The 41146-nt window shown below is 64.0% G+C and carries 37 protein-coding genes and 1 pseudogene (1 of these 38 running past the window's edge); 27 read left to right on the forward strand and 11 right to left on the reverse strand.

Annotated features, from left to right (window positions below; genetic code table 11):
- The 5 genes from bioA to GCT13_RS22055 all read left to right on the forward strand — a co-directional run.
- Positions 1 to 496, forward strand: the 3' portion of a protein-coding gene (gene bioA, locus GCT13_RS22035) for an adenosylmethionine--8-amino-7-oxononanoate transaminase (RefSeq protein WP_193727725.1). 866 nt of this gene lie to the left of the window's left edge; 496 of the gene's 1362 nt are visible here — the last part of the coding sequence; its start codon lies beyond the left edge, outside the window; the stop codon is at positions 494 to 496.
- Positions 496 to 1680, forward strand: a complete 1185-nt coding sequence (bioF, locus tag GCT13_RS22040; protein ID WP_152761589.1) for an 8-amino-7-oxononanoate synthase — start codon at positions 496 to 498, stop codon at positions 1678 to 1680. Before bioA ends, bioF begins: the two co-directional genes overlap by 1 nt.
- The gene (gene bioD / locus GCT13_RS22045; RefSeq protein ID WP_152761591.1) at positions 1677 to 2396 is read left to right on the forward strand and encodes a dethiobiotin synthase; all 720 of its coding nucleotides are present in this window, start codon (positions 1677 to 1679) and stop codon (positions 2394 to 2396) included. Before bioF ends, bioD begins: the two co-directional genes overlap by 4 nt.
- A gap of 35 nt (positions 2397 to 2431) precedes the next feature.
- On the forward strand, positions 2432 to 3490 hold the full coding sequence (gene bioB, locus GCT13_RS22050; RefSeq protein ID WP_152761593.1) for a biotin synthase BioB: 1059 nt from the start codon (positions 2432 to 2434) through the stop codon (positions 3488 to 3490).
- A gap of 324 nt (positions 3491 to 3814) precedes the next feature.
- Entirely contained in the window at positions 3815 to 4129 is a 315-nt protein-coding gene (locus GCT13_RS22055; protein WP_152761595.1) for a hypothetical protein, read from the forward strand.
- A 49-nt stretch (positions 4130 to 4178) separates the two neighbouring features.
- On the opposite strand, the gene GCT13_RS22060 is transcribed toward GCT13_RS22055, so the two are convergent.
- The gene (locus GCT13_RS22060; RefSeq protein ID WP_152761597.1) at positions 4179 to 4781 is read right to left on the reverse strand and encodes an RBBP9/YdeN family alpha/beta hydrolase; all 603 of its coding nucleotides are present in this window, start codon (positions 4779 to 4781) and stop codon (positions 4179 to 4181) included.
- A 202-nt stretch (positions 4782 to 4983) separates the two neighbouring features.
- Here GCT13_RS22060 and GCT13_RS22065 point away from each other — a divergent pair, with 202 nt between their 5' ends.
- The 7 genes from GCT13_RS22065 (at position 4984) to GCT13_RS22095 (ending at position 9739) form a co-directional block, all read left to right on the forward strand.
- Entirely contained in the window at positions 4984 to 5430 is a 447-nt protein-coding gene (locus GCT13_RS22065) for a VOC family protein (RefSeq protein ID WP_193727726.1), read from the forward strand.
- Between the two features lie 23 nt (positions 5431 to 5453).
- Positions 5454 to 6395 carry a 2-hydroxyacid dehydrogenase gene (locus GCT13_RS22070; RefSeq protein WP_152761599.1) on the forward strand — a complete coding sequence of 314 codons (942 nt, stop codon included), beginning with the start codon at positions 5454 to 5456 and terminating at the stop codon, positions 6393 to 6395.
- A gap of 236 nt (positions 6396 to 6631) precedes the next feature.
- Positions 6632 to 7558: a hydroxymethylglutaryl-CoA lyase gene (locus GCT13_RS22075; protein WP_152761601.1), complete on the forward strand. Its 927-nt coding sequence runs from the start codon at positions 6632 to 6634 to the stop codon at positions 7556 to 7558.
- A gap of 21 nt (positions 7559 to 7579) precedes the next feature.
- Entirely contained in the window at positions 7580 to 8110 is a 531-nt protein-coding gene (locus GCT13_RS22080; RefSeq protein WP_152761603.1) for a YbaK/EbsC family protein, read from the forward strand.
- The gene (locus GCT13_RS22085; protein WP_152761605.1) at positions 8107 to 8355 is read left to right on the forward strand and encodes a DUF1289 domain-containing protein; all 249 of its coding nucleotides are present in this window, start codon (positions 8107 to 8109) and stop codon (positions 8353 to 8355) included. The genes GCT13_RS22080 and GCT13_RS22085 overlap by 4 nt, the downstream gene beginning before the upstream one ends.
- Positions 8352 to 8822, forward strand: a complete 471-nt coding sequence (locus GCT13_RS22090; protein WP_152761607.1) for a MaoC family dehydratase — start codon at positions 8352 to 8354, stop codon at positions 8820 to 8822. Before GCT13_RS22085 ends, GCT13_RS22090 begins: the two co-directional genes overlap by 4 nt.
- On the forward strand, positions 8819 to 9739 hold the full coding sequence (locus GCT13_RS22095) for an MBL fold metallo-hydrolase (RefSeq protein WP_152761609.1): 921 nt from the start codon (positions 8819 to 8821) through the stop codon (positions 9737 to 9739). The genes GCT13_RS22090 and GCT13_RS22095 overlap by 4 nt, the downstream gene beginning before the upstream one ends.
- A gap of 241 nt (positions 9740 to 9980) precedes the next feature.
- Here the strand turns inward: GCT13_RS22095 and GCT13_RS22100 are convergent, their stop codons facing one another.
- Positions 9981 to 10880: a DMT family transporter gene (locus GCT13_RS22100; RefSeq protein ID WP_152761611.1), complete on the reverse strand. Its 900-nt coding sequence runs from the start codon at positions 10878 to 10880 to the stop codon at positions 9981 to 9983.
- A gap of 113 nt (positions 10881 to 10993) precedes the next feature.
- Here GCT13_RS22100 and GCT13_RS22105 point away from each other — a divergent pair, with 113 nt between their 5' ends.
- Positions 10994 to 11479 (forward strand): Lrp/AsnC family transcriptional regulator, encoded by a 486-nt coding sequence (locus GCT13_RS22105; RefSeq protein WP_152761613.1) that lies wholly within the window; start codon positions 10994 to 10996, stop codon positions 11477 to 11479.
- Positions 11480 to 11509: 30 nt separating this feature from the next.
- Here GCT13_RS22105 and GCT13_RS22110 read toward each other — a convergent pair whose 3' ends face one another.
- Complete coding sequence (locus GCT13_RS22110; protein WP_152761615.1) at positions 11510 to 12400, reverse strand: alpha/beta fold hydrolase; 891 nt, start codon at positions 12398 to 12400, stop codon at positions 11510 to 11512.
- Positions 12401 to 12678: 278 nt separating this feature from the next.
- Between GCT13_RS22110 and GCT13_RS22115 the strand changes: the two genes are divergently transcribed.
- Positions 12679 to 13638, forward strand: coding sequence for an NAD(P)H-dependent flavin oxidoreductase (locus GCT13_RS22115; protein WP_152761617.1), 960 nt, complete (start codon positions 12679 to 12681; stop codon positions 13636 to 13638).
- 62 nt (positions 13639 to 13700) lie between these two features.
- Here GCT13_RS22115 and icmF read toward each other — a convergent pair whose 3' ends face one another.
- The 4 genes from icmF to GCT13_RS22135 all read right to left on the reverse strand — a co-directional run bounded on the left by icmF (position 13701) and on the right by GCT13_RS22135 (position 20524).
- Entirely contained in the window at positions 13701 to 17075 is a 3375-nt protein-coding gene (icmF, locus tag GCT13_RS22120; protein WP_152761619.1) for a fused isobutyryl-CoA mutase/GTPase IcmF, read from the reverse strand.
- Between the two features lie 141 nt (positions 17076 to 17216).
- Positions 17217 to 18155 (reverse strand): LysR family transcriptional regulator, encoded by a 939-nt coding sequence (locus GCT13_RS22125; protein ID WP_152761621.1) that lies wholly within the window; start codon positions 18153 to 18155, stop codon positions 17217 to 17219.
- Positions 18156 to 18336: 181 nt separating this feature from the next.
- Entirely contained in the window at positions 18337 to 19416 is a 1080-nt protein-coding gene (locus GCT13_RS22130) for a porin (protein WP_152761623.1), read from the reverse strand.
- 517 nt (positions 19417 to 19933) lie between these two features.
- Positions 19934 to 20524 (reverse strand): hypothetical protein, encoded by a 591-nt coding sequence (locus tag GCT13_RS22135; protein WP_152761625.1) that lies wholly within the window; start codon positions 20522 to 20524, stop codon positions 19934 to 19936.
- Positions 20525 to 21059: 535 nt separating this feature from the next.
- Between GCT13_RS22135 and GCT13_RS22140 the strand changes: the two genes are divergently transcribed.
- The 8 genes from GCT13_RS22140 (at position 21060) to GCT13_RS22175 (ending at position 29846) form a co-directional block, all read left to right on the forward strand.
- On the forward strand, positions 21060 to 22082 hold the full coding sequence (locus GCT13_RS22140; protein ID WP_152761626.1) for a bile acid:sodium symporter family protein: 1023 nt from the start codon (positions 21060 to 21062) through the stop codon (positions 22080 to 22082).
- A gap of 292 nt (positions 22083 to 22374) precedes the next feature.
- Positions 22375 to 24213 (forward strand): EAL domain-containing protein, encoded by a 1839-nt coding sequence (locus GCT13_RS22145; RefSeq protein WP_152761628.1) that lies wholly within the window; start codon positions 22375 to 22377, stop codon positions 24211 to 24213.
- Positions 24214 to 24651: 438 nt separating this feature from the next.
- On the forward strand, positions 24652 to 25638 hold the full coding sequence (locus tag GCT13_RS22150) for a LacI family DNA-binding transcriptional regulator (RefSeq protein ID WP_152761630.1): 987 nt from the start codon (positions 24652 to 24654) through the stop codon (positions 25636 to 25638).
- Positions 25635 to 26909: an AGE family epimerase/isomerase gene (locus tag GCT13_RS22155; RefSeq protein WP_152761632.1), complete on the forward strand. Its 1275-nt coding sequence runs from the start codon at positions 25635 to 25637 to the stop codon at positions 26907 to 26909. Before GCT13_RS22150 ends, GCT13_RS22155 begins: the two co-directional genes overlap by 4 nt.
- A gap of 18 nt (positions 26910 to 26927) precedes the next feature.
- Positions 26928 to 27842: a carbohydrate kinase family protein gene (locus tag GCT13_RS22160; RefSeq protein ID WP_152761634.1), complete on the forward strand. Its 915-nt coding sequence runs from the start codon at positions 26928 to 26930 to the stop codon at positions 27840 to 27842.
- A gap of 201 nt (positions 27843 to 28043) precedes the next feature.
- Complete coding sequence (locus tag GCT13_RS22165) at positions 28044 to 28265, forward strand: hypothetical protein (RefSeq protein WP_087734270.1); 222 nt, start codon at positions 28044 to 28046, stop codon at positions 28263 to 28265.
- A gap of 102 nt (positions 28266 to 28367) precedes the next feature.
- A complete protein-coding gene (locus GCT13_RS22170; RefSeq protein WP_152761636.1) occupies positions 28368 to 28613 on the forward strand; it encodes a hypothetical protein in 246 nt (81 codons plus the stop codon).
- 294 nt (positions 28614 to 28907) lie between these two features.
- Complete coding sequence (locus GCT13_RS22175) at positions 28908 to 29846, forward strand: ion channel (protein WP_152761638.1); 939 nt, start codon at positions 28908 to 28910, stop codon at positions 29844 to 29846.
- 41 nt (positions 29847 to 29887) lie between these two features.
- On the opposite strand, the gene GCT13_RS22180 is transcribed toward GCT13_RS22175, so the two are convergent.
- The gene (locus GCT13_RS22180) at positions 29888 to 30505 is read right to left on the reverse strand and encodes a glutathione S-transferase family protein (protein ID WP_152761640.1); all 618 of its coding nucleotides are present in this window, start codon (positions 30503 to 30505) and stop codon (positions 29888 to 29890) included.
- Positions 30506 to 30848: 343 nt separating this feature from the next.
- On the opposite strand from GCT13_RS22180, the gene GCT13_RS22185 reads away from it, so the two are divergent.
- On the forward strand, positions 30849 to 34448 hold the full coding sequence (locus GCT13_RS22185) for an indolepyruvate ferredoxin oxidoreductase family protein (protein WP_152761642.1): 3600 nt from the start codon (positions 30849 to 30851) through the stop codon (positions 34446 to 34448).
- Between the two features lie 64 nt (positions 34449 to 34512).
- On the opposite strand, the gene GCT13_RS22190 is transcribed toward GCT13_RS22185, so the two are convergent.
- Together GCT13_RS22190 and GCT13_RS22195 are read right to left on the reverse strand one after the other, a co-directional pair.
- The gene (locus GCT13_RS22190) at positions 34513 to 35217 is read right to left on the reverse strand and encodes a copper homeostasis protein CutC (protein WP_152761644.1); all 705 of its coding nucleotides are present in this window, start codon (positions 35215 to 35217) and stop codon (positions 34513 to 34515) included.
- 36 nt (positions 35218 to 35253) lie between these two features.
- Positions 35254 to 36528, reverse strand: a complete 1275-nt coding sequence (locus tag GCT13_RS22195; RefSeq protein WP_152761646.1) for an EAL domain-containing protein — start codon at positions 36526 to 36528, stop codon at positions 35254 to 35256.
- Positions 36529 to 36567: 39 nt separating this feature from the next.
- Between GCT13_RS22195 and GCT13_RS22200 the strand changes: the two genes are divergently transcribed.
- Together GCT13_RS22200 and GCT13_RS22205 are read left to right on the forward strand one after the other, a co-directional pair.
- Positions 36568 to 36831 carry a hypothetical protein gene (locus GCT13_RS22200; protein WP_152761648.1) on the forward strand — a complete coding sequence of 88 codons (264 nt, stop codon included), beginning with the start codon at positions 36568 to 36570 and terminating at the stop codon, positions 36829 to 36831.
- 132 nt (positions 36832 to 36963) lie between these two features.
- Entirely contained in the window at positions 36964 to 38628 is a 1665-nt protein-coding gene (locus GCT13_RS22205) for a Na+/H+ antiporter (protein WP_152761650.1), read from the forward strand.
- A gap of 85 nt (positions 38629 to 38713) precedes the next feature.
- Here the strand turns inward: GCT13_RS22205 and GCT13_RS22210 are convergent, their stop codons facing one another.
- A complete protein-coding gene (locus GCT13_RS22210) occupies positions 38714 to 40021 on the reverse strand; it encodes a solute carrier family 23 protein (RefSeq protein ID WP_152761652.1) in 1308 nt (435 codons plus the stop codon).
- A gap of 631 nt (positions 40022 to 40652) precedes the next feature.
- On the opposite strand from GCT13_RS22210, the gene GCT13_RS22215 reads away from it, so the two are divergent.
- Both GCT13_RS22215 and GCT13_RS22220 read left to right on the forward strand, forming a co-directional pair.
- Entirely contained in the window at positions 40653 to 40898 is a 246-nt protein-coding gene (locus GCT13_RS22215; RefSeq protein WP_152761654.1) for a hypothetical protein, read from the forward strand.
- Between the two features lie 70 nt (positions 40899 to 40968).
- Positions 40969 to 41146 (forward strand): annotated as a pseudogene (locus tag GCT13_RS22220) (IS256 family transposase); the annotation flags it as partial.

The raw sequence follows: 41146 nt of genomic DNA on the forward strand, positions 1-41146 counted from the left end.
GTCGAAAGGAATCAGCGGCGGCTATCTGCCATTGTCGATCGTGCTGTCGCGCGACGAGATCTTCGCGGCCTTCTACGACGACGACACGACGCGCGGCTTCCTGCATTCGCATTCGTACACGGGCAATCCGCTCGCGTGCCGCGCCGCGCTCGCGACGCTCGATCTGTTCGTCACCGACAACGTGCTCGCCGCGAACGCGACGAAATCGGCTGCGCTGCGTGCCGCGCTCGAACCGCTCGCGCAGCATGCGCATGTGCGCAATCTGCGTCAGCGCGGCACGATCATCGCGTTCGATGCCGAAATCGAAGACGCCCACGCCGCGAAGACCTTCTCGCGCCGCTTCTTCGAAAACGCGCTCAAGCGTGAACTGCTGCTGCGCCCGATCGGCACGACGGTGTATCTGATGCCGCCGTACATCCTCGACGACGAAGAAATCGCGCTGCTCGCCGAACGCACGCGCGCGGCCTTCGAAGCGACCTTGGCGGAGGTGCGCTGATGCAGTTGCTCGAAACGCTCGAACAAGGGCTGAAGGATATCGACGCGCTTGGCCTGCGCCGTCGCCGCCGTACCATCGACTCGCCGTGCTCGGCGCACATGACCGTCGACAGCCGCGACATGATCGGCTTCGCGAGCAACGACTATCTCGGGCTCGCCGCGCATCCGCTGCTCGTCGCCGCGATGACGGAAGGCGCGCGCCGCTATGGCGCAGGCAGCGGCGGCTCGCATCTGCTGGGCGGCCACTCGCGCGCGCACGCGCAAGTCGAAGACGATCTCGCGGCCTTCGCGGGCGGCTTCGTCGACAATCCGCGCGCGCTGTACTTCAGCACCGGCTATATGGCGAATCTCGCCACGCTCACGGCGCTCGCGGGACGCGGCACGGCGCTGTTCTCCGATGCGCTCAATCACGCATCGCTGATCGACGGCGCACGGCTCTCGCGCGCCGAGATCCAGATCTATCCGCACGCGGACGCCGAAGCATTGAGCGCGATGCTCGATGCGTCGGACGCCGCCGTCAAGCTGATCGTCACCGACACCGTGTTCAGCATGGACGGCGACGTTGCACCGCTCGCCCGTCTGCTCGAACTCGCGGAACAGCATGGCGCGTGGCTCGTCGTCGACGATGCGCACGGCTTCGGCGTGCTCGGTCCGCAAGGACGCGGCGCCGTCGCCGAGGCCGCGCTGCTCTCGCCGCATCTGATCTCGATCGGCACGCTCGGCAAGGCGGCGGGCGTGTCGGGCGCGTTCGTCGTCGCGCACGAAACGGTGATCGAATGGCTCGTGCAGCGTGCGCGGCCGTATATCTTCACGACGGCGTCGGTGCCCGCTGCCGCGCATGCCGTGTCCGCGAGCCTGCGCATCATCGAAGGCATCGAGGGCGACCAGCGACGCGCTCATCTACGCTCGCTGATCGAACGCACGCGCGAAATGCTCAAGCGCACGCCGTGGCTTCCCGTCGATTCTCAGACGGCCGTGCAGCCGCTCGTCATCGGCGCGAACGAGGCGACGCTCGAGGTGGCCGCGTCGCTCGATCGCGCGAATCTCTGGGTGCCCGCAATCCGCCCGCCGACGGTGCCCGAAGGCACGTCGCGTCTGCGCATTTCGCTGTCGGCGGCGCATTCGCACAGCGACCTCGATCAGCTCGAACACGCATTGACGAAGACGGCGGAGACGCTCGCATGAGCCGCGCGCTGTCTCTCTTCGTGACGGGCACGGATACGGAAATCGGCAAGACGCTGGTATCGGCGGCGCTGCTGCGCGGCTTCGCGCGCGACGGCTTGCGCGCAGCCGCAATGAAGCCGGTTGCAGCGGGCGCGTCGATGCTGGACGGCGCGCTGCACAACGAAGACGCCGATCAGCTCGACGCCGCCGCCAACGTGCTGCTGCCGCCCGACATCCGCACGCCGTTCATGCTGAAGGAACCGGCCGCGCCGCACATCGCCGCCGCGCACGAAAGCGTCACGCTCGACATGACGCGCATCGTCGACGCGCACCAGGCGGCGCTACGGATGGCCGATGTCGTCGTCGTGGAAGGCGTCGGCGGCTTTCGCGTGCCGCTCACCGATGCGCACGATACCGCCGATCTCGCCGTCGCATTGAATCTGCCCGTGGTGCTCGTCGTCGGCATGCGGCTTGGCTGCATCAGCCATGCGCTGCTGACGGCGGAAGCGATCGTCGCGCGCGGGCTTCCCATCGCGGGCTGGGTAGCGAACCGCGTCGATCCCGCAATGCAATTCGCCGACGAGAACATTGCCGCGATCCGCGAGCGGCTCGACCGCCAATACCGCGCGCCGCTGCTTGGCAGCGTGCCACAGCTGAGCCCTGCGTCGCCGGACAGCGCCGCGACGCATCTCGACACCGCCCGACTGTTGCAGACGCTGCGTGCCGCGCAGCGCTGAATCTTCGAAAAAAACGAATCATCAAGGATGGACCCATGAGCCATATCAACACCGCCCCTCTGCCCGTCACGCCGTCCCAGGCGGCAGCCGCCGCCGACGCAGCCGCGCCGCGCTGGCGCGTCGCCGATGTCGTGGCGCTGTATGAACTGCCGTTCAACGATCTGCTGTTCCGCGCGCAACAGGTGCATCGCGAGCACTTCGATGCGAACACCGTGCAGCTGTCCACGCTGCTGTCGATCAAGACGGGCGGCTGCGAGGAAGACTGTGCGTACTGCCCGCAATCCGTGCATCACGATACGGGGCTGACGGCCGAAAAGCTGATGGACGTCGAAGACGTGCTGGCGGCTGCGCGCATCGCGAAGGAAAACGGCGCGACGCGCTTCTGCATGGGCGCGGCATGGCGCAATCCGAAGGACCGCCACCTCGAACCGATCAAGGACATGATTCGTGGCGTAAAGTCGATGGGTCTCGAAACCTGTGTGACGCTCGGCATGCTCGAAACGCATCAGGCGCAAGGTCTACGCGAGGCGGGGCTCGACTACTACAACCATAATCTCGATACGTCGCCGGAGTTCTACGGCCAGATCATCTCGACGCGCACGTATCAGGATCGCCTCGAGACGCTCGAACGCGTGCGCGACGCGGGCATCAACGTGTGCTGCGGCGGGATCGTCGGCATGGGCGAATCGCGCCGCGAACGCGCGGGCCTGATCGCGCAGCTCGCGAACATGGAGCCGTATCCGGAATCGGTGCCGATCAACAATCTCGTACAGGTCGAAGGCACGCCGCTCACCGGCACGGAAGCGCTCGATCCGTTCGAATTCGTGCGCACGATCGCCGTCGCACGCATCACGATGCCGCGCGCGATGGTGCGCCTGTCCGCAGGCCGCGAGCAGATGGACGAAGCGCTGCAGGCAATGTGCTTTCTCGCTGGCGCAAACTCGATCTTCTACGGCGATCAGTTGCTGACGACCAGCAACCCGCAGGCGGAAGCCGACCGCAAGCTGCTGGAGCGGCTCGGCATTCGCGCGGAGGCCGCACAGCAGATGCCGCTCGAACGCAGCGGATGCGAGCATGGTTGCGACGGGCATTGAACGTCGTGTCTGTGCCCGTTAGTTGGCGCGATTGAATTGCATCACTCAGGAAAGGCCGCTTCGAACAATCGAAGCGGCCTTTTTTCGTTGTTCTCGCGTTCAAAAAAAGCCGCGACCTTGCACACGATTCCAAGACATACCGAGAGCGATTCCTACGCCTTCTGGCCAGGTTTTCCGACATGTCGATTGCACGTACGATCGGTTCACAGAGTGGCTCGTGAATCGTAGATCGCCACGCTGCGGCGCAATTTACACTCGTCGGTCCGTCGAGTATCTGATCAAACAGAACCCTGCGTAGGAGGGAATTTGCTTACGATGATGCAAATGAAAACGATGGAAAAACCTGTCGCGAAGCGCCGCTTCCACGCGCTTCGCCTGATTCACGGCGGTATCAACATGGAGGCACGAATGACTCGGGCTGAAACGACGATCGAACATATTCTCCAAGACCTCGAAGACCTCAAGCGTGAAGTGCGCGAGTTGAAGGTCTATGTGGATGAACGCATCCGCCTCTTCGAGGCGAAGATGGATGCGCGTTTCAGCGCGCTGGAATCCTCCATGCGCACCGAGTTCCGCCTGTTGTGGGCCGCGAACTTCGCGCTCGCCGGAATCCTCGCGAAGGGCTTCCACTGGATCTGAGCGACATTGCGCCGCGGTATGGGCGCGCTCATGCGTGTCCCGCGTGCGCTCAGTTCGATGCCTGCAAGTCCAGCTCCGGCGCTTCGTCACGGAACCGCAGCGGCGCGGCGCAATGAGCAAGCGTATCCACGAAGTACTTCGCACGCGGCCACGGTCCAAAGCCCGCCGCTGTGTTGATGTGGCCGGCGTCGCCCAGATTGACGAACGCACTGCCCACATGCCGCGCCAGTTCGCGCGCATCGGCAACGGGCATCCATGGGTCCGTCTCGCTGCCGATCAGAATCGACGGCACGCCGAGGCGCCGCGCGTCGAACGCCCCCGCGAACTCGAATTTCTTCGGGCTCGCCGGCGCGACAAACAGCACACCCGCGATATCGGCCACGTGCACGCCTTGCAGCAACGCATGCGCGGTCGCAAGACACCCGAAGCTGTGCGCGGCGAGCACGAACGGTCCGCGCTCGCTCGCGAGCAGATCGCGCACGGCCTTGGCCCACTGGGCGAGGTTCGGCGCGTCCCAATCCGCCTGCTCGACGCGCAGTGAGCGCGAAAACTGGCGTTCAAGCCAGCTCTGCCAATGCGCGCCCTCGCTGCCGTGCAGGCCCGGCACGGTCACGAGTCGTGGCGGCCAGATCGATCGGGTGCACGAAAACATGATTCTTTCCTCGTCGCCGGAATCCTGGAAATCATTGTCGCGTGTGCAACGGACAGCTTGAACCAATTTTTCGTGCTTTACATATCCCGACGCCGCTGCACCGGCCCGCGCCCGGATGCTGGCGGCGCTTCACGCCTGCCGGAACGCGCGCGAACGGCGGCGAAAAAGTAGAATGAAGCCTATCCATAAGAGGAGTGGCCCCATGTCGCAGACTTCGTCCGCAACGCCACGTGCGCTGCAGCCCTTTCATCTGGCATTTCCCGTCACCAGCCTCGAGAACGCGCGCGCGTTCTATGGCGATCTGCTCGGCTGCCCGGAAGGCCGCAGTTCGCCGGAATGGGTCGACTTCGATTTCTTCGGCCATCAGCTGGTCGCGCATCTTTCGCCGGAGGAAGCGGGCCACAAGAGCGTCAATCAAGTGGACGGCGACAATGTTCCCGTGCGTCACTTCGGCGTCGTGCTGACCATGGACGACTGGCACGCGCTCGCGGAAAAGCTTCGCGCGGCGGGCACGAAGTTCATCATCGAGCCGCACATCCGCTTCAAGGGCGAAGTCGGCGAACAGGCGACGATGTTCTTTCTCGATCCGTGCGGCAACGCGCTCGAGTTCAAGGCTTTCGCCGACATCAGCCGGCTGTTCGCCAAGTGACGGCAACGCTCACCCGCTCACGCATGAAAGTCCTGTTCTATACGCCGCAGTCCGACACCGCCGCCTGGCTGCACGACCTGTCGCGCGCGTTGCCCGACGTCGACCTGCGCGAGTGGCAACCGGGCGACGATGCCCCTGCCGATGTGGCCGTCGTCTGGCGGCCGCCGCGTGAAATGCTCGCGGGTCGCAACGATCTGCGCGCGATCTTCAACCTGGGTGCGGGCGTCGACGCGATTCTGGCGCTCGAACGTGAGTATCCCGGTACGTTGCCGCGCGGCGCGCAACTCGTGCGTCTCGAAGACACGGGCATGGCGCAGCAGATGGCGGAATACGTGACGCACGCGGTACTGCGCTACCTGCGCCGTTTCGACGAGTACGATCTGCTTCAGAAGCAGCAGCGCTGGCATGTGCTCGATCCGCATCCACGCGAGACGTTCACGATCGGCGTGCTCGGTCTGGGCGTGCTCGGCTCGCATGTCGCGCAAACGCTGGTGTTGCTCGGGTTTCCGGTGCGCGGCTTCAGCCGCGGCGCGCGGCAGATCGACGGCGTGGAGACATTCGCGGGCGACGGAGAGTTCGATACGTTCCTCGATGGGGTCAAGGTGCTCGTCAACCTGTTGCCGCACACGCCTGAAACGCACGGCGTGCTGAACAAGGCCCGCCTGTCGAAGCTCGCGCGCGGTGCGTACCTCGTCAACATCGCGCGCGGCGCGCATCTCGTCGAACAGGATCTGCTGGACGCGCTCGACGAAGGCCAGATCGCGGCCGCGACGCTCGATGTGTTCGTCGAGGAGCCGCTGCCGTCGCATCATCCGTTCTGGACACATCCGCGCATCGCGATCACGCCGCATATCTCGGCATTGACGCTGCGCGAAGAAAGCGTCGTGCAGATTGCGCAGAAAATCGGCGCGTTGAAACGCGGCGAGGCGATCGGCGGAATCATCGACATCGCGCGCGGGTATTGATTTCGCCAACGTTAGAAAGCAGAAGAGCCGCTTCATTCGAGCGCATGGGCGGGCTAAGCGTAAGACTGGGGTAGGCGCTAAAGCGCCAACTTTGGTCGACCGCGTTGCATGGGACCGGAGCAGGTGCTCTGCATGGGGCTGGAGTAAGTGCTAAAGCGCCAACTCCGGTCGACCGCCTTGCATGGGACCGGAGTACGGCGCTAAAGCGCCAACTCCGGTCGACACAGGAGACAGACATGGCTGTGCCACAAGCAGTAAAAATCGTCGAAGTCGGTCCGCGCGATGGACTGCAAAACGAGAAGGAATTCGTGCCGACCGAGGTCAAGATCGAGTTGATCAACCGGCTGTCGGCGGCCGGGTTCAGAAATGTCGAGGCGGCTTCGTTCGTATCGCCGAAATGGGTGCCGCAAATGGCCGACGGCGCCGAAGTGATGGCGGGCATCGAACGCAGGCCAGGTACGATCTACTCGGTGCTGACGCCGAACATGCGCGGCCTCGAAGGCGCCGTCGCCGCGCGCGCCGACGAGATTGTGATCTTCGGCGCCGCCAGCGAAGCGTTCTCGCAGAAGAACATCAATTGCAGCATCGCGGAAAGCATCGAACGCTTCGTGCCCGTCGCGCAAGCCGCAAAAGAAAAAGGCTTGCGCGTGCGTGGCAGCGTGTCGTGCTCGCTCGGCTGTCCGTATCAGGGCGACGTGCCCGTCGCGTCCGTGGTCGACGTCGTCGAGCGCTTCGCCGCGCTGGGCTGCGACGAGATCGATATCGCCGATACGATCGGCGTCGGCACGCCGAAGCGCACGCAAGAAGTGTTCGCGGCCGTCACGCAGGTGTTTCCGCGTGAACGTCTTTCGGGCCACTTCCACGATACCTACGGCCAGGCGCTTGCCAACATCTACGCCGCATTGCAGGAAGGCATCGAGATTTTTCACGCATCGGTGGCGGGGCTCGGCGGCTGTCCGTATGCGAAGGGCGCGACGGGCAACGTCGCAACGGAAGACGTGCTGTATCTGATGAACGGACTCGGCATCGAGACGGGCATCGATCTCGCGCAAGTCGTCGAGATCGGCGATTTCATTTCGACTTCGATCGGCAAGCCGAACGTATCGCGCGCGGGCAAAGCGCTGCTGGCGAAAGCGCGCAGCGAAAAGGCCACCTGCGTGTGACGCATCAAAGGAACAAAAGAAATGACGGACAACGCAACAGTTCAAACGCCTCAAGCGACTGCTTTCGATTCGCTGCCTGATTCGGCGCGCCGCGTCTCGCTGCTCTTGCGCGATCGCGGCCACGCCGGGCAAATCGTGATGCTGCCGGAAACGGGCAAGACGTCGGCGGAAGCTGCGGCGGGGCTCGGCTGCTCGATCGCGCAGATCGCCAAGTCGATCCTCTTCCGTCGCCGCGAAGACGACGCGCCCGTGCTGATCGTCGCGAGCGGTGCAAATCGCGTCGATGAGAAGAAGGTCGCCGCGCAGGTCGGCGACATCGCGCGCGCCGACGCGAAGTTCGTGCGCGAGAAAACGGGCTATGCGATCGGCGGCGTGTGCCCCATCGGCCATGCGACGCCGCCCGTCACACTGATCGACGCCGATCTGTTCACGCTCGACAGCCTGTGGGCCGCCGCCGGTCATCCGCACGCAGTGTTCAATCTCACGCCGCAGGAACTCGCTGCGCTGACGGGCGCGCCCGTCGTCGATGTGGCGCTGCGCGAGACGGCATGACCGCCGATTCGGTTCACACCCGCAGCGCGGCGCAAAGCATCGCGCCAGTTCCTTCGCCCTGTATCAACGTGTGTCGGATGGACCCGGCCAATGGCCTGTGCGAAGGCTGCCTGCGCACGATCGACGAGATCGCGAACTGGTCTTCGTTCGACGATGCCGCCAAACGCGCAGTATGGGACGAGATCGAACGGCGTCACGCCGATCTGATGACAAAGCAACGACAGCGGCGCGAGGCAAGCGAATGAACACACCGCCGCGCGTCGTCAGGATCGGCGATACGTTCAGCGCGACGCTGAGCGTATCGGCTGATTCGATCAAGTCGTTCGCGACGATCGTCAATGATCTGAACCCGCTGCATCACGATGACGCGTATGCCGCGCAGAGCCGCTTCGGCGGCCTGATCGCGTCGGGCACACAGCCTACCGCGCACTTCATGGCGCTGCTCGCCACGCATTTCTCGACGTACGCGCAGCCGCTTGGACTCGAATTCGACATGAAGCTGAAGAAGGCCGTCCATAGCGACGACACGCTGACGATGACATGGCGCATCGTCGGCGCGTTCTGGAAGGCGAGTCTCAACGGCGATTTGACGCAACTCGAAGGCAACGTCGTCAATCAGCGTGGCGAAACGGTCCTGATCGGCAAGTCGACCATACTCGTGATGCCGAAGCCGCAGACGCCATCCAACATCGAACGGAAAGACAGGGCATGATCGCGCTGCCACGCTCGGTACGCGTGTTCGAACGCGGCTGGCTGTCGTCGAACAACGTGCTGTTGATCGACGATGCATGCGCGGCGCTCGTCGACACCGGCTACGCGTCGCATGCCGATCAGACGGTGGCGCTCGTTCGGCATGCGCTCGACGGAAGGCCGCTCGATCTGATCGTCAACACGCATCTGCATTCGGACCACTGCGGCGGCAATGCGCGGCTGCAAGCAACGTGGCCGTGCCGCACGCTGATTCCATCGACGGAAGCCGACCCAGTGCGCGAATGGGACGAGACGCGCCTGACATTTCGTGCGACGGGCCAGCACTGTGAACGTTTCGCATTTTCCGGCACGCTGACGCCGGGTGCGCGACTCACGCTGGGCGCGCTCGATTGGGAAGTGCTCGGCGCGCCGGGACACGATCCGCATTCGCTGATGCTCTACTGCGCCGGGCAGCAGTTGCTGATCAGCGCGGACGCTCTGTGGGAAAACGGCTTCGGCGTGATCTTTCCGGAGCTCGAAGGCGAAAGCGGCTTCGCGGAACAGCAAGCCGTGCTCGAATTGATCGGCACGCTCGACGTGAAGACGGTGATACCGGGCCACGGCGCGCCGTTCTCCGATGTGCGGGCTGCGCTCGATCGCGCGTTGTCGCGGGTCGCGTGGCTGCGCGCCGATCCCGCGCGCAACGCGAAGAATGCGCTGAAAGTCCTGATCGTGTTCAAGCTGCTCGACGCGCGCACGCTGTCGTTCGACGCCTTGTTGCGCATGCTCGACGACGCGAGCGCGATGCGCGCCGCCGCGTCGATGCTAAAGCCGCGCAGCGGGTGGCCAGCGCTGCTGCACGAACTGATCGAGGGTATGGCGGATGAGAACGGGCCGCTGCGCTTCGACGGCGCGCAAATCAGTGCGCGCGCAGCATGATTGGCTGAAGCATGAGAGCGCGATCGCAAGATGATGCCGATCGGCGCGAACGAGCGTACAAAAAGAAAGCCGCTCGGCTTTCAGTTCGAGCGGCACAATTATTGTTGACGTGATCAGCGTCGACAAAATGATACCTGCGCGAAGCTTTCGGACGCATCGGTGATTTCCCTACAGAATCATGACGTCCGACGAATCAGATCGTGTGCTTATTCGGAATCCGTACTATCGGTATGAACTGCCGTTATATCGAGTAGCGGCGCGTCGGCACAATGCGCCAGCCAAGATTGACGCCCGCCGCCGCGAGAAGAATCAGCACTGCGCCAAGCACCTGAATCCACGCGAGCTTCTGCCCAAACGCCACACGGTCGACGACGATCGCCACGACAGGGTAGATGAACGACAGCGCGCCCGTCGTCGCCGTCGGCAGCTTTTGGATCGCGCCGTATAGAAGCACGTACATGATCCCCGTGTTGACGACGCCGAGCGTGACGAGTTGCAGCCAATGCGTGCCCGTCGAAGGCAGCGCGTCGTACTGCACGAACGGCGCGAGCACGACCACACCCGTCGTCACGGTGATCAGCGCGATAAGGTGCGGCGGCGTGTTCTTCAAGTGCTTTGTGATGATCGACGAGACCGCGTACAGAAACGCCGCGCCCACGGCATACGCGACGCCTTGCAGATACTGCCCCGGCACCGCGAGCACGGCCGGCTCGACTTTGACGACGAACACGAGCCCGACGAACGCGATCAGCAGCCACATGATCGTCGACGCCGTCACGCGTTCGCGGAACACCAGCGCACCGAGCGCGACGAGCATGAACGGCTGCGTGCTGTAGACAGTCGTCGCCATCGAGATCGACGCGCGCGAGTAAGCGGCGAACAGCAGCACCCAGTTCACGACGATGGCGGCACTGCTGAGCGTCGCCAGCAGGATCATCTTCCATGAGAACAGCCTGCGCTTGAGCAGTCCGAGCACAGCGCAGATCAGAAGCAGCGTCACGCCGCCGAACAGACACCGGAAGAACGCGACGTTCAACGCCGATTGCTGCGACGAAACGACCAGCCAGCCGATCGTTCCCGACATCAGCATCGCAAGCGTCATCTCGAGCGCGCCGCGCCGGACTTCGTGGGTGGAAGGCATCTGAAACTCTCCAGAAGAATCACATCTTGCGAGCAGTGTAATTAATCCGAAGCGGCGGATACATCTCTAAAATGAGGCGATCAAGGGAATCGACTTAAAAAGTGAAGGCCAAAATGACGAAGCGCCTTACTCCTGTTTCGAAGCAGATGCCAGCGCCCGCAACGCTCGACGATACCGATCGCCTGCTGCTCGCCGCGCTCGCCGACGATGCGCGTCAGCCCGTCAGCGAACTCGCGCGCAACGTCGGCCTGTCGGCGCCGGCGACGGCCGACCGCTTGCGCCGTCTCGACGCGCAAGGCGTGATCGAGCGCTTCACGGTGCAGATCGATCCGCGCGCGCTGGGCTACACGCTTCAGGCAATCGTGCGCGTGAAGCCGTTGCCCGGCCAGCTGCATCTGGTGGAAGACGTGATTCGCCGCATTCCCGAGTTTGTCGAATGCGACAAGGTGACGGGCGACGATTGCTTTATCTGTCGGCTGTATTTACGCACGATCGATCAGCTCGACGAGATTCTGTCGAAAGTGACCGAGCGTGCCGAAACGAGCACGGCCATCGTCAAATCGACGCCCGTGCCGCGTCGCTTGCCGCCGCTCGCCTGAACCGGCGAGCGACGCGTGCCTCTTTAGGAATCAAAGCTCGATGGCTTCGAAAAACGCCAGCATTTCGGCGACGAGTTCGGCGGGCGCCTCTTCGGGAATGTAATGGCCGCACGGCAGCGCGCGGCCGCTGACATCGCGCGCGACCTTGCGCCATTCGGCGATCGGCTCGAAGCATTTCTCGATCACGCCCTCTTCGCCCCACAGCACGCGCAACGGACAGCCGATCTTGTGACCGCGCTCGATATCGGCGCGGTCGTGATCGAGATCGATCGTCGCCGATGCGCGGTAGTCCTCGCACATCGCGTGGACGGCTCCCGGTTGACGCAGCGCGTTGCGATATTCGGCGAGCACTTCGGGCGCGAACGGCGCGAGGCCCGCGTGACGGCTGCCCATCACGCGGTCGACGTAGACGTCCGGATTTCCTTCGATCAGTGTTTCGGGCAGCGGCTCCGGCTGAATCAGAAAGAACCAGTGGAAATAAAGGGTCGCGAAGGTGCGGTCGGTGGCTTCGTACATCGCGAGCGTCGGCGCGATGTCGAGCAGCATCAGACGTTCGACGGCGCCGGGAAAATCGAGCGCCATCCGGTGCGCGACGCGCGCGCCGCGATCATGCGCGCACACGAGAAACCGCTCATAGCCGAAGTGACGCATCACGGCGACCTGGTCGGCGGCCATCGCGCGTTTCGAATACGGCGCGTGCGTCGCATCGCTCGGCGGTTTCGCCGATGCGCCGTAGCCGCGCAGATCGGTGGCGATCACGGTGAAATGCGCGGCAAGCTCGGACGCGCAGCGATGCCAGATCAGATGGTTCTGCGGATGACCGTGCAGCAGCAGCAAGGGCGGCCCCGCTCCGCCCTTGACTCCATGAATATCGACGTCACCGGCCTTGACGCGAAAAGATGTGAAGTCCTTGAAGGGCATGTCGGCTCTCGTTGTCGTTGTGGGTCTGGGCATTGTAGAAGGCTGGCGCGAGCGCGCGAGTGGCATAGCCCACGCTTTCGTAGAACCTGAACACTCCTTCGAACGCCACCGTGCGAGCAGTGCGCGCGAGACTCGCCTATAATCGAACGACCGTTCTTAAACGTACATTGTGAACGGCGCGGCGCCGCAAACATCGCGCGCAAAGCGCAGGCCGCAGCCGCTACACTCATATCGCCGGACGCCAATGGCGCCGGCACGTCGATCAGGAGAGTCGCACCATGGCATTGCCCGCCGTCCTGCAGCACCTTGCGCTGCCCGTCGTCGCTTCGCCGATGTTCATCGTCAGCTATCCGGAGCTCGTGCTCGCGCAGTGCAAGGCGGGGATCGTCGGATCGTTTCCCGCGCTCAATGCGCGCCCGGCCGAACTGCTCGACGAATGGCTGACGCAGATCCAGGCGTCGCTCGCCGAGCACAAGGCGGCCAATCCGGATGCCATCATCGGGCCGATCGCCGTCAATCAGATCGTCCATCAGTCGAACGCGCGGCTCGAGCACGACATTCGCGTGTGCGTCGAGCACAAGGTGCCGATCTTCATCACGAGCCTGCGCGCGCCCGCGAAGGAGATCGTCGATGCCGTGCACAGCTACGGCGGCATCGTGCTGCATGACGTGATCAATCTGCGCCACGCGCAAAAGGCACTCGACGCGGGCGTCGACGGGCTGATTCTCGTCGCTGCAGGCGCGGGCGGCCATGCGGGCACGACGTCGCCGTTTGCGCTCGTCGGAGAAGTGCGGCGTGTTTTCGACGGGCCGATCGTGCTGTCGGGCTCGATCGCCAACGGCGGATCGATTCTCGCCGCGCAGGCGATGGGCGCCGATCTCGCGTACATGGGCACGCGCTTCATCGCGACGAAAGAAGCGCATGCCGTCGAAGGCTACAAGCAGGCGATCATCAACGCGAATTCCGCCGACATCGTCTACACCAATCTCTTTACCGGCGTGCACGGCAACTACATTCGCGAGAGCATCGTGAGTGCGGGTCTCGATCCCGATGCGTTGCCCGAGTCCGACAAGTCGAAGATGAATTTCGGCGGCGACAAGGCGAAGGCATGGAAGGACATCTGGGGCGCGGGCCAGGGCGTGGGGCTGATGCACGACGTGCCGAGCGTCGCTGAACTCGTCGGGCGTTTGAAGCAGGAGTACGACGCGGCCAAGGCGCGCCTCGCCATCGGCCGCTAAGGCTGTTGATCCCGCTCGTCGGGCGGCCGCGCGTTCCGGCGCGCGGCCTTCGTATCAAGGCATCACATATTCCGCCGATACTGTCCGCCCACTTCGAACAGCGCGTGCGTGATCTGCCCGAGCGAGCAGACGCGCGCCGCATCCATCAGCACGGCGAACACGTTTTCATCGTCGATGACGGCCTGCTTCAGGCGTTCGAGCATCGCAGGCGCTTCGTCCTGATGCCGTGACTGGAACGCGCGCAGCCGCTTCAGTTGTCCCTGCTTTTCCTCTTCCGTCGAGCGTGCGAGCGCAATCGGCGGCGGCGCATCGTGCGCGTGCGCGCCGACGAACGTATTCACGCCGACGATCGGATACGAACCATCATGCTTGCGATGCTCGTACAGCATCGACTCGTCCTGGATGCGTCCGCGCTGATATCCCGTTTCCATTGCGCCCAGCACGCCACCGCGCTCCGTCAACCGGTCGAACTCCGCGAGCACGGCGGCTTCCACGAGATCCGTCAGTTCGTCGATGACGAAGCTGCCCTGGTTCGGATTCTGGTTCTTCGCGAGTCCCCACTCGCGATTGATGATCAGCTGAATCGCGACCGCGCGGCGCACCGAGTCTTCCGTCGGCGTCGTGATCGCTTCGTCGAATGCGTTCGTGTGCAGCGAGTTGCAGTTGTCGTAGATCGCGATCAGCGCCTGCAACGTCGTGCGGATATCGTTGAAGTCGATTTCCTGCGCGTGCAGGCTGCGGCCCGACGTCTGCACGTGGTACTTCAGCTTCTGGCTGCGCTCGTTTGCGCCATAGCGGTCGCGCATCGCCACCGCCCAGATGCGCCGCGCGACACGGCCGAGCACCGTGTATTCCGGGTCCATGCCGTTCGAGAAGAAGAACGACAGGTTAGGTGCAAAGTCATCGATGGCCATGCCGCGCGCGAGATATGCCTCGACATATGTGAAGCCGTTCGCGAGCGTGTACGCGAGCTGCGAGATCGGATTCGCACCCGCCTCGGCGATGTGATAGCCGGAGATCGACACCGAATAGAAATTGCGTACGCCGTGCTCGACAAAGTAAGCCTGAATGTCGCCCATCACTTTCAGACTGAATTCTGTCGAGAAGATGCAGGTGTTCTGGCCTTGATCCTCCTTGAGGATGTCGGCCTGGACTGTGCCGCGCACGTTCTCCAGTGCAAAACGGCGCGCATCGTCGAGTTCCTGTTGCGACGGCTCGCGCCCTTCCTGTTGCGCCTTCGCGCGCACAAGCGCGATCTGCTGATCGATCGCGACGTTGAAGAACATCGCGAGTATCGTCGGCGCGGGACCGTTGATCGTCATCGATACCGACGTTTCGGGCGCGCATAGATCGAAGCCGTCGTAAAGCGCTTGCATGTCGTCGAACGTGGCCACCGATACGCCCGAATTGCCGACCTTGCCGTAGATGTCAGGCCGCTCGTCCGGCTCTTCGCCGTAGAGCGTGACGGAATCGAACGCCGTCGACAGACGCTTCGCGGGCATGCCTTCCGATAACAGCTTGAAGCGTCGATTGGTGCGGAACGGATCGCCTTCTCCGGCGAACATGCGCGTCGGGTCTTCGTTTTCGCGGCGGAAAGGAAACACGCCGGCAGTGAACGGGAAATAGCCGGGCAGATTGTCGAGCATCAGCCAGCGCAGAATTTCGCCGGGGTCCTTGAACGCCGGCAGAGCGACCTTGCGGACTTTCGAGCCCGACAAGGTTTCGATGGTGAGCGCGGTGCGAATTTCCTTGTCGCGAATCTTCACGATATGTTCGTCGCCGGAATAGGCGGCGACCGTCCGCGGCCACGAATCGAGCAGCACCTTTTCGCGCTGGCCCATCTCCGACGTGCGCGCGTCGATCAGTGCATCGAACGCGCCGGCGTTTTGCACGCTGCCGTCCGCTTCATCCAACATGCGCCGCGCTTCTTCGAGATGCCAACGCTCACGCGCGAGCTGCGACTGCGCTTCGACCCGCTCGCGATAACCGCGCACTGTCAGCGCGACATCCGACAAGTACCGCCCGCGCGCCGGCGGCACGATCGCGTTGCGGCCCGTCGAGTGACGCACGCCTTCCATCATGGGCAGCCGTCCGTCGCTCTCGCGCAGCCCGTGTTCACGCAGCGCCTTGGCGATATGTTGGTACACAGCCGTCACGCCATCGTCGTTGAAACGCGACGCTATCGTACCAAACACCGGCATCGCGTCTACATTCGACGCAAATTTCTGATGGTTACGCTGCACCTGTTTCGCGACGTCGCGCAGCGCATCGGCGGCGCCCTTGCGGTCGAACTTGTTGATCGCGACGAAATCCGCGAAATCGAGCATGTCGATCTTTTCGAGCTGGCTCGCCGCGCCGAACTCGGGCGTCATCACGTACAGCGACTTGTCGGCGTGCGGCACGATCGCGGCATCGCCTTGGCCGATACCCGATGTCTCGACCACGATCAGATCGAAGCCCGCCAGCTTGCAGGCGGCAATCGCGTCGGGCAGCGCGTCGGAAATCTCGCTCGATGCCTCGCGCGTCGCCAGCGATCGCATGAAGACGCGCGCCCCGCTGCCCCAGTCGCCCGTCGCATTCATGCGAATCCGGTCGCCCAGCAGCGCGCCGCCGGACTTGCGCCGCGACGGATCGATCGCGATCACAGCGATGGTCAGCGAGTCGCCATAGTCGAGGCGAAAGCGACGGATCAGCTCGTCCGTCAGCGACGACTTGCCCGCGCCGCCCGTCCCCGTAATGCCGAGCACGGGGACGTTCGCCTGTTCGGTTTGCTGGTTGAGCTGCGCGTGGGTCGAGTCGTCGACATCGCCCGTTTCGAGCGCCGTGATTAGTTGCGCGAGCTTGCGGAATGCGGCGACGTGGCTTGCGTCGCGATGAAGCGCGCCCTCAAGGTCACGGGCCAGTTGCGCTGGCGAGGCATTGGATCGCGCCACGCTACGGCTGCGCGCGATCATGTCGTCGATCATGCCCTGCAGCCCGAGTCGCTGCCCGTCGTGCGGCGAGTAGATGCGCTCGACGCCATAACGTTCGAGTTCCGCGATCTCATCGGGCACGATCACGCCGCCGCCGCCGCCGAACACCTTGATCCGCTCGCCGCCCCGCTCGCGCAGCAGATCGACCAGGTAGCGGAAGTATTCGACATGGCCGCCCTGGTAGCTCGATACCGCGACGCCGTCGGCGTCTTCCTGCAAGGCGGCCGTCGCAACTTCTTCGACCGAGCGGTTGTGACCGAGATGGATCACTTCGACGCCGCTCGCCTGGAGGATGCGCCGCATGATGTTGATCGACGCATCGTGGCCGTCGAACAGCGCGGCCGCCGTGACGAAGCGCAGGCGTCTTGACGATTGCGCGTCTGATGAGCGTGGCGCGGAAGATTGTGAAGCCTGCTCCGAAGGCGCGTCGTCGCCGATGCGCTGCGGCGTGGAAAGATCGGTCATGTCTCCCCCGGATCGAATCGTCAGGTTCGTTCGTCCCTACTTCGCGGGTACTGCCTGCAACCAGTATAACGATACGACCCGATCGCCCGGGCGGCGTTCAGCAGAGCCTGATGCGTCGCCGCTCCGCCTGCACTCGGAGACTCACCGCACCGCCAGCGCGCGAATCTGATCGAGCGTCGGCCAGAGCGTCTCGCTGGCGAAGCGCTCGGCGATGAAATCGACAAACGAACGCACCTTCGCCGACAGATGCCGGCGGCTCGCGTACACGACATGAATCGGCAGCTCGCGCGGCGGCAGTTCGTCGACGAGTAGCGGAACGAGACGGCCCTCGGCAAGATCGTCGCCGATCACTTCCGTGCCGAGCAGCGCGAGCGCCGCACCCTGCAATACGACGACGCGCTGCGCTTCCAGATGATTGACGATCAGATTGCCGGACACCTTCACGCGCGCATTGCCCGCGTTCGCGCCCGCCACCAGTTCCAGCGCGGACACGCCCGCGTACTCGATGAAGTTGTGCGCGGCGAGATCGGCGACACGCTTCGGCGCGCCGTGCCGCTTGATGTATTCCGGCGATGCGCACAGCACGAGGTGCGCGGTCGCCACCTGCCTCGCGATCAGCGACGACGACTTGAGCCCCGTCGGCGATGCGCGGATCGCCACGTCGAAGCCTTCGTCGATCAGTTCCACCACGCGATCCGACAGCGTGATATCGACGGTCACTTGGGGATGCTGCGTCGCATAGTCGGCGACGGCGCTCATCACATGGCGCAGGCCGAACGCCGACAGCGACGACACGCGCAGCCTCCCTTGCGGCACGACGCTGGCCGCGCCCACCGCCTGCTCGGCTTCGTCCAGTTCGGTCAGCACCTGACTCAGCCGCTCGTAGTACTCGCGCCCGGCTTCCGTCGGCGCGACGCGGCGCGTGGTCCGGTTCAGGAGCCGCGCGCCGAGCTGCTGTTCGAGATGCATCACGTGCTTGCTCGCCATCGCCGCGGACATGTCCATCTTCTCCGCCGCGCCGACAAAGCTGCCGACCTCGACGACGTGGCGAAATACTTTCATGCTGACGAGGGTATCCATGGCGGTCGCTCGGGACAGGAATGAATCGGGCTGATTCCCGGGACTTTATCAAGGAGCCGTCGACAATGCGCGGCCGCGCGGTATCGCTCAGAAAAAAGCCCCGCCTTCCGTGAAGAAGACAGGGCCTGCGGGCAGACGCCTCGAGAGACGTCGCCGCCGATTTCGATGGTTATTGCGCCGATCAGAATTTCGCGCGGATGCCGACGCCGGCCGTATAGCCCGACGACTGGCTCGTGTACTTGTCGTAGAGATAGGCTGCGTACACGTCGGTGCGCTTGGACAGAGGGTAGTCGTAGCCGATGGCCGCCGACTGGTGCATCTGGTCGAGGCCCCCCGCATCGCGCGAATACGCGTACGACGCCATCACGGTGCCCGTGCCGAGCGGCACCGACACGCCACCTTGCGCCGTGTTCACGTGCCAGCTGCCGACGTCCTGGTCGTTCTTCGTGTACATGTACTGGCCGTAGAACTTCACGAACTTCAGGTCGTACGACAGGCCGAGCTGCGCAACCGACTGGCTCTTCAGGCCCGCGACCAGCGAGCCGAGGTCGGCCGGCGTGTTGTTGAAGTTGACGTACTGATAGACGCCCGTCGCCGCGAACGGACCGTGGAAGTACAGGAACTGCGCGCTGTACTTCTTCGAGCTGTTCTGGCCGGCCGTATTGCCGAACGCGTACATCGCGCTGCCCGACAAGCCGTTGAAGTTCGGCGTCGAATACTGGACCGCGTTGTTCCAGCCGGAATCGCCGACCACGCCCATGTCCGTCGTGTAGGTCGGGAACGTGCCCAAGCCGAGGAACACGTGGTAGACCATCGGCGAGAAGACGTACGAGTCGATGAACGGGTTGAACAGAATCGTCGACACGAACAGGTGCGTGGTCAGCCGGCCCGCCGTCACCGTGCCGAACGGCGATTCGACGCCGACGTACGCGTTACGGCCGAAGAAGGTGTCGCCATCGAAGCGGCCGAACTTGCCGTTCTGCGCGCGGAAGAAGTCCTCCAGCGTAAAGATCGCCTTGTAGCCGTTGCCCAGATCTTCCGAACCCTTGAGGCCCCAGTACGACGTCGACATACCGCCGCCCGACACGTTCCACGCCGTCTGGCTGCCCGGGAACTTCGTCGCGCCGACCCATTCGTCGACCTGGCCATAAAGCTGCACACTCGACTGCGCGAACGACGAAGCCGACGCGGCGGCGAGCAATGCGCCGACGGCGCCCGCCTTCAAGGTTGTTCTCAGCGCACGGCTGACGGATGTTTTCATGGGTTCTCCTGTCTTTGTCAAAAGGGTGTGGCTGTGCGGCGGGGCGCTCGCCGGTCCGTGTCTGTTATCCGTCTGAATCGTCGAGCCAATCTGGGCTGGACAAATCTTTGCGGACCATTTTTGCGGACAAAAATAGCTGTACTTATTGCCGGTATATCGGACTGAATAGTTTGGTCGACTTTCGGCCTGATACTCGTTGCCAATGCATCCTGTTTCCGCGATGCCGCAAACCTGCGTACCCGCCTTGAGGCGCGCGGATTCTACAGCAGCGGGAACGATGCGAAGCGCATCCGCCGTTGGATGACGCACTGCCGCAACGAAGACGAGATTTGATGACGAAACGGTGAACGCTGACGAGCGTTTTCAAAAATGTGTGGCGTGCTTACGTCACATCAGCGTGAATGATTCGCTCGGGACGAGGGGAGGCCTGAGACGGCTGCGAGCGAGAGCGAGGGATTCGATCCAGCCTTATGAGCAAGGCTGAAACGCACGACACGACTGACGGGGGAAGAAAAGCTCAGTTGCGATACGGCGATGGCGCCGGAATACGCGAGTCGGCGGGAGGACGGGGAATCTGACGCGAGACGCCGCGTTCTTCGTTGTACCGCGCAACGTCGTCGCGGATGGAGCCGACGTGCGCCGATTGCGCATTGGCCGGTGGCCGCGGCGCGGGACGCGAATCGGTGCTGATGGGCGTGATTGCGCCGGCGTATTGCGTACCGACGTATTGCGCCGACGGACGGTTGCGGTAGACGTCGTACGGAAGCGTCATGCGTTGCATGGTGTCGCGGCTCGCGCTGCCGCCGATGTGGCCGGCATACGCGTCGCTCGTGCCAGCTCGGCTGGTCGCGTTGACGCGCACGTGCTGCGCGTCGTTTCTTGCATACCGGCTGCCGTGAGCCACGTCAGGCGAAACGTTTGCGCGCGGCACCTGGTTTCCGTGGACTGGGCCGCCAAACGATGAGACGCGATAAGCCGCGCCGCCGCCGAAGAAGCCATGCCCTTCGTGGGACGCGAACGGTGGCTTCGCGTAAGCGAGCGAAGTCAGCGCAATGACCAGCGCGCTCGTCCCCCACCATTTGATCCTCGACAGCCCTACATGCACCATGTTTCACCTGCCCGACGATCCACCTGAAAGCCCGCCGTTCGAGCTACGGCTGGGCTTGTTCCGGGACTGGCGCGGCGGCGCGGCATAACTTGCCACGCGCGATGTCCCAACGGCCTTCGAACAGTAATTTATTGGCGCCCCCAAGGGGTGTCGAGCCAAAAAATGTTAGGTCTGCGGCACTCTTGTAACGCATTGTTACTGCGACGCTTTTTCGCCACAAATCACTTGCGGAACCCTCCGAAAAGGCGCTGAAAAGAAGTTGTTCGAACACCTGAATTCGTCTGAACAGTGACGCACCAAATGCATCCAAAAACGGGCGTCCGGACAATCTTGCCGATACCGAAATCGGCTACTTCCCGGCATCCCAATGCTCGCGCACTCATTCCCATAAGTCGCCCGTTTAATGCGTTTCTGTAATTAATCAATTCGGCAAATGAATTTGCTTTTTTAATCGCTTTGCGTTGACAATAGTCCTTTGGCGTTCGCCTGCCGGCAACGGCAAGGCAACCGCCTGATCAGCATCGAGATTTGAAAGATGGCCCGTCCGAAACTCCTTCCCGACAATTTCACGCTCTGCCTGATCGGCACCGTGATTCTCGCCAGCCTGTTGCCCGTTCACGGTCAGGCGTCGAAGGCGTTCAACTGGGTCACGGACATCGCGGTCGGGCTGCTGTTCTTCCTGCACGGCGCGAAGCTGTCGCGCGAGGCGATCGTCGCCGGCGCGACGCACTGGCGGCTGCACATCGTCGTGCTGCTAAGCACGTTCGCGCTGTTTCCGATACTCGGGCTCGTACTCAAACCGCTTCTTTCTCCGCTCGTCACGCCCGCGCTCTACGCCGGCATCCTCTTCCTCTGCACGCTGCCGTCGACGGTTCAGTCTTCGATCGCGTTCACGTCGATTGCGAAAGGCAACGTGCCCGCGGCCGTATGCAGCGCGTCGGCCTCCAGTCTGCTCGGCATCTTCATCACACCCGCCCTCGTCAGCATGATCGTGACGAACCAGGCGGCGAGCGGCGGTTCGCCTTGGCATACGGTATGGAATATCGTGCTGCAACTGCTCGTACCGTTCGTCGCCGGGCAGTTGCTGCGGCCGATGAATGGCGGATGGATCGAGCGCAACCGCGCCGTGCTGAAATTCGTCGACCAGGGCTCGATTCTGCTGGTGGTGTATGCGGCGTTCAGCGAGGCCGTCAACGAAGGGCTGTGGCATCAGATTCCGCTCGCCGCGCTGGGCGGGCTGCTGGTCGTGTGCGCAGTGCTGCTGGCGCTCGCGCTCCTCGTGACGATGATCGTCAGCAAGCGTTTGGGATTCAGCCGCGCCGACCAGATCACGATCATCTTCTGCGGCTCGAAGAAAAGTCTCGCGTCCGGCGTGCCGATGGCCAAGGTCATTTTCGCGACGCACGCGGTCGGCGCCGTCGTGCTGCCGCTGATGCTGTTCCATCAGATCCAGCTGATGGTCTGCGCCGCGCTCGCGCAACGTTGGGGCGCGCGCGACACCAGCGCCGAGAAGCGCGCTGCGAAGAAAGGCGCGACAGCCGCTGTTGCGCGCCGCTAGGCCCGCATGCGATCCATACGAGATGTGATTCATAAGCGCTCTCCCTGAGTGCATGTCATAGGCCGCCTCCGGGCGGCTTTTTCGTTGGCGTTTCGTTATTTCAGCGCGCCGCCGGCATGCTGTCGCCTCGTGCAAATGTCATAGGACAAACGCACGAAATCGCGACCTTTTTTCGAGTGGTGAAAGCGTTTCCGTCGCGCACCGCGCGCGGCGTCGACTGTCACTAAAAATTCACTTAATTCCGCATGAATAATGCCGATATGCCGACGGTCGAATGCTCCGGTCGTTTGTCATGTCCCAACGCTCGTCTTCCCCCACCGTAGCGCCGCGCATCGAAGACCTGATCGTGCAGCGCGACCTGTCTGCCGTCTTCCAGCCCATCGTCGATTTCGACGACGGCGCCATTCTCGGCTATGAGGGCCTGATTCGTGGACCGGTCGGCACGCCGCTCGAAACACCGTACGCGCTGTTCGCTCAAGCTGAAGCCGAAGGCAGCGTGATCGCGCTGGAACGCGCGGCCGCGCGCACCTGCATCGAGGCGTTCGCGCAACTCGGGTACGAGGGCAAACTGTTCGTGAATTTCAGCGCGGGCGCGATCCGCCAGTTGGCCGACAACCGCGACAGCACGTTCGTGATGTTGCGAAACATGGGCGTCGACGCCGAGCGCATCGTGATCGAGCTGACCGAACAGAGCGCGATCCCCGATGTCGCGAGCTTTCTGCCCGCGATCTCCGTCTTGCGCATGGCGGGCGCGCAGTTCGCGCTGGACGACTACGGCACGGCGAACGCCAGCATGAATCTGTGGGTGCGTCTGCAGCCTGATGTCGTGAAGATCGACCGCTTTTTCATCCACGACATCGCCAGCGATCCGCTCAAATTCGAGGCCGTCAAGGCGATGCAGCATTTCGCCGCGGCGAGCGGCGCGCGGCTCGTGGCCGAGGGCATCGAAAAGGAAGCGGATCTGATCGTCGTGCGCGACATGGGCATCGGCTGCGGACAAGGCTATTTCTTCGGCAAGCCGCATGCGCGCCCGCCGCGCGCCGTCGCCGACGACGCCCGCGAAGCACTGCGCGCGGGCCACATCGCCGTGTTCCCCGAAGCGACGCGCGCGGTCAGCGCATCGCCTTCGGGCGGCATGGCGTCCGCGAAAATGATCGTGCATGCGCCCGCGCTGCCGCGCCACGCGACGAACAATGACGTCCTCGAACTCTTCAACCGGATGCCGAACCTGCACGCCGTCGCCGTCGTCGAGCAAAACGAGCCCGTCGCGCTGATCAACCGCCGCGCGTTCATGGACCGCTACGCGCTGCCCTATCACCGCGAGCTATTCGGCAAGCGGCCGTGCATGCTGTTCGCGAACGCGTCGCCCGTTGTGATCGAAAAGTCGATGACGGTCGAGGACATGGCGAAGCTGCTCGCCAGCGACGACCAGCGCTACCTCGCTGACGGCTTCGTGATCACCGATCAAGGCCGCTACGTCGGGCTCGGCACGGGCGAAAGCCTCGTGCGCGCAGTGACGGAAGTGCGCATCGAGGCGGCCCGCTACGCGAATCCACTCACCTTCTTGCCGGGCAACATCCCCATCAGCTCGCACATCAGACGCCTGCTCGGCAACGACTCGGGCTTTTACGCGTGCTACGTGGACCTGAATCACTTCAAGCCTTTCAACGACCAGTACGGCTACTGGCAAGGCGACGAAGTGCTGAAGTTCGCCGCGCACGTGCTGGCGGAGGTTTGTGATCCGACGCGCGACTTTCTCGGGCATGTCGGCGGCGACGACTTCCTGATCCTGTTCCAGAGCGACGACTGGCGCGAGCGCGCGCAACGCGCGATCCACATGTTCAACGAGGGCGCGCAGCGCTTCTACGCGCCCGCCGACCGGCTCGCGTGCGGCATCCACGGCGAGGACCGCCGCGGCAATCCGACGTTCTTCGGCTTCGTGACGATGGCGATCGGCTGCGTGCACGTCGGGCCGCAGACAGGCCAACAGCTTCATAGCAGCGAGGACATCGCCTCGGTCGCAGCGCTCGCCAAACGCCGCGCGAAGAGCGAGGCGTCCGGCCTGGTGCTGATCGGATTCGAGGAAAGCCAGGCGCTGTTGCGAGGACGGACGGCGACCGCCGTCGACTGAGCTTCGAAGCAAGCTGACTTTTCGCGTCAAAGCGTCGCCGCCGCAGCCCGCGCCCGACGCGACGGCCCTATCGGATCGATATCCGGGTCGACATCCATTGGGCCGACATTCTTCTGTCATCCCGAGCAGTCACCTTCAAGCAAGGTGCCGACTGCGCGCGCTCCATTCCCTGATTCATCTCGCATCGAGCCACCGGCAAGCCCGGTCCACCGCGCACGCCTGCTGCCGTCGGAATATCCGGCAGGCCGCGCCAATCGGCGATTCGAAGGATCGTTTAGTGAATTTTACTAAACAACAGATTAACCTCCCGCAAGCCTATCTACGGGTATCTACGCGTATCTAAAGCCAGGTGACAGGGGTTTGTGGACAGCGTTTTACTATACAATCACCCGAACCTGAACTTCGCTGCGGCGCGTCTGCGCACGGCAGCTTCTCTCGATGGCTACAACGATCCGCGACGTCGCCCGCGCAGCCAGCGTGTCGATCGGCACGGTCTCGCGAGCGCTGAAAAATCAGCCGGGCCTGTCGGAATCGACGCGCGAGCGCATCGTCGAAACGGCGCGCCGACTCGGCTACGACTCCGCGCAACTGCGCCCGCGCATTCGCCGGCTCACGTTCCTGCTGCATCGGCATCACAACAACTTCGCGGTCAGCCCGTTCTTCTCGCATGTGCTGCACGGCGTCGAAGACGCTTGCCGCGAACGCGGCATCGTCCCGTCCGTGCTGACGGCCGGTCCGACCGAGGACGTCGTCCAGCAGATGCGCCTGCACGCGCCGGATGCGATCGCCATCGCGGGCTTTGTCGAGCCGGAAACGCTCGCGACGCTCGCCGCGATGCAGCGCCCGCTCGTGCTGATCGATCTGTGGGCGCCAAACCTGCGCTCGGTGAATCTCGACAACCAGGCGGGCGCCGCGCTCGCGATGCAGCATCTGTTCGCGCAGAAGCGCACGCGCGTCGCGTTCATCGGCGGCTCGCTCGCGCACTACAGCATCGCGCAGCGCGCGCTCGGCTACCGGCGCGCGTTCTTCGAAGCGGGACTGCTGTTCGATCCGTCGCTCGAAGTGACGATCGACGCGGGCCTCGACCCCGACGCAGGCGCCGCGCTCGCGATGGAGCAGTTGCTCGACCGCCCCGGCCCGCGCCCCGACGCCGTCTTCGCGTACAACGACCTTGCCGCGCTCGCCGCGCTGCGCGTGTGCCTCGCGCGCGGCCTGCGCGTGCCCGAAGACATCGCGATCGTCGGCTTCGACGACATTCCCGCCGCCGCGCACGCGCGTCCGCCCCTTACGACGATCGCCGTCGACAAGGAAGCGCTCGGCCGCCGCGGCGTCGAACTGCTGCTCGAAGATGCGCCGTCCGCACTCGATATTCGCGTACCCGTCCAACTCGTTGTCCGTGCCAGCACTTCGGTGAATACGCTATGAAACAACCCGACACGACTCTTTCGAACGACAACGCCGACCACAAGGCGCCGCCCGTCGCGAGCTTCCGCGACAGCGCTTTCCTGCTGTCGCACATCGAGGACTCGCTGCGCTTTTACGCGCCGAACGTGCTCGACCCGAGCGGCGGCTTCTTCCACTTCTTCCGCGACGACGGCACGATCTACAACCGCGCGACGCGCCATCTCGTCAGCAGCTGCCGCTTTGTCTTCAACTATGCGATGGCGTACCGGCAGTTCGGCGATCCGCAACATCTGGAATACGCGCAGCATGGCCTGAAGTTCCTGCGCGACGGCCACTGGGACCCGCATCATCAGGGCTACGACTGGGAGATCGACTGGCGCGACGGCCACAAGCGCATGCTCGACGCGACGCGCCACTGCTACGGCCTCGCATTCGTGCTGCTCGCGTATGCGCACGCGGCGATGGCGGGCATCGAAGAAGCGAAGCCGATGATCGCCGCGACGTTCGAGCTGATGGAGCACCGCTTCTGGGACGCGGCGACGGGTCTCTACGCCGACGAAGCCACGGCCGACTGGCGCGTGAGTTCCTATCGCGGCCAGAACGCGAACATGCACACGACGGAAGCGCTGCTCGCCGCTTACGAAGCGACCGGCCATCTCGTGTACCTCGACCGTGCCGAGCGCGTCGCGACCAATATCACGCTGCGCCAGGCGAAGCTCTCGCAAGGGCTCGTGTGGGAGCACTTTCAAGCGGACTGGTCGGTGGACTGGCACTACAACGAGGAAGACAGCTCGAACATCTTCCGTCCGTGGGGTTTCCAGCCCGGCCACCAGACAGAGTGGGCGAAGCTGCTGCTGATTCTCGAACGGCATCGTCCGCTGCCGTGGCTGCTGCCGCGCGCAATCGAACTGTTCGACGCCGCGATGACGCACGCGTGGGACCACGATCACGGCGGCCTCTACTACGGCTTCGGCCCGGACCGCACGGTCTGCGATCACGACAAGTACTTCTGGGTGCAGGCCGAAACGTTCGCGACGGCTGCGCTGCTCGGCAAGCGCACGGGCAACGAGCGCTTCTGGGACTGGTACGACGAGATCTGGCGTTATAGCTGGACGCATTTCGTCGATCATCGGTACGGTGCGTGGTATCGCATCCTCACGTGCGACAACCGCAAGTACAGCGACGAAAAGAGCCCGGCCGGCAAGACCGACTATCACACGATGGGCGCATGCTACGAAGTGCTGCATCACGCGTTGCCCTCCGCGTTGCAGCCCTCCGGCAAGTCCGAATAACCCTGTACGGTGAGCATCATGAGCGCAAGCCCCGAATTTCCCGACTTCGTATCCGCCGGCGACATCCTCACCGATCTCGTGCGCACGGGTCCTTCAACTTGGCTGTCGGTGCCGGGCGGCGCGGGCTGGAACGTCGCGCGCGCCGTCGCGCGGCTCGGCCTGCCGACCGCGTGCGCCGGCTCGCTCGGCGTCGATAACTTCTCCGACGATCTGTGGAACGCCAGCGTCGCCGCCGGCCTCGACATGCGTTTCATGCAGCGCGTCGAGCGCGCGCCGCTGCTCGCGGTCGTGCATCAGACGCATCCGCCCGCGTACTTCTTCATGGGCGACAACAGCGCGGACCTGGCATTCGATCCGTCGAAGCTGCCGGAAGGCTGGATGTCGCATGTGAAGTGGGCACACTTCGGCTGCATCAGCCTCGTGCGCCAGCCGATCGGCGCGACGCTCGCAAAGCTCGCGGCCGAGCTGCGCGCGCGCGGCGTGAAGATCAGCTTCGATCCGAACTACCGCAACCTGATGGAGCACGGCTACGAGCCGACGCTGCGCCACATGGCGTCGCTCGCCGATCTGATCAAAGTGTCGGACGAAGACCTGCGGCTGCTGTTCAAGACCGACGACGAAGCGTCCGCCCTCGCGCGACTGCGCGCGATGAACCCGAAGGCGGTCGTGCTCGTCACGCGCGGCTCGGAGAAGGCGACGCTGATCGACGGCGAGCGCATCGTCGAAGCGCAGCCGCCGCGCGTGGCCGTCGCCGATACCGTCGGCGCGGGCGACGCGTCGATCGGCGGCCTGCTGTTCAGCCTGATGACGGCGCCGCAGCGCAAGTGGGAAGAGCATCTGGCGTTCTCGCTCGCGGCGGGCGCGGCGGCCTGCCGCCATTCGGGCGCGCATTCGCCGACGCTCGATGAAGTGGTATCGCTGTTGCAGGATTGATCCGTAAGAAGTTGCCGTAAGAAGTTGCCGTAAGAAGTTGCCGTAAGAAGTCGCTGGAACGCGCGCCGAAGCTGCTACTTCACCCGTCTGTGCAGAAGCGCTCGACGGCGCGCGAGAGCCGGGAGCGCGCTCCGAAGCACCGACATGTGAGCGTCGAAATCGCGTGCTACGATGGAATCTCCCCCTTGCAGGAGATGCATCATGGAGGACGTCACCTACACCAAAGGTCTCTACACGGCGACGGCGACGACCCGCCCGCTGGATGGCGGAAAGTATCAGGGCGTGGTTTCGCTCTCGCGCGACGAAGGCGACGAGACAGAGGACACGGTCTACGAAGTCGAAGCCACCTCGGCAACGGCCGACGAAGCGCTCGAAGAAGCGAAGGCACTGGCCCACAGAATCCTCGGCGAGATCGAACTATAAGCATTGGGCTCGTGCGCCGGGGTGTATGCATCGAGGCAGACGTGGCGCGTCCGCCGCGCGCCGCGCCGATGGCCTTTTCGACTTGAACAGGCGGAGGCGATCATGGCAGAACCGCTCTTCCTTTACGGCGTGTATGCGATACACGTACGTCCTCTTGAGCTTCAAGGCGCGCGCTGGGACGCGGAGTATGAAATCCGGCATCGCGACCATCCCGTGCAGCGCTGGACCACGGTAGGTGGCGATGGGGGTTTTGCAACCGAGGCAGAAGCAATCGAAACGGCGCATCAGCAAGCCGTCGCCGATATCGAACACGGCGCGGGCGTGCCGAAGCCGCGGACATTTCCCTGACGCGCGCGTGCATCGCCGGCCGGCGCGGGCTGAACAGACCGCGCATCAGGCGATCGAACTGGCGGTCGACTGGATTCGCCCGTCCCGGCGCATGCGGGTCTTCTCCGACGCGACAACGCACTGAGCCTGGCAGCACGGCCGTACGCGCCGCGCGGCTGCGCCCGCGTGACGGCGACGCTGCGTGTATCGAACGGGTTCAAGCGCTACACTACGCGCGGCAGCGAGTGTGCCGCACGCGTGCGCCATGAAGCTGCAGGACACCCACGTCAGCAGAACCAGCCGAACACAACAAGAATGAGCGCGACCCCGCCCGATTCCAACGATCACCCGCCACGCAAAGGCCGAGTCCTCGACCGGAAGATTCGCATGCGCTCGCACGTCGTCGTCGCGCACGGTCTGCCGCTGCGCGTGTGGCAGGACCTCTACCACCGCGCACTGACGATCAGCTGGCCCGTCTTCTTCGTGTCGCTCGCCGTCCTGTTCCTGCTGCTGAACTCGTTCTTCGGATCGCTGTACGAACTCGGCAGCGCGTCGATTGCGAATCAGAACCCCAAAGGCTTCGCGGGCGCATTCTTCTTCAGCGTCGAAACGCTCGCGACGGTCGGCTACGGCGACATGCATCCGCAGACGCTATACGCACACCTCATTGCGACGCTCGAAATTTTCGTCGGCATGTCGGGCATCGCACTCGCCACCGGTCTGATCTTTGCGCGCTTCTCGCGCCCGCGCGCGAAGATCATGTTCTCGCGCTACGCGATCGTGCGCCCCATCGACGGACGCACCACGCTGATGGTGCGCACGGCGAACGCGAGGCAAAACGTCATCGTCGAGGCTCGCGCGCGGCTGCGACTGATGCGCGTCGAGCGGTCGTCGGAAGGCTACGTGCTGCGCAGGATTTACGACCTCGGTCTCGTGCGCGACCAGCAACCGATGTTCTACCTCGGCTGGAACCTGATGCACGTGATCGACGAAGCGAGCCCGCTCTATGGCGAAACGCCGGAAAGCCTCGCCGAACAGGACGCGTCGTTGCTGATCACGATAGAAGGCTCCGACGAAAACACCTCGCAGACGATGCAGGCGCGCTTCTCGTGGCCCAGCGACGACATCCGCTGGCAGCACCGTTTCGTCGATCTGATCCGCGAAGAGAACGGCGTGAGCCATATCGACTACACGTATTTCGACGACGTCGTTCCGCTCGCGGCACACGAGATCCAGCAGCAGCCGACGGGCTGACGGTTCGGCACAACACGCTCGGCCCCGTCAGCACACGGGTTTCAATGATGCAGTTTCAGCGCGTCGATTTCACGCTGCTCGACGGCCATCGCCCGCGCGTGCGCGTCGCGCGCCATCGCCTGCTCGACGTATTCGCCGATGCGTCCCGACGCTTCGAGCAGCTTCGCGACGAACGCGATCTGCAACGTGCTGGCGAGCAGCAGATCGGCGGCCGTAAAACGCTCGCCGAGCAGCCATTCGCCTTCGTCGAGCGCCGTGTCGATCGCGAGTTTCACGCGCTCCAGATTGCCCCAGCCGAAGCTGAACGAATTGCCCGACGCGCCCGTCAGCTTTTCGGCCATCGCCGGTTCGAGGCAGCCCGGCGTGAAGAAAAGCCATTGCAAAAGACGCCCGCGCAACGGATCGCCGATGGGCGCGCCGAGCTTCGACTGCGGAAAGCGATCGGCGAGATACAGCAGCACCGCGCCCGATTCGGCGACCTGCACGCCGTCGTCGTCGAGCGCCGGCAGCTTGCACATCGGGTTGACGTGATGGAAATCGGTCGTGTCCTGCTCGCCCGCGCGAAGGTTCACGCGCGCCAGTTCATACGGCGCGCCGATCTCCTCGAGCATCCACAGCGCGCGGAAAGCCCGCGTCTTCGGCCAGTAATACAGTTTCATCGCCCCTCCCTATGCCTTCGTTGCACATCGGTCGGCATAGCGTAACCCAACGGCGGGCTGTGTGAACCTCGTCCGAATGGCCAGCCATCCCAACAAAAAGCGTCCACGCCAGCGCGGCGCGAATCATCGAAAAAAGCCGCTTTTTCCGAAGCGGTGGATCTATCTCAAAACAAGGCGGAATGCCAGGAATCCTCTCGTCCGCAATTGATCAACCGCAAAAAGTAGCAAGAATTCTCTCTAATTGACGCGAAAGAATGGAGTCTCTTTCGCTGCGGCGGCAACGAGCACACAACGAGCACGATTTGTCGGCGGCGAAACGCATAACAGAAACGGAGACTCCACGATGACCGCTCGTCTGCCCATCGACGGCACCCCGGCACTCGCCGACTACCGCCTCTCGGACAACCTCACGGCCACGCGCGGCCGCATCTTCCTGACGGGCACGCAGGCGCTCGTGCGCCTCGCGCTGATGCAGCGTCAGCTCGACAAGACGCGCGGCCTGAACACGGCCGGCTTTATCAGCGGCTATCGGGGCTCGCCGCTCGGCATGGTCGACCAGCAGTTGTGGAAGGCAAACAAACTGCTCGACGCGAACGACGTGCGCTTTCTGCCCGCGATCAACGAAGAACTCGGCGGCACGGCCGTGCTCGGCACGCAGCGCGTCGAGGCGGACCCGGAGCGCACCGTCGATGGCGTGTACGCGATGTGGTACGGCAAGGGCCCCGGCGTCGACCGCGCCGGCGATGCGCTCAAGCACGGCAACGCGTACGGCTCGTCGCAGCATGGCGGCGTACTGGTGGTCGCGGGCGACGATCACGGCTGCGTGTCGTCGTCGATGCCGCATCAGAGCGACTTCGCGATGATCGCGTGGCATATGCCGATCGTGAATCCGTCGAACGTCGCGGACATGCTCGAATTCGGTCTGTACGGCTGGGCGCTGTCGCGCTACTCGGGCGCATGGGTCGGCTTCAAGGCGATTTCGGAGACGGTCGAATCGGGCTCGACGGTCGATCTCGACGCGCTGCAAACGCACTGGGCGACGCCCGAAGGCTTTCGCGCGCCCGCAGGCGGCCTGCACAACCGCTGGCCCGATCTGCCGAGCCTCACGATCGAACAGCGTCTGCACGCGAAGCTCGACGCCGTGCGCCACTTCGCGCGCGTCAACAGCATCGACAAATGGATTGCGCCGAGCCCGCACGCGAACATCGGCATCGTGACGTGCGGCAAGGCGCATCTCGACCTGATGGAAGCGCTGCGCCGGCTCGATCTCACCGTCGCCGATCTGGAGAAGGCGGGCGTGCGCATCTACAAGGTCGGCCTGTCGTTCCCGCTCGAAATGACGCGCATCGACGCGTTCGTTTCCGGTCTTTCCGAAGTGCTGGTGATCGAGGAGAAAGGCCCTGTTATCGAACAGCAGATCAAGGACTATCTGTACAACCGCAAGGAAGGCGCGCGGCCTGTGATCGTCGGCAAGCACGCGGAAGACGGCTCGATGCTGCTGTCGTCGCTCGGCGAATTGCGTCCGTCGCGCATTTTGCCCGTGTTCGCGAACTGGCTCGCGAAGCACAAGCCCGCGCTCGATCGCCGCGAGCGTGTCGTCGATCTCGTCGCGCCGCAAATCCTGTCGAATGCCGCCGATGCCGTCAAGCGCACGCCGTATTTCTGCTCAGGCTGCCCGCACAACACGTCGACGAAGGTCCCCGAAGGGTCGATCGCGCAGGCAGGCATCGGCTGTCACTTCATGGCTTCGTGGATGGAGCGCGACACGACGGGGCTGATCCAGATGGGCGGCGAAGGCGTCGACTGGGCCGCGCACTCGATGTTCACGAAGACGCGCCACGTGTTCCAGAATCTCGGCGACGGCACGTACTTCCACTCGGGCATTCTCGCGATCCGCCAGGCCGTCGCGGCCAATGCGACGATCACCTACAAGATCCTCTACAACGACGCCGTCGCGATGACGGGCGGCCAGCCCGTCGACGGCAGCATCTCCGTGCCGCAGATCGCGCGTCAGGTGGAAGCGGAAGGCGTGTCGCATTTCGTCGTGGTCAGCGACGAGCCGGAGAAATACGACGGCCATCATGGCCTCTTCCCGAAGGGCACGACGTTCCATCACCGCAGCGAACTCGACAAGGTGCAGCGCGAGCTGCGCGACATCGACGGCGTGACGGTGCTGATCTACGACCAGACGTGCGCGGCTGAAAAGCGCCGCCGCCGCAAGAAAGGCGAGTTTCCCGATCCGGACAAGCGCCTCTTCATCAACGAAGAAGTGTGCGAAGGCTGCGGAGATTGCGGCGTGCAGTCGAACTGCCTGTCCGTCGAGCCCGTCGAAACGCCGCTTGGCCGCAAGCGCCGTATCGATCAGTCGTCGTGCAACAAGGACTATTCGTGCGTGAACGGCTTCTGCCCGAGCTTCGTGACGATCGAAGGCGGCAAGCTGAAAAAGGCCGCGGGTGTCGCGTTCGATGCGGCTGCGCTGGCCACGCGCGTCGATGCATTGCCGTTGCCCGCGACGCATCTCGACGCCGCGCCTTACGACATTCTGGTGACGGGCGTCGGCGGCACGGGTGTCGTGACGGTCGGCGCGCTGATCAGCATGGCCGCGCATCTGGAAGGCAAGAGCGCGTCGGTGCTCGACTTCATGGGCTTCGCGCAGAAAGGCGGCTCGGTGCTGTCGTTCGTGCGCTTCGCCGCGCGCGACGAGTGGCTGAACCAGGTGCGCATCGACACGCAGCAGGCCGACGTACTGCTCGCCTGCGACATGGTGGTCGGCGCGAGTGCCGATGCGTTGCAGACCGTGCGTCATGGCCGCACGCGCATCGTCGTGAATACGCATGCGATTCCGAACGCGTCGTTCGTGCAGAACCCGGATGCGAATCTGCATGCGGATGCGCTGCTCGACAAGATGCGTCACGCAGCGGGCGACGAGCGCATGTCGTCGTGCGATGCGCAGTCGCTCGCGACGCGCTTCCTCGGCGACACGATCGGCGCCAACATTCTGATGCTCGGCTTCGCGTGGCAGTTGGGCCTCGTGCCTGTTTCGTTCGCCGCGATGATGCGCGCGATCGAATTGAACAACGTCGCCGTGCAGATGAATCAGCTCGCGTTCTCGATTGGCCGCATGGCCGCCGCCGATCCCGCAGGTCTGGAAGCGCTGTGGGCGCAGCGTCATGCGGTACAGCCTGCCGCATCGCACGAAACGCACGAAACGCTCGATGCATTGATCGCGGACCGCGAAGCGCGGCTGCTCGCTTATGGCGGCACGGCTTATGTGAAGCGTTATCGCGCGCTGGTCGATGCGGCGCGTCAGGCGGAACGCAGGCTCGACGGCACGCAGGCAGAGCGCTTGAGCCGCGCCGTTGCGACAACGTTCTATCGGCTGCTCGCCGTGAAGGACGAATATGAAGTCGCGCGCCTGCATAGCGATCCCGCTTTCCGCGCAGCATTGGAAGCGCAGTTCGAAGGCGTTGCAGGCAAGGACTTTGGCGTGAAGTTCAATCTCGCGCCGCCGACGATCTCACGCGCGAAACACGGCGCGAAGCCGCAGAAGAAGACATTCGGCCAATGGATGTGGCCCGTGTTCGGCGTAATGTCGAAGTGGCGCGGGCTGCGCGGCACGATGCTCGACCCGTTTGGCCGCACCGTCGAACGACGGATGGAACGCGAGCTTTCCACCGACTACGAAACGACGATGCAACGTGCGTTCGTGATGCTCAACAACGTCACCGCCGACGAGATCGTCAAACTCGCAGATCTGCATGCCCGCGTGCGCGGCTATGGTCACGTGAAGCTGGCGAATCTCGCGGCGGTGAAACGCAGCGAGCGCGAACTGGCCGCGCGTCTGCATATCGAGGCGGCAACAGGCGCGGCCGTCAACGCAGCGCTCGAAGAAGCGAAGGGCGCGGGAACGTTGCGTGGCATTCCGGTGGTCGTTGCGAAGTAATGTGATGATCGAACGCGTGTGCCGTGCATAAGTGTTTAAGCACGGCACACGCTGACGGCACGGATCACAGGCTGTCCAGCAAAGTCGTCACGCGCCGCACCTTTTCTTCGTCGACGGGCGCAAGGCCCTTGCCGTCGACACGCACGCCCGAGCCGAAGTGAACGGCTGTCACTTGCGTCACGCGCACAAAGTCCGCGACGCGATCGACGGTCAATCCCGCACCTGCCAGTACAGTGCAATGCGTCCGATCGGCGTGCCGCGCAAGCGAGCTTATTTCAGCGGTCGCATCCAGCACGGAAGGCTTGCCGCCCGACGTCAGCACGTTCGTGACGGCATCGAAGCCGAGCAACACATCGAGTGCTTCATGCAGATCGCGCGCTTCGTCGAATGCGCGATGAAACGTGATGGGCATGCCGTCGGCGGCTTCCACGACGCGCGCCAGGCCGTCGCGGTCCACTTCGCGCGACACCGTCAGCATCCCGATCACGACGGCACTCGCGCCCGCCGACTTCGCCGCGCGCACGTCGCGCAGCATCACGGCGAAATCGCCGGCATCGTAGACGAACGAACGGCTATGCGGCCGCACGATCACGTTCACAGGAATCGGCACGGCCGCCACCACCGCCTCGATCAAACCGATGCTCGGTGTCAGCCCGCCCTCGCCCATCGCGGTGACGAGTTCGAGCCGATCCGCGCCGCCGCGCGCAGCGGCTTTCGCATCGGCGAGCGTCGTCGCGATCACTTCGAGCAGCACACGTTCGCTGGCCATATCAAAGAGTCATGTCGTGATGAAAGCGACATGATCTCAGAAGCGCGGTTCCTCGAACCAGTCGATGTCGCCGCACAGCACGCAAGTACGGTTGCCGATCTGCGTCGCCACCGACAGCGTCACGCACGGCACCGCCTCGTTGATCGACAGATAAGGCCGCGTCACGTGCACGCGTTCGGGCGCGTCGATTGCCGTGCGGAAATACGGACGGCGCAGCCAGTTCGCGCCCTGCGCATCGGATAGCGGCAGAAAGCGCGTTTCGTGCGTCGCGCGATCGGCGCGCAGCACCACGTTCCGCCCGGCTTGCCGGCCTTTGTCGTCGAGCAGATAGCAGCGCGCAGCATGATCGAGCGCGAGAAAATTCCAGCACACTTCGTCGAGCGGTTCGCCTGCGGCGAGCCGTTCCGCCGCGCGCTCGAATGCGCGAATGTACGGCGCGAGCCGCGACGCGTTGCGCCGCTCGCGCTCCTCCGCTAGCGACTGGTAACGCTCGGTCAGCTCGCCGATGCACGCCGTCGCATGCACTGCGTCCGCGAGCCCCGGATGCGGACGTGCGAAGTAAAAGCCCTGCACGAAATCGACGTTGCAGGCGAGCGCCATATGCGCTTCGTGCTCCGTCTCGACGCCTTCGATCAGCACCAGCTTGCCCGCTTCGTGCAGCAGCGCGACGAGGCCCGGCAGGATCGACGCCATGTCCGCGCGATGCGCGGCATGCGACAGCATGATGCGGTCGAGCTTCACGATATCGGGATTCAGTTGCCAGATGCGCTCGATGTTCGAATGGCCCGCGCCGAAGTCGTCGAGCGCGATCAGGAAGCCGCGCTCGCGAAACTGGCGCACGGCGTCGGCGAGCCGGTCGATGTCCTGCGCGCTCTGCTCGAGCACTTCGAGCACGATGCGTCGCGGCGACAGGTTCAGCCGCCGCAGATTCGCGAGCAGCGCCGCCGAATGATACGAGTCGATCAGCACGCCCGGATGGACGTTGAGAAAGAGCCACTCTCGCTCGGCGCCGAGCACGTTGAAGTTCTCGAGATGCAGCGACTGCGCGAGCCTGTCGACGTGCAGCACCTCGCCGACGCGCGCGGCCTCGCCGAATACATCGACGGGCGACACCACGCGATCGAATGGATCGTGCGCGCGGAGCAGGCCTTCGTAGCCCACGGCACGCATGTGCGAGAGGCTGAATATCGGCTGAAAGACGCTCGTGAGCGTCAGGTCGCCGTGCTGTATCGAATAGCGCTGCAGGCCCGAGGTCACGCTGAGCTCGAATCCGTGCGGCACCGCTGTTCTTTCCTGTTGCGCAATGGTCATGCAGTCCTCTCACGCAAGAGTCCGGTACGCGCGTCGCGAATGCGAAAGCGCGGCGTCCGTCCTCAAAATGTGCGTCATCGGCTCCTGATAAGCAAGCTCCATGCGCACGGTGGCGCACGCATCACCGAAAGCCGCATCGGGCGCTGCACCGCGCGCAATACGCATGCGTCGCGCGAGGGCGTGCGATGCACCGTCGCGGTGCGCGAGGCTTTCGGTCGTCTTGCGATGTTCGCGGCGGGAATTCACATGGTCGGGCTAAACTTCGGGCTGACCGGAATGCCGGACGGCAGCGCCCGAGCCTAGCGGCTTCATGCCGTACGCGAAGTGTCGCTGGCTGGTGTCGCCGCCAAGTGCCGTTCTGCCGTTCCGAACCGTCGCCCCGAAGCCTCGCGCCTGCTTCGCGCGCTTCCGCCTGTCGTCCACATCCCGCTTCCGATGGAAATCGTCTTTACCGTTCTGATCTTGCTGCTCTCCGTTGCCGCTTCCGGCGTCGTCGTGCGGCTCGTGCCGTTCAGGCTGCCGCTGCCGCTCGTGCAGATCGCATTCGGCGCGCTACTCGCGTGGCCGCGCCTCGGCTTGCACGTGACGTTCGATCCCGAGCTCTTCATGATGCTGTTCATTCCGCCGCTGCTGTTCGCGGACGGCTGGCGCATACCCAAGCGCGAATTCTTCATGCAGCGCCGCGCGATCCTGATGCTCGCTCTCGGCCTCGTGTTCATGACGGTCGTCGCCGTCGGCTATTTCGTTCACGCGATGGTGCCGTCGATGCCGCTGCCCGTCGCGTTCGCGCTCGCCGCCGTGCTCTCGCCGACGGACGCCGTCGCGCTGTCCGGCATCGCGGGCCGCAACCGGTTGCCCGAGCACCTGATGCACATCCTCGAAGGCGAAGCGCTGATGAACGACGCGTCGGGCCTCGTCGCGTTGAAGTTCGCAGTGGCCGCCGCGCTGACGGGCGTGTTCTCGCTGCGCGATGCGTCGGTGAGCTTCGTGATCATCGCGCTCGGCGGACTGGTGATGGGCGCGGCCGTCAGCTGGCTCTTCAGCTACGCATCGACGCGCATTCTCAATCTCACGGAAGAAGGCGACCCCGCACCCGGCGTCGTGATGACGCTGCTGATTCCGTTCGCCGCGTACCTGTTCGCCGAGCACTTCGGCTTCTCGGGCATTCTCGCCGCCGTCGCAGCGGGCATGACGATGAACTACTCGGCGTTCGCCACCACGAGCCCGGCATCGGCGCGCGTGCGGGCAAGCGTCACGTGGACGATGATCGAGTTCATCTTCAACGGCATGGTCTTCATTCTGCTCGGGCTGCAGCTACCGCATATCATCGGCCGCGCGCTGCTGGATGCGCATGAGGAACAGAGCGGCTCCGAGCTGCGGCTGATTCTCTACGTCGCGGCCGTTTCAATCGCGCTCTACGCGCTGCGTTTCGTGTGGGTGTGGACGCTGCGCTGGTTCGCGAGCCGTGGCGCGGCGAAACACGGCGTCGCGAACGCGGTGCCCGGACTGCGCACGGTGTCGATGACGACGATCGCGGGCGTGCGCGGCGCGGTGACGCTCGCGGGCGTGCTGTCATTGCCTGTCGCGTTGTCGAATGGACAGCCGTTGCCGGGACGCGATCTCGCGATCTTCATCGCGTCGGGCGTGATTCTCGTGTCGCTCGTCGTGGCCGTGGCCGGCTTGCCGTTGCTGATGAACGGCGCGCGGCGCCGCGCCGATCCTCATGCGGCCGAGGAACGCACGGCGCGCATTCAGGCCGCGCAGGCGGCGATTCGCGCAATCGACGAGTTGCACGAAACGTTGACGGCCGACCTCGACGAAGCCGCATCGGCCCATGCCGCCGATGTGACGGCGCGCGTGATGGGCATTTACCGCAGGCGTCTCGCGACGCTGGACGACGACATCGGTCCCGCCGACAAAGCGCGGCGCAGCGAGGCACTGGAGTTCCAGATGAAGCTCGCGGCAATGCGCGCCGAGCGCGCGACGCTGCTCGACATGCGCAGCAGGCTGCGAATCAACGACGACACGATGAACAAGCTGATGCGCGAAGTGGATCTGTCGGAGACGGCACTGCTTACGCGGGGCAAAGAGAAGGAATGACGAAGGACTGAAAAGGTGCGAAAGAAACGGGCGCCCTGCGAGCCAGGAGACTCGAGGCGCCCGTTCTTTGGTGAGTGACGAAGCGTCAGACGGCCGGCTCTTGCGGACCTTTGCGACGCAGCAGCGCATACAGAATGATCGCGCCGAACGTCGCCGTGCCGATGCCGCCCAGCGCGAAGCCGCCGAGCTTCAGCGAGAAATCGCCCGCGCCGAGCACGAGCGTCACGGCCGCGACGATCAGGTTGCGGTTGTCGGAGAAGTTGACCTTGTTGACGACCCAGATGCGCGCGCCCGTCACCGCGATCAGCCCGAACACGACGATCGACACGCCGCCCAGCACCGGGCCCGGAATCGTCTGGATCACCGCGCCGAACTTCGGCGAGAAGCCGAGCACCAGCGCGATCACGGCGGCGATCACGAACACGAGCGTCGAGTAGATCTTCGTGACGGCCATCACGCCGATGTTTTCCGCGTACGTCGTCACGCCCGTGCCGCCCGCGAAGCCCGACACCACGGTCGCAAGACCGTCGCCGATGAACGCGCGGCCGATGTAGCCGTCGAGGTTCTGCCCCGTCATCGCGCTGACGGCCTTGATGTGCCCGAGGTTCTCCGCGACGAGAATCACCGCGACGGGCGCGAGCAGTGTCATCGCCTGGCCGTTGAAGACGGGCGCCATGAAATGCGGCATGCCGAACCACGACGCGTTCGCGACGATCGAAAAGTCGATCGGCTTGCCCATCCCCATGCCGTTCGTGACGACGGCGTAGATCGCGTAGGCGATCAGCAGGCCGACGAGAATCAGGAGACGCTGCAGCATGCCGTGTGCGAACACGGCCACCGCGCCGACGCACAGCACCGTCACGAGCGCCATGTACGAATCGAACGCGCTGCCGCTCACGCCCTTGACGGCGATCGGCGCGAGATTCAGGCCGATCACCGCGACGATCGAGCCCGTCACGACGGGCGGCATCAACGTTTCGATCCACGCCGTGCCGACGGCCGACACGATCAGCCCGATGATGATGTAAGCGACGCCGCACGCGATGATCCCGCCCAACGCAACGGGGATGTTCGGGTTCGGCCCTTGTCCCGTATAGCCTGTAATCGCGATTACGAGACCGATGAACGCGAAGCTCGAACCGAGATAGCTCGGCACGCGGCCGCCGACCAGCACGAAGAACAGCAGCGTGCCGATACCCGACATGAAGATGCACAGATTGGGATCGAAGCCCATCAGCAGCGGCGCGAGCACCGTCGAGCCGAACATCGCGACGACGTGCTGGATGCCCATCGCGAGCATCTGCGGGCCGGGCAAACGCTCGTCGGTGTTGACGACGCGTCCTTCGACGCTCTTCGGCTGGACGCGCCAGCGCGGAAAATAGGAATCGGCCATCGCGGGGGCTCTCCTCTATTGGCGTAGATCTTGTGTGGGGTGCGCCGCCGCGAGTGCGGCGCGGTCCAGGATGGGATTCTTGAACTACGCGCGAGTGTACGGAGAGCGCCTGGCGCTGACAAGCCAAGCAAAATGCGCGGGCGCAACGGCGTCGCCCGGTGTTGTATCGAAGCGAAAACATCGCATTGCCGTCTTCGGATGGCGCGCCTGATGGCCCGTCGCGGGCGCCTCTTTTTTGAGCAATCTGGAAATGACGGCTCGCGCGGAACGCCGCGGGCTTCCCATGCGCGCCGCTTTCCCGGATAAGAGCTTTGGGAGTTATCTGATATCAGAACGGATACCGCGCTCTCTACACTGCAACGGCTGCGTGACCCCGATTGATTGAGTAGCGCTAGCGATGTTGTAACTCTCCGACTTTCCGCTCATGCTCCCCGGCATGAGCGGTTTTTTTTGGGGGGTTGTATCAATCCGCATGCGATCGCGAAAGGACCTACATAAATCCGAGTTCGTCTGATACCGCACTACAGCCTGGTCCATTTCAATCTGACGACAGGCGGCACTGTTCCGTCACTGCATTGCCGGTTGCGTCACCGGCCCGCACTTTTCAGCTATCTACCAGGGAGGTCGGGAAATGTCGGAAAACAAGAAAGGCACGCTCTATAGCTTCGCTACCCTCGGCGCGCGCACTGAGCGAGTGCAGCTATGTCACCCGCGCAAGCTTCCGCTCGCGTTCGTCGGTAGCGAACTGGATAACGGCGACACCATCACAGATAGCCCGGAGCATAAGGGCGAGGCGTCGCGTCGTTTCGTTAACACAAGGAACGAAAAGGAGCTAAAGTCGGAACTGGTGTACGGGGGAGTTGAGGCGGGAGATTGAAGGCGGTGGAGGTTTCAGCTGAGAATCTGATTGTCGAAGTCGGAAACCAGCAAACAACAAACCATCCACCATGAGCAAGTTTACGGAAAAAGCAGTTGTCGGTCTATCGGAAGTCGGTCTGGGCCTGGACGAATTGGTGCGACACGGAGCGCGGCAAGTGATTCAGCAGGCAATCGAAGCGGAACTGTCGGCGCTGCTGGAGCGATTCGAGAACGTCAAGACCTTGCATGGACAACGCGCGGTGGTAC

Source organism: Paraburkholderia franconis (assembly GCF_009362735.1).
In the GTDB taxonomy this organism is placed as follows: Bacteria; Pseudomonadota; Gammaproteobacteria; order Burkholderiales; family Burkholderiaceae; genus Paraburkholderia; species Paraburkholderia franconis.

Coding starts and splice junctions, on each gene's coding strand:
- bioF (WP_152761589.1), top strand. CDS start 496: ATGCAGTTGCTCGAAACGCTCGAACAAGGGCTGAAGGATATCGACGCG.
- bioD (WP_152761591.1), top strand. CDS start 1,677: ATGAGCCGCGCGCTGTCTCTCTTCGTGACGGGCACGGATACGGAAATC.
- bioB (WP_152761593.1), top strand. CDS start 2,432: ATGAGCCATATCAACACCGCCCCTCTGCCCGTCACGCCGTCCCAGGCG.
- GCT13_RS22055 (WP_152761595.1), top strand. CDS start 3,815: ATGAAAACGATGGAAAAACCTGTCGCGAAGCGCCGCTTCCACGCGCTT.
- GCT13_RS22060 (WP_152761597.1), bottom strand. CDS start 4,781: ATGTTTTCGTGCACCCGATCGATCTGGCCGCCACGACTCGTGACCGTG.
- GCT13_RS22065 (WP_193727726.1), top strand. CDS start 4,984: ATGTCGCAGACTTCGTCCGCAACGCCACGTGCGCTGCAGCCCTTTCAT.
- GCT13_RS22070 (WP_152761599.1), top strand. CDS start 5,454: ATGAAAGTCCTGTTCTATACGCCGCAGTCCGACACCGCCGCCTGGCTG.
- GCT13_RS22075 (WP_152761601.1), top strand. CDS start 6,632: ATGGCTGTGCCACAAGCAGTAAAAATCGTCGAAGTCGGTCCGCGCGAT.
- GCT13_RS22080 (WP_152761603.1), top strand. CDS start 7,580: ATGACGGACAACGCAACAGTTCAAACGCCTCAAGCGACTGCTTTCGAT.
- GCT13_RS22085 (WP_152761605.1), top strand. CDS start 8,107: ATGACCGCCGATTCGGTTCACACCCGCAGCGCGGCGCAAAGCATCGCG.
- GCT13_RS22090 (WP_152761607.1), top strand. CDS start 8,352: ATGAACACACCGCCGCGCGTCGTCAGGATCGGCGATACGTTCAGCGCG.
- GCT13_RS22095 (WP_152761609.1), top strand. CDS start 8,819: ATGATCGCGCTGCCACGCTCGGTACGCGTGTTCGAACGCGGCTGGCTG.
- GCT13_RS22100 (WP_152761611.1), bottom strand. CDS start 10,880: ATGCCTTCCACCCACGAAGTCCGGCGCGGCGCGCTCGAGATGACGCTT.
- GCT13_RS22105 (WP_152761613.1), top strand. CDS start 10,994: ATGACGAAGCGCCTTACTCCTGTTTCGAAGCAGATGCCAGCGCCCGCA.
- GCT13_RS22110 (WP_152761615.1), bottom strand. CDS start 12,400: ATGCCCTTCAAGGACTTCACATCTTTTCGCGTCAAGGCCGGTGACGTC.
- GCT13_RS22115 (WP_152761617.1), top strand. CDS start 12,679: ATGGCATTGCCCGCCGTCCTGCAGCACCTTGCGCTGCCCGTCGTCGCT.
- icmF (WP_152761619.1), bottom strand. CDS start 17,075: ATGACCGATCTTTCCACGCCGCAGCGCATCGGCGACGACGCGCCTTCG.
- GCT13_RS22125 (WP_152761621.1), bottom strand. CDS start 18,155: ATGGATACCCTCGTCAGCATGAAAGTATTTCGCCACGTCGTCGAGGTC.
- GCT13_RS22130 (WP_152761623.1), bottom strand. CDS start 19,416: ATGAAAACATCCGTCAGCCGTGCGCTGAGAACAACCTTGAAGGCGGGC.
- GCT13_RS22135 (WP_152761625.1), bottom strand. CDS start 20,524: ATGGTGCATGTAGGGCTGTCGAGGATCAAATGGTGGGGGACGAGCGCG.
- GCT13_RS22140 (WP_152761626.1), top strand. CDS start 21,060: ATGGCCCGTCCGAAACTCCTTCCCGACAATTTCACGCTCTGCCTGATC.
- GCT13_RS22145 (WP_152761628.1), top strand. CDS start 22,375: ATGTCCCAACGCTCGTCTTCCCCCACCGTAGCGCCGCGCATCGAAGAC.
- GCT13_RS22150 (WP_152761630.1), top strand. CDS start 24,652: ATGGCTACAACGATCCGCGACGTCGCCCGCGCAGCCAGCGTGTCGATC.
- GCT13_RS22155 (WP_152761632.1), top strand. CDS start 25,635: ATGAAACAACCCGACACGACTCTTTCGAACGACAACGCCGACCACAAG.
- GCT13_RS22160 (WP_152761634.1), top strand. CDS start 26,928: ATGAGCGCAAGCCCCGAATTTCCCGACTTCGTATCCGCCGGCGACATC.
- GCT13_RS22165 (WP_087734270.1), top strand. CDS start 28,044: ATGGAGGACGTCACCTACACCAAAGGTCTCTACACGGCGACGGCGACG.
- GCT13_RS22170 (WP_152761636.1), top strand. CDS start 28,368: ATGGCAGAACCGCTCTTCCTTTACGGCGTGTATGCGATACACGTACGT.
- GCT13_RS22175 (WP_152761638.1), top strand. CDS start 28,908: ATGAGCGCGACCCCGCCCGATTCCAACGATCACCCGCCACGCAAAGGC.
- GCT13_RS22180 (WP_152761640.1), bottom strand. CDS start 30,505: ATGAAACTGTATTACTGGCCGAAGACGCGGGCTTTCCGCGCGCTGTGG.
- GCT13_RS22185 (WP_152761642.1), top strand. CDS start 30,849: ATGACCGCTCGTCTGCCCATCGACGGCACCCCGGCACTCGCCGACTAC.
- GCT13_RS22190 (WP_152761644.1), bottom strand. CDS start 35,217: ATGGCCAGCGAACGTGTGCTGCTCGAAGTGATCGCGACGACGCTCGCC.
- GCT13_RS22195 (WP_152761646.1), bottom strand. CDS start 36,528: ATGACCATTGCGCAACAGGAAAGAACAGCGGTGCCGCACGGATTCGAG.
- GCT13_RS22200 (WP_152761648.1), top strand. CDS start 36,568: ATGCGAAAGCGCGGCGTCCGTCCTCAAAATGTGCGTCATCGGCTCCTG.
- GCT13_RS22205 (WP_152761650.1), top strand. CDS start 36,964: ATGGAAATCGTCTTTACCGTTCTGATCTTGCTGCTCTCCGTTGCCGCT.
- GCT13_RS22210 (WP_152761652.1), bottom strand. CDS start 40,021: ATGGCCGATTCCTATTTTCCGCGCTGGCGCGTCCAGCCGAAGAGCGTC.
- GCT13_RS22215 (WP_152761654.1), top strand. CDS start 40,653: ATGTCGGAAAACAAGAAAGGCACGCTCTATAGCTTCGCTACCCTCGGC.